The organism is Vibrio sp. T11.5 (assembly GCF_027587155.1).
Lineage (GTDB): Bacteria > Pseudomonadota > Gammaproteobacteria > Enterobacterales > Vibrionaceae > Vibrio > Vibrio neptunius.
Window position 1 is genome coordinate 1 of sequence record NZ_JAPPTP010000011.1, and the last position, 57,671, is coordinate 57,671.

At 43.5% G+C, this 57,671-nt stretch carries 56 protein-coding genes (1 of these 56 running past the window's edge); 43 read left to right on the top strand and 13 right to left on the bottom strand.

The window, feature by feature from the left end; genetic code table 11:
• Positions 1-266 precede the first annotated feature (266 nt).
• Positions 267-1,793 (bottom strand): phospholipase D family protein, encoded by a 1,527-nt coding sequence (locus tag OH455_RS12630; protein WP_269981647.1) that lies wholly within the window; start codon positions 1,791-1,793, stop codon positions 267-269.
• A gap of 170 nt (positions 1,794-1,963) precedes the next feature.
• Positions 1,964-2,767 (bottom strand): inositol-1-monophosphatase, encoded by an 804-nt coding sequence (suhB, locus tag OH455_RS12635; RefSeq protein WP_045976618.1) that lies wholly within the window; start codon positions 2,765-2,767, stop codon positions 1,964-1,966.
• A 178-nt stretch (positions 2,768-2,945) separates the two neighbouring features.
• On the opposite strand from suhB, the gene trmJ reads away from it, so the two are divergent.
• The 12 genes from trmJ to fusA all read left to right on the top strand — a co-directional run bounded on the left by trmJ (position 2,946) and on the right by fusA (position 13,782).
• Positions 2,946-3,671 (top strand): tRNA (cytosine(32)/uridine(32)-2'-O)-methyltransferase TrmJ, encoded by a 726-nt coding sequence (gene trmJ / locus OH455_RS12640; protein ID WP_206372109.1) that lies wholly within the window; start codon positions 2,946-2,948, stop codon positions 3,669-3,671.
• Positions 3,672-3,789: 118 nt separating this feature from the next.
• Complete coding sequence (gene iscR, locus OH455_RS12645) at positions 3,790-4,296, top strand: Fe-S cluster assembly transcriptional regulator IscR (protein ID WP_045976617.1); 507 nt, start codon at positions 3,790-3,792, stop codon at positions 4,294-4,296.
• A 29-nt stretch (positions 4,297-4,325) separates the two neighbouring features.
• Complete coding sequence (locus OH455_RS12650) at positions 4,326-5,540, top strand: IscS subfamily cysteine desulfurase (protein WP_045976616.1); 1,215 nt, start codon at positions 4,326-4,328, stop codon at positions 5,538-5,540.
• Positions 5,541-5,590: 50 nt separating this feature from the next.
• On the top strand, positions 5,591-5,974 hold the full coding sequence (gene iscU / locus OH455_RS12655; RefSeq protein WP_045976615.1) for a Fe-S cluster assembly scaffold IscU: 384 nt from the start codon (positions 5,591-5,593) through the stop codon (positions 5,972-5,974).
• A gap of 67 nt (positions 5,975-6,041) precedes the next feature.
• Positions 6,042-6,365 carry an iron-sulfur cluster assembly protein IscA gene (iscA, locus tag OH455_RS12660; RefSeq protein WP_045976614.1) on the top strand — a complete coding sequence of 108 codons (324 nt, stop codon included), beginning with the start codon at positions 6,042-6,044 and terminating at the stop codon, positions 6,363-6,365.
• Positions 6,366-6,420: 55 nt separating this feature from the next.
• Positions 6,421-6,936, top strand: coding sequence for a co-chaperone HscB (gene hscB / locus OH455_RS12665; protein WP_269981648.1), 516 nt, complete (start codon positions 6,421-6,423; stop codon positions 6,934-6,936).
• Positions 6,937-6,955: 19 nt separating this feature from the next.
• Positions 6,956-8,809 carry a Fe-S protein assembly chaperone HscA gene (gene hscA, locus OH455_RS12670; protein ID WP_269981649.1) on the top strand — a complete coding sequence of 618 codons (1,854 nt, stop codon included), beginning with the start codon at positions 6,956-6,958 and terminating at the stop codon, positions 8,807-8,809.
• Positions 8,810-8,821: 12 nt separating this feature from the next.
• Positions 8,822-9,160, top strand: coding sequence for an ISC system 2Fe-2S type ferredoxin (gene fdx, locus OH455_RS12675; RefSeq protein ID WP_006959826.1), 339 nt, complete (start codon positions 8,822-8,824; stop codon positions 9,158-9,160).
• A 171-nt stretch (positions 9,161-9,331) separates the two neighbouring features.
• Positions 9,332-9,526: a Fe-S cluster assembly protein IscX gene (gene iscX, locus OH455_RS12680; protein ID WP_269981650.1), complete on the top strand. Its 195-nt coding sequence runs from the start codon at positions 9,332-9,334 to the stop codon at positions 9,524-9,526.
• 161 nt (positions 9,527-9,687) lie between these two features.
• A complete protein-coding gene (pepB, locus tag OH455_RS12685; RefSeq protein WP_269981651.1) occupies positions 9,688-10,986 on the top strand; it encodes an aminopeptidase PepB in 1,299 nt (432 codons plus the stop codon).
• Between the two features lie 52 nt (positions 10,987-11,038).
• Positions 11,039-11,467 (top strand): nucleoside-diphosphate kinase, encoded by a 429-nt coding sequence (gene ndk / locus OH455_RS12690; protein ID WP_045976609.1) that lies wholly within the window; start codon positions 11,039-11,041, stop codon positions 11,465-11,467.
• Positions 11,468-11,694: 227 nt separating this feature from the next.
• Positions 11,695-13,782: an elongation factor G gene (gene fusA / locus OH455_RS12695; protein WP_206372113.1), complete on the top strand. Its 2,088-nt coding sequence runs from the start codon at positions 11,695-11,697 to the stop codon at positions 13,780-13,782.
• Between the two features lie 352 nt (positions 13,783-14,134).
• On the opposite strand, the gene OH455_RS12700 is transcribed toward fusA, so the two are convergent.
• The gene (locus OH455_RS12700) at positions 14,135-15,067 is read right to left on the bottom strand and encodes a LysR substrate-binding domain-containing protein (protein ID WP_269981652.1); all 933 of its coding nucleotides are present in this window, start codon (positions 15,065-15,067) and stop codon (positions 14,135-14,137) included.
• Positions 15,068-15,165: 98 nt separating this feature from the next.
• Between OH455_RS12700 and OH455_RS12705 the strand changes: the two genes are divergently transcribed.
• Positions 15,166-15,372 (top strand): DUF1127 domain-containing protein, encoded by a 207-nt coding sequence (locus tag OH455_RS12705; RefSeq protein ID WP_269981653.1) that lies wholly within the window; start codon positions 15,166-15,168, stop codon positions 15,370-15,372.
• Here the strand turns inward: OH455_RS12705 and OH455_RS12710 are convergent.
• From OH455_RS12710 to OH455_RS12720, 3 genes are all read right to left on the bottom strand, one after another.
• On the bottom strand, positions 15,369-16,277 hold the full coding sequence (locus tag OH455_RS12710; RefSeq protein WP_045976605.1) for a LysR substrate-binding domain-containing protein: 909 nt from the start codon (positions 16,275-16,277) through the stop codon (positions 15,369-15,371). The two genes, OH455_RS12705 and OH455_RS12710, sit on opposite strands and share 4 nt — an antisense overlap.
• 94 nt (positions 16,278-16,371) lie before the next feature.
• Entirely contained in the window at positions 16,372-18,057 is a 1,686-nt protein-coding gene (locus OH455_RS12715) for an AMP-binding protein (RefSeq protein WP_269981654.1), read from the bottom strand.
• Between the two features lie 133 nt (positions 18,058-18,190).
• Positions 18,191-18,928 (bottom strand): helix-turn-helix domain-containing protein, encoded by a 738-nt coding sequence (locus tag OH455_RS12720; protein ID WP_269981655.1) that lies wholly within the window; start codon positions 18,926-18,928, stop codon positions 18,191-18,193.
• Between the two features lie 500 nt (positions 18,929-19,428).
• Between OH455_RS12720 and OH455_RS12725 the strand changes: the two genes are divergently transcribed.
• From OH455_RS12725 to OH455_RS12795, 15 genes are all read left to right on the top strand, one after another.
• Complete coding sequence (locus tag OH455_RS12725; protein WP_269981656.1) at positions 19,429-19,599, top strand: Flp family type IVb pilin; 171 nt, start codon at positions 19,429-19,431, stop codon at positions 19,597-19,599.
• A 91-nt stretch (positions 19,600-19,690) separates the two neighbouring features.
• Positions 19,691-19,843, top strand: a complete 153-nt coding sequence (locus OH455_RS12730; RefSeq protein WP_269981657.1) for a Flp family type IVb pilin — start codon at positions 19,691-19,693, stop codon at positions 19,841-19,843.
• Positions 19,844-19,869: 26 nt separating this feature from the next.
• On the top strand, positions 19,870-20,397 hold the full coding sequence (locus OH455_RS12735) for an A24 family peptidase (RefSeq protein WP_269981658.1): 528 nt from the start codon (positions 19,870-19,872) through the stop codon (positions 20,395-20,397).
• A gap of 12 nt (positions 20,398-20,409) precedes the next feature.
• Positions 20,410-21,756: an AAA family ATPase gene (locus OH455_RS12740; protein WP_269981659.1), complete on the top strand. Its 1,347-nt coding sequence runs from the start codon at positions 20,410-20,412 to the stop codon at positions 21,754-21,756.
• Entirely contained in the window at positions 21,753-22,496 is a 744-nt protein-coding gene (cpaB, locus tag OH455_RS12745) for a Flp pilus assembly protein CpaB (protein WP_269981660.1), read from the top strand. The genes OH455_RS12740 and cpaB overlap by 4 nt, the downstream gene beginning before the upstream one ends.
• Before the next feature lie 8 nt (positions 22,497-22,504).
• Positions 22,505-23,968 carry a type II and III secretion system protein family protein gene (locus OH455_RS12750; protein WP_269981661.1) on the top strand — a complete coding sequence of 488 codons (1,464 nt, stop codon included), beginning with the start codon at positions 22,505-22,507 and terminating at the stop codon, positions 23,966-23,968.
• A gap of 11 nt (positions 23,969-23,979) precedes the next feature.
• Positions 23,980-24,249: a hypothetical protein gene (locus tag OH455_RS12755; protein WP_269981662.1), complete on the top strand. Its 270-nt coding sequence runs from the start codon at positions 23,980-23,982 to the stop codon at positions 24,247-24,249.
• A gap of 17 nt (positions 24,250-24,266) precedes the next feature.
• Positions 24,267-25,496 carry a pilus assembly protein TadG-related protein gene (locus OH455_RS12760; protein ID WP_269981663.1) on the top strand — a complete coding sequence of 410 codons (1,230 nt, stop codon included), beginning with the start codon at positions 24,267-24,269 and terminating at the stop codon, positions 25,494-25,496.
• On the top strand, positions 25,493-25,936 hold the full coding sequence (locus OH455_RS12765; protein WP_269981664.1) for a TadE/TadG family type IV pilus assembly protein: 444 nt from the start codon (positions 25,493-25,495) through the stop codon (positions 25,934-25,936). Before OH455_RS12760 ends, OH455_RS12765 begins: the two co-directional genes overlap by 4 nt.
• Positions 25,933-26,418, top strand: a complete 486-nt coding sequence (locus OH455_RS12770) for a TadE/TadG family type IV pilus assembly protein (protein WP_269981665.1) — start codon at positions 25,933-25,935, stop codon at positions 26,416-26,418. Before OH455_RS12765 ends, OH455_RS12770 begins: the two co-directional genes overlap by 4 nt.
• Before the next feature lie 11 nt (positions 26,419-26,429).
• Positions 26,430-27,653 carry an AAA family ATPase gene (locus OH455_RS12775; protein WP_269981666.1) on the top strand — a complete coding sequence of 408 codons (1,224 nt, stop codon included), beginning with the start codon at positions 26,430-26,432 and terminating at the stop codon, positions 27,651-27,653.
• A 31-nt stretch (positions 27,654-27,684) separates the two neighbouring features.
• On the top strand, positions 27,685-29,163 hold the full coding sequence (locus tag OH455_RS12780) for an ATPase, T2SS/T4P/T4SS family (RefSeq protein WP_269981667.1): 1,479 nt from the start codon (positions 27,685-27,687) through the stop codon (positions 29,161-29,163).
• 10 nt (positions 29,164-29,173) lie between these two features.
• Positions 29,174-30,142 (top strand): type II secretion system F family protein, encoded by a 969-nt coding sequence (locus OH455_RS12785; protein WP_269981668.1) that lies wholly within the window; start codon positions 29,174-29,176, stop codon positions 30,140-30,142.
• Between the two features lies 1 nt (position 30,143).
• Positions 30,144-31,091: a type II secretion system F family protein gene (locus OH455_RS12790; protein ID WP_269981669.1), complete on the top strand. Its 948-nt coding sequence runs from the start codon at positions 30,144-30,146 to the stop codon at positions 31,089-31,091.
• Between the two features lie 14 nt (positions 31,092-31,105).
• Complete coding sequence (locus tag OH455_RS12795) at positions 31,106-32,128, top strand: tetratricopeptide repeat protein (protein WP_269981670.1); 1,023 nt, start codon at positions 31,106-31,108, stop codon at positions 32,126-32,128.
• A 46-nt stretch (positions 32,129-32,174) separates the two neighbouring features.
• On the opposite strand, the gene chrA is transcribed toward OH455_RS12795, so the two are convergent.
• Positions 32,175-33,320 carry a chromate efflux transporter gene (gene chrA / locus OH455_RS12800; protein ID WP_269981733.1) on the bottom strand — a complete coding sequence of 382 codons (1,146 nt, stop codon included), beginning with the start codon at positions 33,318-33,320 and terminating at the stop codon, positions 32,175-32,177.
• Positions 33,321-33,424: 104 nt separating this feature from the next.
• Between chrA and OH455_RS12805 the strand changes: the two genes are divergently transcribed.
• The 4 genes from OH455_RS12805 (at position 33,425) to OH455_RS12820 (ending at position 38,170) form a co-directional block, all read left to right on the top strand.
• Positions 33,425-34,333, top strand: coding sequence for a LysR family transcriptional regulator (locus tag OH455_RS12805; protein ID WP_269981734.1), 909 nt, complete (start codon positions 33,425-33,427; stop codon positions 34,331-34,333).
• Positions 34,334-34,708: 375 nt separating this feature from the next.
• On the top strand, positions 34,709-35,266 hold the full coding sequence (gene ahpC, locus OH455_RS12810) for an alkyl hydroperoxide reductase subunit C (protein WP_045976601.1): 558 nt from the start codon (positions 34,709-34,711) through the stop codon (positions 35,264-35,266).
• Positions 35,267-35,465: 199 nt separating this feature from the next.
• Positions 35,466-37,058, top strand: a complete 1,593-nt coding sequence (gene ahpF, locus OH455_RS12815; RefSeq protein WP_269981671.1) for an alkyl hydroperoxide reductase subunit F — start codon at positions 35,466-35,468, stop codon at positions 37,056-37,058.
• A 494-nt stretch (positions 37,059-37,552) separates the two neighbouring features.
• Positions 37,553-38,170, top strand: a complete 618-nt coding sequence (locus OH455_RS12820; protein ID WP_269981672.1) for a porin family protein — start codon at positions 37,553-37,555, stop codon at positions 38,168-38,170.
• Positions 38,171-38,201: 31 nt separating this feature from the next.
• Here the strand turns inward: OH455_RS12820 and OH455_RS12825 are convergent, their stop codons facing one another.
• Together OH455_RS12825 and OH455_RS12830 are read right to left on the bottom strand one after the other, a co-directional pair.
• Positions 38,202-38,756 carry a gamma-glutamylcyclotransferase family protein gene (locus OH455_RS12825; protein WP_269981673.1) on the bottom strand — a complete coding sequence of 185 codons (555 nt, stop codon included), beginning with the start codon at positions 38,754-38,756 and terminating at the stop codon, positions 38,202-38,204.
• Between the two features lie 121 nt (positions 38,757-38,877).
• Entirely contained in the window at positions 38,878-40,773 is a 1,896-nt protein-coding gene (locus OH455_RS12830) for a fructose-specific PTS transporter subunit EIIC (protein WP_269981674.1), read from the bottom strand.
• A 341-nt stretch (positions 40,774-41,114) separates the two neighbouring features.
• Between OH455_RS12830 and OH455_RS12835 the strand changes: the two genes are divergently transcribed.
• Complete coding sequence (locus tag OH455_RS12835; RefSeq protein ID WP_269981675.1) at positions 41,115-41,957, top strand: helix-turn-helix transcriptional regulator; 843 nt, start codon at positions 41,115-41,117, stop codon at positions 41,955-41,957.
• On the opposite strand, the gene OH455_RS12840 is transcribed toward OH455_RS12835, so the two are convergent.
• Together OH455_RS12840 and OH455_RS12845 are read right to left on the bottom strand one after the other, a co-directional pair.
• On the bottom strand, positions 41,954-42,730 hold the full coding sequence (locus tag OH455_RS12840) for a PTS sugar transporter subunit IIA (RefSeq protein ID WP_269981676.1): 777 nt from the start codon (positions 42,728-42,730) through the stop codon (positions 41,954-41,956). The two genes, OH455_RS12835 and OH455_RS12840, sit on opposite strands and share 4 nt — an antisense overlap.
• Entirely contained in the window at positions 42,727-43,029 is a 303-nt protein-coding gene (locus OH455_RS12845) for a PTS fructose transporter subunit IIB (protein ID WP_269981677.1), read from the bottom strand. The genes OH455_RS12840 and OH455_RS12845 overlap by 4 nt, the downstream gene beginning before the upstream one ends.
• A gap of 226 nt (positions 43,030-43,255) precedes the next feature.
• Between OH455_RS12845 and OH455_RS12850 the strand changes: the two genes are divergently transcribed.
• Positions 43,256-44,440 (top strand): NnrS family protein, encoded by a 1,185-nt coding sequence (locus tag OH455_RS12850; protein ID WP_269981678.1) that lies wholly within the window; start codon positions 43,256-43,258, stop codon positions 44,438-44,440.
• Between the two features lie 100 nt (positions 44,441-44,540).
• Here OH455_RS12850 and dapD read toward each other — a convergent pair whose 3' ends face one another.
• Positions 44,541-45,572, bottom strand: coding sequence for a 2,3,4,5-tetrahydropyridine-2,6-dicarboxylate N-succinyltransferase (gene dapD, locus OH455_RS12855; RefSeq protein WP_269981679.1), 1,032 nt, complete (start codon positions 45,570-45,572; stop codon positions 44,541-44,543).
• A 343-nt stretch (positions 45,573-45,915) separates the two neighbouring features.
• On the bottom strand, positions 45,916-46,524 hold the full coding sequence (locus OH455_RS12860) for a peroxiredoxin (protein WP_019274128.1): 609 nt from the start codon (positions 46,522-46,524) through the stop codon (positions 45,916-45,918).
• A 199-nt stretch (positions 46,525-46,723) separates the two neighbouring features.
• On the opposite strand from OH455_RS12860, the gene OH455_RS12865 reads away from it, so the two are divergent.
• The 9 genes from OH455_RS12865 to OH455_RS12905 form a co-directional block, all read left to right on the top strand.
• On the top strand, positions 46,724-47,629 hold the full coding sequence (locus tag OH455_RS12865) for a hydrogen peroxide-inducible genes activator (protein ID WP_045976593.1): 906 nt from the start codon (positions 46,724-46,726) through the stop codon (positions 47,627-47,629).
• Positions 47,630-48,269: 640 nt separating this feature from the next.
• Complete coding sequence (gene aceB / locus OH455_RS12870) at positions 48,270-49,916, top strand: malate synthase A (RefSeq protein WP_269981680.1); 1,647 nt, start codon at positions 48,270-48,272, stop codon at positions 49,914-49,916.
• Between the two features lie 222 nt (positions 49,917-50,138).
• Entirely contained in the window at positions 50,139-51,452 is a 1,314-nt protein-coding gene (aceA, locus tag OH455_RS12875) for an isocitrate lyase (RefSeq protein WP_269981681.1), read from the top strand.
• A gap of 663 nt (positions 51,453-52,115) precedes the next feature.
• On the top strand, positions 52,116-53,195 hold the full coding sequence (locus tag OH455_RS12880) for a phosphoribosyltransferase domain-containing protein (RefSeq protein ID WP_269981682.1): 1,080 nt from the start codon (positions 52,116-52,118) through the stop codon (positions 53,193-53,195).
• Positions 53,195-53,944, top strand: coding sequence for an HAD family hydrolase (locus tag OH455_RS12885; protein ID WP_269981683.1), 750 nt, complete (start codon positions 53,195-53,197; stop codon positions 53,942-53,944). The genes OH455_RS12880 and OH455_RS12885 overlap by 1 nt, the downstream gene beginning before the upstream one ends.
• 5 nt (positions 53,945-53,949) lie before the next feature.
• Positions 53,950-55,050, top strand: a complete 1,101-nt coding sequence (locus OH455_RS12890) for a cysteine protease StiP family protein (protein ID WP_269981684.1) — start codon at positions 53,950-53,952, stop codon at positions 55,048-55,050.
• Entirely contained in the window at positions 55,047-55,931 is an 885-nt protein-coding gene (locus tag OH455_RS12895; protein ID WP_206370661.1) for an HpcH/HpaI aldolase/citrate lyase family protein, read from the top strand. The genes OH455_RS12890 and OH455_RS12895 overlap by 4 nt, the downstream gene beginning before the upstream one ends.
• 120 nt (positions 55,932-56,051) lie before the next feature.
• Entirely contained in the window at positions 56,052-57,197 is a 1,146-nt protein-coding gene (locus OH455_RS12900; protein ID WP_269981685.1) for a hypothetical protein, read from the top strand.
• On the top strand, positions 57,198-57,671 hold the 5' end (the start) of the coding sequence (locus OH455_RS12905; RefSeq protein WP_269981686.1) for a toxic anion resistance protein. The gene runs 726 nt beyond the window's last position; only the first 474 of its 1,200 coding nucleotides appear in the window; the start codon lies at positions 57,198-57,200; the stop codon falls past the right edge of the window.

A 57,671-nucleotide genomic window follows, 5' to 3' on the forward strand; every position in this document is an offset into this window, starting at 1 on the left:
CAAGGCTCTAGCAGAAATGCTGGAGCCTTTTCTTTTGTAGCTAGGAACGAGCAGCGGATTCCGCCACTACCAAAGACGCGCGTGTTGGGAGTTCGAATCTCTCCACCCCTGCCACATTCAAGGCTCTAGTCGAAAGACTGGAGCCTTTTTCTTTGTAGCAAGAAAAGATCAGCGGACTCCGACATTACCCAAACATCTACATGCTGCAAGCTGGAGTATCAGCTTAGTCAGATCTTTCCACTCCAGCCATATATTGAGAATCCAGTTTAAAGGATACTCTTGGGAACAATTCTTCTGATTTTTACCCCTATCTGTTTAAAGATACTAACCTTATGATCTGGGTTGAAGCCTTCGCTAATAAACCACGCGTTTTCTGGCTCCATCTCGATTCTCATTGCAGTATTTACACCATCAGTAATCTCTGGTGAATGAATGACTGTAAAGCTTTCTGTATTGAGGTTGGCGCTACGAGGATCAAAGTTATAAGTACCGACAATCGTTATATGATCATCAATGGTCATCGTCTTAGCGTGTAAGCCAAAGATAGGCGTGGTGGGCAAGCGTTTAAACATATGTTCAGTCATGACCCGCTGACGAACTTTGGCATCTGGCTTGAACTCATAAATCTCGACGCCTGTTTTTAGTAGCTCAGAACGATTCCTTTGATAGCCACTAAACGCTTCTAGGTTGTCGTTGGAGGCGAGGCTGTTAGTGAGGATCTTTATCTCCACCCCTTTGTCGACTAATCGACGAAGGAACTTACGGTCTGCCTTCGTGGTGACTAGGTAAGGTGTCTGGATCAAAATACTTTTCTCAGCACTTTCTGCGAGTTCAATCAACTTGCTTCTTGTAATACTTCCACCACCAAGAAACGTTTGCTGATCGTTTTTACTGGGTTTATCTGAGATGTATTCCACCTTCTCAAGGAATCTAAAGCGTCCTTGGTCCATCAAGCGGTCAAAAGTTTGTGGCACTTTCTCGATTTCAGCTTTTATCTCAGGATGGAAGTTCTCTGGGTTACATGAGTAAGAATGTAGGCGGGAGAAGTCAGGGTTCTTAGGGTAAGGGTTATTACCAACTAGTTTCTCAACTCCTACACTTAGCTCATGGTTCCAAAACTCATTAAATGAGCTTTTTACATCTGATACCGCCTTACCCGCGAGAAAGACGTCTCGATCTCTGAAGTTATACTCGTGGTCAAAACCGAAATACTCGTCCGCGATATTGCGTCCTCCCGTAACGGCTATCTGGTCGTCGACCAAGAATACCTTGTTATGCATTCTTTGGTTTAAACCGTGGAAGTCAGTAAGCAAGGTACCAAGCTTATTGATGATGTTCTTACCTATGTTCACATTCGGGTTATAGATTTTTATCTGTATATTTTCATGGGCATCGAGCATTAGAAGTTCATCGCCTTTCGCGTTTAGCATGATGTCATCAATTAGTACTCTAACTGTTATTCCGCGCTCGGCCGCGCGAACAAGGTGGTCTGTTGCAATCAAGCCAATGTTGTCTACCGAGAATATAAAGTACTGAATATCAATGCTGTGCTCTGCTCTATCCGTTATCCAAGCTCTAGACATCATGGCTTCAGCACCTTGCTCCAAAACATATACGCCAGTTGCATTGTCTAACTTAGACTGGAAGGGCTCAAGGTAATGAGAGAGTGGCTCTACTTGATGCTGTTGAATTGAATCACAATGATCTATTTCAGAAAGTGGCACACTGTCTGGGTCTGAACCACAGCCAATCAAAAGTAGGGTAAGAGAGTAGAAAAGAGGCTTTATCTTCATGCGTTAGTATCGATACATCCGTTGTCTTTAAAAATAGGCATCACTTTCTTATCATATATTGCCTTAGTTATGTGTCTATAGCGACTTAATAGCAGAGTTAGTTCCTGTCGATACAAAAAAACCCACTCTAATGAGTGGGCTAAAAATTTCAGCTGTGACGGAGCTTTAGATTATTTTAGTAGTGCTTCATTACCGTTTTCACGGATGTGCTTAAGCATGCCTTTAACGCCGCGAGCGCTTGAAGCTACAACATTACCTGATTTTACATAGTCAGTGCCGCCAGCAAAATCAGTAACAATAGCACCTGCTTCACGAGCAATAAGCTCACCAGCAGCGATATCCCACGGTTTAAGACCAAGCTCAAAGAAACCATCTACACGGTTTGCTGCAAGGTAACATAGGTCTAGAGCGGCCGAACCTGTGCGACGGAAATCAGAACAGTCAACGAATAGTGCTGACATAATCTTAAAGTAAGACTCTGAGTGCTGTTTCTGTTTGAATGGGAAGCCCGTTGCTAAAACAGTACCCTGAAGGTCTTTTACTTGCTTGACGCGGATACGAGCATTATTAAGTTGCGCGCCAGAACCTCGTTGAGCGGTGAAAAGCTCATTCAGCATTGGGTCGTAAACACAAGCGACTTCTGTTTTGCCTTTGATGCGTACAGCAATAGAAACAGAGAAGTGAGGTAAACCTTTTACAAAGTTTGTAGTGCCATCCAGTGGGTCGATGATCCATTGCACTTCGTCATCTTTACCTTGAAGAAGGCCTGACTCTTCACCAATTACAGTGTGATCAGGGTAAGAGGCTTTGATCGTATCGATAATGATAGCTTCTGCTTCTTTGTCTACGTTAGTGACGAAGTCATTGACGCCTTTTTGAGTCGATTCAATCTTCTCAGCATTTTCTAAAGATTTAGCAATATGGTTGCCTGCTTTTCGTGCAGCACGAATAGCAATATTAAGCATTGGATGCATACTAATTTCCCAACGGATGTTAAAGAACAGAAAAACGGGCGGCAGTATATCAGATAAACACCGAAATGGAAGTGGTTATTTTTTGAACTTTTGGTTTTATTACAGCAAAGGGTCTGACCATTTTACTCAGGTGTATGTTAATATCGCGCAGTTCAAAATTACGTCTTGGAAAACACTGATGCTAAACAATGTCAAAGTTGTACTTGTTGGAACCTCTCACTCTGGAAACATTGGCTCGGCTTCAAGAGCAATGAAAGTCATGGGGCTGACTAACTTAGTACTTGTTGATCCGCAGTGTGAGATAGATGAGCAGGCAACAGCACTTGCTGCTGGCGCAGCAGATATCGTCCGATCGGCAGTGATAGTCAACACATTACATGAGGCTGTTGCTGATTGTAGCCTTGTTGTAGGTTCAAGTGCGCGTTCACGTACTTTAGAATGGCCTATGTTAGAGCCGCGTGAATGTGGTAAGAAATTTGTCGAACAAGGAGAAGCATCTCAGGTCGCATTAGTATTTGGTCGCGAGCGGACCGGATTAACAAACGAAGAGCTTCAGACGTGCCACTATCATGTTTGTATTCCTGCTAATCCTGAGTACAGCTCTCTTAATCTGGCAATGGCTGTTCAGACACTAAGCTATGAAGTTCGTATGGCATATTTGGAAAAGCAACAGAGTCAATATGAGCCTAATCAAGTGGCGGAATATCCAAGACATAAAGAGTTAGAAATGTTCTTTTCGCATCTTGAAAAAGTGGCAACTATGACCCAATTTATTAGCGATGATCAGCCTGGGAAAGTGATGAACAAGCTGCGTAGGCTATTTAATAGAGCCAGACCTGAAGCGCAAGAACTGAATATTCTGCGTGGTGTATTGACCTCAATTGAAAGAAAAATCAATAAGTAAATTAACCACAATAAAATCATAGTTAAATACCTGACTAAAACAGTCAAATATATACTTGACCAATTTAGTCGGGTATGTGAGAATCGCCATCACATAAACAGTGTGGATATGGTGTTATATGAGACTTACATCTAAAGGAAGATACGCAGTTACAGCCATGTTAGATGTGGCTCTGCATTCGCAACAAAACCCAGTGCCTTTGGCTGACATTTCAGAGCGACAAGGGATCTCGTTGTCTTACTTAGAGCAGCTATTTTCAAAGCTACGCAAAGCGGGCCTTGTGGCCAGTGTTCGTGGCCCAGGCGGTGGTTACCGTTTAGGTGAAGACGCTCATTCTATTGCTATTGGTACAGTGATTGCTGCCGTAGACGAGTCGGTTGATGCGACCAAATGCAACGGTAGAGCAGACTGTCAAGGTGGAACTCGTTGCCTTACTCACACTCTTTGGCGTGATTTAAGTTCACGCATCAGTGACTTCTTAAACAACATCACTCTTGGTGAGTTGATGACGGATAACGAAGTACTAGAAATTTCAGACCGACAAGATCTTGGTCTTACGGTTAACCATGGGTTTTCTAACAAGAATTCTAACACCGCGCCCATCGGTGTAAATGTCCGCTCTTAAGCGGTTTGCCTGTTACATTGGAGTAGAGAATGAAACTGCCTATTTACCTAGATTACTCAGCGACTTGTCCTGTAGACCCCCGTGTAGCTGAAAAAATGGTTCAGTACATGACAATGGATGGTACGTTTGGCAACCCTGCATCGCGTTCACATCGATATGGTTGGCAGGCAGAAGAAGCAGTAGATACTGCTCGTGAACAAATTGCTGATCTAATGAATGCCGACCCTCGCGAAATCGTCTTTACCTCTGGCGCGACAGAATCAGATAACCTAGCTATTAAAGGCGCAGCTCATTTCTATTCTAAGAAAGGTAAACACGTGATTACGTGTAAAACTGAGCACAAGGCGGTTCTTGACCCATGTCGCCAACTAGAGCGCGAAGGTTTTGAGGTAACTTACCTTGAACCTGAATCTAACGGTTTGATTGATCTTAAGAAGCTTGAAGCCGCAATGCGTGAAGACACTGTATTGGTTTCGATCATGCATGTGAACAACGAAATTGGTGTTATTCAAGATATCTCTTCTATTGGTGAACTTTGTCGCGAACGTAAAGTGGTTTTCCACGTTGATGCAGCTCAGTCTGCGGGTAAGCTACCAATCGATGTCAAGGAAATGAAAGTAGACCTTATCTCATTGTCTGCTCATAAAGCTTATGGCCCTAAAGGTATCGGTGCACTATACGTTCGTCGTAAGCCACGTATTCGTCTTGAAGCACAAATGCACGGAGGTGGTCATGAGCGTGGTTTCCGTTCAGGCACACTGGCTACTCACCAAATTGTTGGTATGGGCGAAGCGTTCCGTATTGCTAAAGAAGATATGCAAAAAGATTTCGATCATGCACTTGCGCTTCGCAACCGACTATTTGATGGTGTTAAAGATTTAGAAGCTGTAACTGTTAACGGTGACTTTGAGCAACGTGTTCCTCACAACCTGAACGTTAGCTTTGCCTTTGTTGAAGGTGAATCTCTACTGATGTCACTTAAAGATCTAGCGGTCTCTTCAGGTAGTGCGTGTACATCGGCAAGTCTAGAGCCTTCATATGTGCTGCGTGCTCTTGGTCTAAACGATGAACTAGCACATAGCTCTGTACGTTTCTCTTTTGGTCGATTTACGACTGAAGAAGAAATTGATTATGCAATTGAACAAATTCGTACGGCAGTAACTAAACTGCGTGACATGTCTCCTCTATGGGATATGTACAAGGAAGGAATCGATCTAGATACAGTTGAGTGGGCTCACCACTAATTTCATCAGGTTATTCCAAGTCAGTTAATAGAGGATTCGAGGTAAAAATCATGGCATATAGCGAAAAAGTAATTGATCACTACGAGAACCCACGCAACGTTGGTTCGTTTGATAAAGAAGACCCAGCAGTAGGCAGCGGCATGGTTGGTGCTCCAGCTTGTGGTGACGTAATGAAGCTTCAAATTAAGGTAACATCTGAGGGTATTATCGAAGATGCGAAGTTCAAAACATACGGTTGTGGTAGTGCAATCGCATCAAGCTCACTGGTTACCGAGTGGGTAAAAGGTAAGAGCATTGATGAAGCAGCAGCAATTAAGAATGCTGAGATTGCTGAAGAACTTGAGCTGCCACCAGTTAAAGTACACTGCTCGATTCTTGCTGAAGATGCAATCAAAGCTGCGGTTGCTGACTACAAGAAAAAACACCAAGAATAAGTAATCTGTATATAATGGGAGCCTAAAGCTCCCATTCCGTTCGCCAATCAATTAACTAAGGTGCAGTATGGCCATCACAATGACAGAAACCGCGGCAAGTCGCGTTAGAACATTCCTAGAAAACCGAGGTAAAGGGATCGGTTTGCGTTTGGGTGTGAAAACGACAGGCTGTTCTGGAATGGCATATGTACTTGAATTCGTTGATGAGCTTAACGAAGAAGATTCAGTATTCGAGCATGAAGGTGTGAAAGTCATCATTGACCCAAAGAGCCTTGTATACTTAGACGGCACTGAATTGGATTATGTTAAAGAAGGCCTAAACGAAGGGTTTGAATTCAACAACCCGAATGCTAAAAGTGAATGTGGTTGCGGTGAAAGCTTCAACGTATAATTGATAGCGCTTGTAGGCATAGCTTGCAGGTAGATTACCAAGGACCGAATTCTCCATGAATTACTTTGAATTATTTGGGCTACCAAGTCAGTTTCAGCTGGATGGTAGCCTTCTTTCTTCACAATTCCGTGAACTTCAAAAACGCTTCCATCCAGATAACTTTGCCAGTGCTTCAGAGCGAGACCGCCTCATGGCGGTGCAAAAAGCATCGGAAATCAACGATGCCTATCAAGTTTTAAAAAAACCTCTGTCTCGTGCAGAGTATATGCTGGCAGAAAATGGCGTTGATATTCGTGGTGAGCAACAAACCATGAGTGATCCTATGTTTCTAATGGAACAGATGGAATTACGCGAAGAGCTTGAGGAGATTCCATTCAGCTCAGATCCAGAAGAAGCACTATTCGATTTTGAAAGTAAGGTGAGCAAAATGTACAAGCAGCATCTGAAATCGGTAGAGCAGGAACTGAATGATGGGCTCTGGCAACAAGCTGCTGAGCGTGTACGTAAACTCAAATTCATCGCCAAATTAAAAAATGAAATCGAGCTAGTAGAAGAGAAACTCCTCGGCTAGTGAAAAACAAGGACCACTCATGGCACTACTTCAAATTGCAGAACCGGGTCAAAGCTCGGCACCTCATGAGCACAAACTTGCAGCAGGTATCGATTTAGGTACTACCAATTCATTGGTTGCGTCAGTGCGTAGTGGTGACGCTGCAACTCTTAAAGATGAACATGGTCATAGTATCTTACCTTCTGTAGTTAACTACTCTGGTGAAGAACTAACTGTTGGGGCCGAGGCAAAAGCCATGGCTGAGCAAGATCCTGCTAATACCATTATTTCAGTAAAGCGTTTACTCGGACGCTCTCTAGATGACATTCAACAGCGTTACCCAAATCTGCCTTACCAATTCAAAGCGAGTGATAACGGCTTACCTGTTCTTGAAACACAAACGGGCGATAAGAATCCAATTGAGGTTTCAGCCGATATTTTAAGAACGCTAGGCCAGAGAGCGGAAGCAACATTAGGCGGAGAGTTAGCTGGTGTTGTCATTACCGTTCCTGCTTACTTTGATGACGCTCAGCGTGCAGGTACAAAAGACGCTGCTAAGTTAGCTGGTATGCACGTTTTACGTTTGCTAAATGAACCCACTGCAGCGGCTATTGCTTATGGCCTAGACTCCGGCCAAGAGGGCGTTATTGCCGTTTATGACCTGGGTGGTGGTACTTTTGATATTTCAATTCTGCGCCTATCTAAAGGTGTGTTTGAAGTGTTAGCAACGGGGGGGGACTCTGCGTTAGGTGGTGATGATTTCGACCACTTACTTGCTGACTACTTAATGGAACAAGCAGGCTTAGAAACACCATTATCACCGGAAAAGACACGAACGTTACTTAACATCGCGACTGAAACCAAAATTGCTTTCTCTGAAAAAGAGAGCGTTGATGTTGAAGTTTTCGGTTGGAAAGGCAGTGTTAGTCGTGAGCAATTTGAAGATCTTATTCGTCCTCTCGTTAAGAAAACGCTGATGTCATGCCGCCGAGCGCTAAAAGATGCAGAAGTTGATGCTGACGAAGTATTAGAAGTTGTGATGGTAGGTGGTTCAACTCGTACACATCTCGTCCGAGAAATGGTGGGAGACTTCTTTGGTCGTAAGCCGCTAACAAGTATTGACCCTGATGAGGTTGTTGCGATTGGTGCAGGTATTCAGGCTGATATTCTCGCGGGTAATAAGCCAGATTCTGAAATGCTGCTTCTTGATGTAATCCCACTATCTCTAGGTATTGAAACCATGGGGGGACTGGTCGAAAAAATTGTTCCACGTAATACCACAATTCCGGTTGCTCGTGCGCAAGAATTTACGACATTTAAAGATGGTCAGACTGCAATGAGTGTTCACATTGTACAAGGTGAGCGTGAACTGGTTGATGACTGCCGTTCGCTGGCACGTTTCTCATTAAAAGGCATTCCTCCAATGGCTGCTGGTGCTGCTCATATTCGTGTGACATACCAAGTTGATGCCGATGGTCTTCTTTCAGTCACTGCAATGGAAAAGAGCACTGGTGTTCAGTCCGAAATACAAGTTAAACCGTCTTATGGTTTGAGTGACGATGAAGTGGCAAACATGCTGCGTGACTCTATGACGTACGCGAAAGACGACATGATGGCGCGTGCGCTGGCTGAGCAGCGAGTAGAAGCTGATCGTGTTATTGAAGGGTTACTGGCTGCGATGCAAGCGGACGGTGATGACTTGCTGTCCGAAGCGGAAAGAGAAGCCCTGATTAAATCGATTGAATCATTGATTGAACTGCGTAATGGCGATAGTGCGGATGCTATTGAGCAGGGAATCAAAGATACTGATAAAGCGAGTCAGGACTTTGCTTCACGCCGTATGGATAAATCGATTCGAGCTGCACTGTCAGGTCAATCAGTAGATGATATTTAAGAGATAAGAGTTATGCCTAAGATTATAGTATTACCACACGAAGATTTATGCCCGGAAGGTGCGGTACTAGAAGCAGATACTGGTGAAACTGTACTGGATGTGGCGCTGAAAAATGGTATCGGTATCGAGCATGCGTGTGAAAAGTCATGTGCGTGTACTACCTGTCACATTGTGGTTCGTGAAGGCTTTGACTCTTTGGAAGAGAGTGACGAGTTGGAAGACGACATGCTGGACAAAGCATGGGGCTTGGAGCCTGAATCACGATTGGGTTGTCAGGCTAAAGTTACGGATGAAGACTTGGTGGTTGAGATTCCTAAATACACTCTTAACCACGCTTCAGAAGATCACTAATACTCTCATACTTGAAGCCGCAGCGTTGTTTACTAAGTGAGCTCATCCCAATTACATAGAACACCTATGCTCATAGGGATGAGCTCACTTGTTGCCTAGCCGCAACTCCAATTATTTTGAGTATTCTGCATTTATTGATGTGAGCAAAAAGAATTACATAAGGAATTGGTTATGAAATGGACAGATTCACGCGATATCGCGATCGAATTGTGCGACAAGTTCCCTGAAATAGATCCTAAAACAGTACGTTTTACCGATCTTCATCAGTGGATTACTGAGTTGGATGAGTTTAATGATGAGCCTAACCGCTCTAACGAAAAGATTCTCGAAGCAGTGATTCTATGCTGGATGGATGAAATGGATTAGCGCTTGCTAAAAAGTCTTTCTAGTTAACAAATTTTACTAAAAGTAACGGGCCTTAGCGCCCGTTTTTTTATCGAATTGACATTTTAGCTCTACAAAATGCTAACATCCGAACGTAAAACAAGATGGCTTGGACAACGCCAATAAGAAGACAAGGAGAAACCATGTCTACACAGATGTCAGTATTTTTGAGTCAAGAGCCAGCGGCACCACATTGGGGAGAGAAAGCAATCCTTTCATTCACGGAAACGGATGCAACCATTCACCTTGGTGCAGGAGATGATCTTGACACTGTACAACGCGCTGCACGTAAATTGGATTCGCAAGGTATCGCTTCTGTATCTCTTGAGGGAGCGGGCTGGGATCTTGAGAGTGTTTGGGCATTTCATCAAGGTTATCGAGGACCAAAGAAAAACAATGCATTAGCTCTACCTGAGTTAGTCGAAACGGCTCAAAGAGAGTTGGACGCACGAATCAAGGCAACCGAGTTCACTCGTGACATCATTAACAAACCAGCTGAAGAAGTGGCACCACGTCAGCTCGCAACTATGGCTGCTGAGTTTATTAAGTCGGTCGCTCCAGAAGGTACGGTTAAAGCTCGAATTGTAAAAGATAAAGACTTACTGGCCGAAGGGTGGGAAGGTATCTATGCGGTAGGACGCGGATCTGAGCGTACATCTGCCATGCTGCAACTCGATTACAACCCAACAGGCGATGAGAATGCGCCCGTTTGGGCATGTCTTGTGGGTAAGGGCATCACTTTTGATTCTGGTGGCTATAGTATCAAACCTTCAGGCTTTATGGCGGCAATGAAAGCAGATATGGGCGGTTCGGGTACGATCACTGGTGGCTTAGGTCTGGCAATTATGCGTGGCCTGAACAAACGTGTAAAACTGATTCTGTGCTGTGCTGAAAACATGATCTCAGGTCGAGCGTTGAAGCTGGGTGATGTCATTACTTACAAGAATGGTAAAACGGTCGAGATCTTGAATACCGACGCGGAAGGTCGTCTAGTTCTCGCCGATGGCTTACTTTATGCGAGTGAGCAAAAACCAGCATTGATTGTTGATTGTGCCACGCTGACAGGTGCGGCTAAAAACGCACTAGGTAATGACTACCATGCATTAATGAGTTTTGATGAAGAACTCTCCCAGCAGGCGTTATCTGCAGCAAAAGAAGAGAAAGAAGGCCTATGGCCATTGCCGTTAGCGGATTTCCACCGTGGAATGTTGCCATCGAATTTTGCTGATTTATCTAATATCAGCAGTGGTGATTATTCTCCAGGTGCCAGCACGGCTGCTGCTTTCTTGTCTTACTTTGTTGAGGACTACAAAAAGGGCTGGTTACATTTCGACTGTTCTGCTACATATCGCAAATCAGCAACAGATAAATGGGCTGCTGGCGCAACAGGTGTTGGAGTACGCACTCTGGCTGGCTTATTGATTCAGCAAGCAAACAAATAATTGTGAGAGGTCAATGACCTCCTGAAAAACAAAGAAAATAAAAGGATACCCTATGGCTCTAGAAAGAACTTTTTCTATCATCAAGCCTGATGCAGTAGAACGTAACCTGATTGGTGAAATTTATCATCGCATTGAAAAAGCGGGCCTTCAAATTATTGCAGCGAAAATGGTTCAGTTAACCGAAGAGCAAGCGAGTGGTTTCTATGCTGAGCATGAAGGCAAACCTTTTTTCCCTGCTTTAAAAGAGTTCATGACCTCAGGCCCTATCATGGTCCAAGTTCTTGAAGGTGAAAATGCAATTGCTCGTTATCGCGAATTAATGGGCAAAACGAATCCAGAAGAAGCTGCATGTGGTACGATTCGTGCTGACTACGCGCTGAGTATGCGTCACAACTCTGTGCATGGTTCAGATAGTCCTGAATCGGCCGCTCGTGAGATTGAATTCTTCTTCCCACAGGCAGAGATTTGCCCACGCACTTGATTGAAATTGAGTCCTAATCTGATGTGCTGTGCAACGTTACGTTAAGCAGCACTCTTGTTCTTAAGAAGGTTGGGGCTGCGGGTTGAATTGACCACGAAGGCTCACCATTTACTGCTAGTATTGGTGAGAAAAGTTTTTTTTATTCACATAGGCACGCAAAGCTATCAGTCTTGACAGATTGTGATATACTCTGCGCGCAATTTATACCTTATAAACAGAGTAAGACAATGGCAGATTTATCAAAGTACAGAAACATTGGTATTTTCGCGCACGTTGATGCGGGTAAAACTACCACCACTGAGCGTATACTAAAGCTTACTGGTAAAATCCACAAAACTGGTGAAGTACACGACGGTGAGTCTACAACTGACTTCATGGAGCAGGAAGCTGAGCGTGGTATCACAATCCAGTCTGCTGCCGTTACTTGTGAGTGGAATGGCCACCGCCTAAACGTTATCGATACTCCGGGACACGTTGACTTTACAGTAGAAGTATACCGTTCGCTTAAAGTTCTTGACGGTGGTATCGGTGTATTCTGTGGTTCTGGTGGTGTTGAGCCTCAGTCAGAAACTAACTGGCGCTACGCGAACGATTCAGAAGTTGCTCGTCTGATCTTCGTAAACAAACTAGACCGTATGGGTGCAGACTTCTTCAACGTTGTTGACCAGGTGAAAAACGTTCTTGGTGCAAACCCACTAGTAATGACTCTGCCAATCGGTCGTGAAGACGATTTCGTTGGTGTTGTAGACGTACTAAACCGTCAAGCTTACGTTTGGGACGAAACTGGCCTTCCAGAGAACTACGAAGTTAAAGACATCCCAGCTGACATGGTTGATGATGTAGAACAGTACCGTGAAGAGCTAGTTGAAACTGCTGTAGAGCAAGACGACGATCTAATGGAAGCTTACATGGAAGGTGAAGAGCCGTCTATTGAGCAACTAAAAGCGTGTATCCGTAAAGGTACTCGTGAACTAGCGTTCTTCCCAACGTTCTGTGGTTCTGCGTTCAAGAACAAAGGTATGCAACTTATCCTTGACGCTGTTGTAGATTACCTACCAGCTCCAGCGGAAGTTGACCCTCAGCCTCTAACCGATCCAGAAACAGGTGAGCCAACTGGCGAAGTAGCGACTGTATCTGCAGACGAGCCACTAAAAGCACTAGCATTCAAGATCATGGATGACCGCTTTGGCGCACTAACGTTCGTACGTATCTACTCTGGTCGTCTGAAGAAGGGTGATACTATCCTTAACTCAGCAACGGGTAAGACTGAGCGTATCGGTCGTATGTGTGAGATGCAAGCTGATGAGCGTAATGAACTTACTGAAGCGCAAGCAGGTGACATCATCGCTATCGTTGGTATGAAGAACGTTCAGACTGGTCACACTCTATGTGATCCTAAGCATGAATGTACTCTAGAAGCAATGATCTTCCCAGAACCAGTAATCTCGATCGCTGTTTCTCCGAAAGACAAAGGCTCTACAGAGAAAATGGGTATCGCGATCGGTAAGATGGTTGCAGAAGATCCATCATTCCAGGTTGAGACTGATGAAGACTCTGGCGAGACTATCCTGAAAGGTATGGGTGAACTTCACCTAGACATCAAGGTAGATATCCTTAAGCGTACTTACGGCGTAGAGCTAGAAGTAGGTGCTCCACAGGTAGCTTACCGTGAAACTATCACTCAAGCTGTTGAAGATAGCTACACGCACAAGAAGCAGTCTGGTGGTTCTGGTCAGTTCGGTAAGATCGACTACCGTATCCGCCCAGGTGAGCCAAACTCTGGTTTCACGTTCTCTTCAACTGTTGTTGGTGGTAACGTACCTAAAGAATTCTGGCCTGCAGTTGAGAAAGGTTTCGCATCTATGATGGAAACTGGTGTTCTAGCTGGCTTCCCTACTCTAGATGTAGAAGTTGAGCTGTTCGACGGTGGCTTCCACGCAGTTGACTCTTCAGCTATTGCTTACGAAATCGCTGCAAAAGGCGCATTCCGTCAGTCTATGCCAAAAGCGGGTGCACAACTTCTTGAGCCAATCATGAAAGTTGACGTATTCACTCCAGAAGACAACGTTGGTGACGTAATCGGTGACCTTAACCGTCGTCGTGGTATGATTAAAGACCAACAAGCTGGTACTACAGGCGTTCGTATTAAGGCAGACGTTCCTCTATCGGAAATGTTTGGCTACATCGGTCACCTACGTACTATCACTTCTGGTCGTGGTCAGTTCTCAATGGAGTTCGGTCAATACGCACCATGTCCAGCAAACGTTGCTGAGCAAGTGATTGCAGAAGTTAAAGAGCGTAACGAGAAGAAATAATTCTCAAGAGTTCGCTAGATAGCTTTGAAAGCCCCAGTCGAATGACTGGGGCTTTTTTTTGTTATGGGAACGGGCTAAGCCCTATGGATAACGGGAACGGACTTCGTCCTATGGAGAACTGGAACGCTGCGCTTTCGGATAGCTAGAACGGGCTACGTCCTTCGAGAATTATTGGGTCATTCCATAGAGTGACGAAGGAGCGAGTAGGGAATCTGATCAAGTATCCAATTCGCTTCAATAGATCCCCAACTCACTCGTTCCTCGCTCTCGGGGATGACAAAACAAAGGGTGGCGCAAAAAATCTCAGCACCGCAAATCATCCCAATTCCCTATTCCCAATTCCCGCTCTGGCTCACCTTGGGCTTTGACTATCGATGATTTCTAGCCCTAAATGATCGATCTTTTTACACTCTTCAGCTTGAGCAAAAATCCACTCACAGAAGCGTTTGATTTTCTCTCTTTTAAAGTAGGCGCGTGGTGCGCACAAGAAATAGTTGTAGTCGGTACGCTGCGCTAGATTACCGATTCTGACTAGCTTCCCTTCATCAATATAACGTTGAGCTAAGGTATGCTTGGCGAGTGCGACGCCTTGAACGGCTAAAGCACCTTCTAATACAAAGTGGGAGCCATTGTATTTCAGTGTTGGCTTAGAGGCTTTGTGACCCACGTTGTTAAGCCAAATCCCCCAGTCTAGGTCACGCCAATAATCTTCAATTAAGTCCGCGCCAGCTAGGTCGCTGAGTTCGTATATGCCGTGTTGCTCTTGGTAGATAGGATGACAAACAGGATAGAGCAACTCTTCAATAAGTAGCTCTGAAGTGATGTTTGGGTAATCACCAGGCCCATATCGAATGCACAAATCAAGGTTAGAGTTTTGAAAGTCAGCCAGCTCGCTGGTGGGTTCAATCATGAGTTCTTGTTCTGGATGTAGAGCTCTGAAATGACCGATTCTCGGTACAAGCCAGTGTTGAGCAAAAGAAGGCAGTGTCGAAATAGACAATAAGTTTGGGTTAGGGTCCGAATTGATTTGTCGAACGCCATCCTGAATGTGTTCAAAGCCTTTTCGTGCTTGCTGATAAAGAATCTCGCCTTCCGCAGTAAGCTGCACTTTTCGGTGCTGGCGCACAAAGAGTTCTACGCCTAGAAACTCTTCTAGCTGACGTATTTGTTGGCTGATTGCAGCGGCAGTGACAAACAGATGTTCAGCCGCTTTTTTAAAACTGCCCAACTGTGCTGCCGTGTAAAAGTAATACAGTCCTTGTAGAGGAGGGAGGCGATCTTTCACTTAAGTTTTCCTTAACTAAAGGTCAAATTCCATCGTTTGAGAGCGATTCAATATTGTCCGATTATTAAGTCAATTATTACTAAACGCAAGGTGAAGTTATGGAAAATCCAACCAACTCTATGATGTATCCGATTGAAGCTCGTCTATCTTTAAAACAGAAATTCTTAACAAAGATTAGAAGATGGAGACGAAATTATCGTACTCGCCACCAGCTCGAACAACTGTCTGAACGTATGCTACGTGACATAGGTGTCGAGCAAAAAGAAGCGTTACGTGAATCTCGTCGGACATTTTGGGATGACTAACTCTGATGTTCATTGATTTCATTCTGCAGCCAGTTAACAAACGCTTGAATACGTTTTTTGCGTGGAGAGTCGTCACTATAGAAAAGGTTGAACTGGATGCCCGGTGTCATGCCAATATCAAAAGGTTTGACTAAAAGCCCACGCTCAACGTAATCACTGGCGAGAGAATCAGAAGCAAGACAAGCTCCATGACCAGACATCACGGCTTTCATTGCATGGTCAAAAGTACTGACTTCCATCCAACGAACTGAGTTCTCGCTCATACTGACACCCGCTTGGGCGAACCATGACTCCCAAGGGTAGCCACCTGATTCATAATGAATCAACCAGCATGCTTGAAGCTGAACTGGTTTTTTTAAATTGATCGACTTGGCAAGATGAGGAGAACAAAATGGATAAATCGTTTCCTCAAATAAAAACTCTTTGTGGAAGGATTTGTTACTCTCTATATCGAGTTGTTCACCTTGCCAGATAGCAAGATCAGCATCACCTTGTTTTAAATTTGGCGCGTCACAGCTGGTAAGGATGCGAATCGGAATATTAGGGTGTTGAGTGGAAAATTTCCACAGCCTAGGTAGTAACCACCTTGAAGCAAAAGAGGGCGTTGAGTTGACGCATAGCAGGCCTTCAATTGGCTCACTTTGGATCTGGTTTAACCCTGTGATAATGTTTTCAAAACCTAAAGAGACATGCTTAAAGAGAATCTTTCCTTGCTCTGTTAGGCGCATTTCCCGTCCATCTCGGACAAAAAGCTTACAGCCCAATCCGTCCTCAAGTTGACGTATCTTTTGGCTGACAGCCGCTTGGCTGATAAAGAGTTCTTCTGCTGCTCTACTGTAACTGTTTAGTCTTGCGGCTATCTCAAAACAACGCAGGCCCGGCAGGTGATGCAGTCTTGCATCCATATTCATTCCTTTAAATTTGCTCCCTTTTTGTTGAGCATCATAATGACAAATGATAAAAAAGCAAAAAAAGGAGAGCTTTCGCTCTCCTTATGTTTTACTCTTCCCAGACAACGAGTTGTCCTTTGGGCCAGTTGTGGCCTACATCATGATATTTCTGCTCAAGGACATGACGTTTGATTTTCAAAGTTGGAGTGAGGATGCCATTTTCAATACTCCAAGGGTCTTTGATCATTAGAACTCCCTTGATCTGCTCGTGAGACTCCAATTCAGCATTCATCCTTTCGACGACTTTTTTCGTTGTTCTTTCGTAGCGAGCGCGATCAAAATTAGGGAAATCGTGAGGTACCACTAAAAGTATAGGCGCGGGTAATCCAAGGCCGATGAGACACATCATCTCTACACGACTGTACTCAAAGAGCTTCTTCTCAATAGGCACAGGGGCAACAAACTTACCTTTGGCTGTTTTGAAGGTGTCCTTTTTACGCCCTTGGATGGTTAAGTAACCATCTGCGTCGATAAAACCGATATCTCCAGTATGTAGCCAGCCTTCTGAATCAAACGATTCTTGAGTTGCGATATCATTTTTGTAGTAACCAGAGAACAGGCCCTTGCCGCGCACCATGATCTCTTCATCATCCGCGATCTTAAGCTCGATTCCTGGACCTGCATTACCGACTGAGCCAATTTTGTCCGCTCTGAATGGATAATTGAGAGTACTGTAAGCAAAGGACTCGGTCATTCCCCAAGCTTCGGTGATATTGAGGCCTACGCTATGGTACCAACTCAGTAATGCTGGCGAGACGGGAGCTGAACCACAGCCCAAAACACGAGCCTGATCTAGACCAAGACCGTCTGCGAGTTTCTTTTTAATCAGTGAATTGACAAAAGGAATTTTGAGCAAAATATTGAGTTTTTTCTGCGGGAGTTTGTCCTGAATACGTTGTTGGAACAAAGTCCATAGACGTGGTACAGAGATAAACAGCGTTGGGCGCTGCATTTTTACGTCTTCGATGAAAGTATCAAGAGACTCTGGGAATGCAGTGGTAACCCCGCCCATGATAGAGGAACCAAAGATATATACTCGTTCAGTGATATGAGCCAGCGGTAAATAAGAGAACAGGCGGTCATTTTCTTGAATACCGATATGGTTTATCAATTGTTGTACTGACCAACTGAAAGCACCATAGGTCAGCATGGCACCCTTGGGCAAGCCTGATGTACCTGATGTATAAACCAATGACATTAGCTTGTCATCATAATGTTCTGGTCGATCTTTACTCGGCTGAGATTGAGCGATTAAGTTATTAAAGTTGTGCTGACATTGAGGGGCAGTGTCATAAGGGAGCGAGATGCTGATAAGATTTGGCATTGCATCCAGCACTTGTTGAGTTGCGGTAGCATCATCAAGTTTACCGCCAATCAGTGCTTTACTTTCACTATGGGTGACGCAGTATTCAATTGTATCTGCTCCGGCTGTTGGGAAGATGGGAACACTGACAAAGTCACCCAGCATCAAAGCCAAATCACAAATAAACCATTCTGCGCAGTTTTTTGAGACTAAAGCTATCTTATCTCGTGGTTGCAGACCTAGCGCCTGCAGTGCGGCAACCAATTTCAGTGCTTTGTCAGCGACCTCTGCATAGGTAAATTCGACAAATTGACGATCAATGATTTGTTTGAGATACACTTCATTCGGGCGTTCCTCTGCCCAGCGAAGGATCATTTCATTTGGTGGCGGGAGAGCACAAGTCGTTTTGCTTAACTCGTTAGGCTGAATCATTTTCTAACTCCATGTTATTGGCAAAGTTATGATATTTTTATTGTTAACAGCTTGTTAACTTTAGCATGCAGGAGTTAAGAGAGGGAAGCATTAGGCAAGAGTTGAACAGGAACTTGTGACCGTGGCGTTAAAACTAATGGAGCTGGCGGTAGATAGCTGGACTTAGACCTGTTTTTTTCTTGAAAATACGAGAGAAATACGACACATCATTGTACCCACATTGGAAGGCAATAAAGGAAATTTTCTCTTTCCTTTTTTCACTAAGCAGCTGTTTTGCAAGACTTATTCTTTTTATGGTGAGGTAATCTCTAAAGCTGACTCCTATCGATTTATGAAAAAATTTAGAGAAATAGGTAACAGAGTAATGACAGTATTCTGCAATATCTTCTTCACGAATAGTTCGTGACAGGTTTTTGTCAATGTATCTAAGAATTTCGACTAGGTCTTTGCTGATATTCTTTTGTTCAGATATCGCCGGAAGTTTATGGATCTCTAAGATCTCTTTGTGTTGATTGAACTGGTAGTGGACTTGCTTGCTGAGCTCTTCTGCCCAAGGTTTTACCGATTTTCCATTAAGATCAAGCGTTGAAAACACGATTTCCAATTGCTCAACTTCTGGATCCAGATGCTCTCTATAGAGCAAGACAAGATGCTTGTGTAAGTTCTGACAAAGCTTTGCAGTGGTTAGAAATAGAGAATCAAAATTTTCTTCATAGAAAAAAAAACAGAAATCAATATCGGACTCACTCAATACGGAAACGTCATAGCCGTAGTCGAGGAGATGAAAATACCTCTCTAGATCCCTCACCGTATCTTTATCAACGTAACTTATTGATTGGCCTAACCAATATCCTTTATGTAACACATCCACAGAAAGCGTATTCCCAAGTGATTGTTGCCGTTATCTACTAATAAGGTTAGGTGAGAGGTGGATAATCTCAACTATGACTTGTTTATCTATTTACCTGCGATATGAGTCTTATCTCGCTCCCTTGTTGAGTCTTTGGTAATTATTTTTATTTTTTTTTGAGATAAACATCTAATTTTTTGCTCTGGCCAGATCTTGTCAAGTATCAAAAGTGATACAGGGAAAAATAATCTTACCAACTTCGTGAAAGGATATTAGTGGAAAATATTTATTTTTATAAAACAGAATATTATGAGTGGTTATTTCAGTATGTAAATTGGTGTAATTATCCTAATTTACGACATAAGCAGTATTTTTGTCTCATTTTAATACGTTTGTTTAAGCAAACCTGTGACAAAAAAGTACCAAAGATGGTTAAAAAAATCCTAACTCTTATCCGATGAAATATCTAAATTAAGAGATAAGCGAGGCAGCTTAATGTACTTTTCTAAAGGAGACTAGTCATGAATAAAGTACTAACTAACATCAAAGCATTTCTTAAGGATGAAGAAGGTCTAACTGTAGTTGAATATGTTGTCGGGGCGGGTCTTTTAGTAGCCGGGCTAACAGGTATTTTCACCACCTTTAGCGGCACACTTACGACTCAACTAAGTAATATCTTTTCTACAAGCTAACCTTTGATGGCTGATTTCAGTTTAGGTAGTAATTGAGACCCATGGTGTTGGCCGTGGGTCCTTTGTACATTTGTCTAAGGAGTTGACCATTGTGCGCAGAATCAAATGTTTTTTAGATGACGAAGAAGGCCTTACTGTTGTTGAGTATGTAGTTGGTGCTGGCCTGATTGTGGTGGGCTTTGCAGGTTTATTTGTTGCTTTTAGAGGGATATTGACAACTGAATTTGCATCTATATTTAGTTAGTGAGCACAGAGCCAAGGAGCGGTTAAATGAACTTACTTATATGGATTGTTTTATTTGCTGTAGCCGTTTCTGATGCTAAGGAACATCGAATACCTAACGCTCTGCTATTAGTCATCATGGCCTTGGTTTGTATTAACATAATTTTTACTTATCAAGATTTCTCTCTCCTGTTTTGGTCGTCTACGACTGGTCTTATTTGCTTTATATGCGCATTACTTCTTTACTTTTTAAAGGTAATGGCTCCTGGAGACGTGAAACTTTTGGGGGTCATTGGTTTCTGGTTAGGCACTGAGCATATTACGCAAGCTATATTTTGGATTGCAGTTTCGAGCATCATTGTTGGTCTCTTCTATGCATTACTAAGAGTGGCTGAATCTCCGGATAAAGCAAAAGCACTACTCAATAAATATTCGCTCCTTGCCATGCATGGTCAATCTGCGTCGAAATTAGCTGGAGATTCGCCGAGAAGAAAAATAAGCGATCACTATAGAATGCCATTTGCGCCAGTCGTTGTGTTAGGAATCGCCCTTTATTTTTATTTTTTGAATCAATGACAAGGAGTCATTATGGTTCAGATTAAGTCTCAATTACGGCATCGAACTGAGTTGACGCCGCAAGCAACGGAACCCCCAGTACCGACTACCTTTGATGATCTGGGCGTACCTAAAGCTGTGGTCGAAAATCTAGTAATCAAGCATATTGCGGCCTACCCCAAATCCGATATTCTTCAACTGACAAAACTGCTTTGCATTAACAGCCACCTCATTGACGATATCATCGCTAGCTTGAGGGCGAAATCGTTAGTCGAAGTATTTCAAGCTGCCTCAAGTTCTTTTTCTGTTCAAACCAGTGGTCATGTACGCTATGCCTTGTCTGAATCAGGTATGCAAGAGGCAGACATCGCGTTTATCAAGGATGCCTATCTCGGCCCTGTCCCTGTTTCCCTGAATGCTTATAGTGATATGGTGACAGCTCAGGATGTTAGAGCGCAAATGGTCAATCGAGATGATGTCGAATACGCTTTGTCTGATGTGCTTGGTGCTCATCGCATGATTGGCGTGTTAGGTCCCGCGATTAATTCGGGTCGAGCCTTGCTTCTCTATGGGAGTGCGGGGTCAGGTAAAACTTTTGTTGCGACTAAGATACTTAACTCCCTCAACACATCTATCTATGTCCCTTATTCAGTGTTTGCAGCGGGCAACATCATAAAAGTGTTTTCTCCTCAACATCACAAACGTGTTCGTAGCGATGAACTTCATTCCATTACTTTTAAAGAGCATTTTGATCGCCGCTGGGCTTTGTGTGAGAGACCTAGCATTCAAGTGGGAGGTGAACTCACAATGGACATGTTGGAGGTCAATCACAGTGAGCATAACAAGGTCTGGATGGCGCCGCTTCAAATGATGGCAAACAACGGCATTTTCATTATTGATGACTTAGGGCGTCAACCTATGCCGGTCGATACATTGCTCAACCGTTGGATTGTTCCAATGGAATATTTCTACGATTATTTAAATCTTCCCAATGGCCAGCAGATCAGTATCCCATTTATTCTCACACTCGCATTCTCTACGAACTTGGATCCGGAAAAGATCAGTGACCCCGCATTTTTGCGCCGTTTGGGCTACAAGATCCAATTTGGCCCGCTACTAGAAAATGAATACAGAGAATTGTGGGGAATGATTTCTAAATCGAAGGCTTTATCCATAGCAGATGGATGTTTTGATTTATTATTTGACTTACATCGTCAGCATAACGTGGGCTTTTATCCTTGTTTGCCAAAGGACTTAGTCGGTATCAGCCGAGATATCATCATTTTTGAAGAAGTAGAGCCAGTTATCTCCCCTGAAATACTAAGCCGCGCGTGGGAAGTTTATTTCACAGCTGATGGCAAAGGAGGAGGTGAACGATGAGTCGAAATCAGGTGATGCTACTTTTTCTACTCTCCATCGCATTCGGTTTGGGCGCCGTGTTTTTCGCCAAACAATGGATGGATAGACAAATACAACCTCAAACGGAAGTAGAGGTGATTGAAAGAGAGCCCGTGATAGTCACGACACAAGAAATCTTAGCGGGAAGTGTCATTGAAGCACAGCACATCACCACTAAGCTACTTGAAAAAGCATGGCGTGATGAATTTCAGTTCTCTAGTGTAGAGGACTTGGTGGGCCAAGTGGTAGCAACAACTATTTATCCGGGCGAGATCGTGACAATCCATCGTTTGGCAATTCCCGGAGAAGGCTCCACGTTGGCGTCTTTGATACCTGAGAATAAGCGAGCGGTCACAATACGTGTAAATGACGTTATCGGTGTAGCGGGATTTCTTTTGCCCGGTAACAAAGTCGATGTGCTTAATACGATTAAATACAGTTCTACATCCGCATCTACTGTGACCGTTCTAAAAGAGATCAAGGTCTTGGCTGTAGATCAGACCGCAAAAACGAAAGAGAACAAGCCGATTATTGTTCGTGCGGTGACATTAGAAGTGTCTCCTCGAGAAGCAGAAAAGTTATTGTCTGCTCAGAGCAAAGGTGAAATTCAGCTTGCTCTACGTAATCCTCATGAAGAAGAAAAAGTCGTCAAACGCTACGTTGCACCGAGTGTCACCATTATCAAAGGCACTGAATCTCGCAACATCAGAGTTAAGGACTGAGGTGAACCATGCGAAATCTAATAATTCTAATCTCATTATTGTGTTTTAGTGCAGCTGGTACCTATGCGGCAACCCAGTCAAGTAAGGCGGTACGGGTTCCTCATCATAAATCCACTCATGTGACTTTAGCTGGTAAAGCTAAGCGAGTTTCATTGGGCGACCCAGAAGTGCTGGATATTGTGATGCTTAAATCCAATGAAGTTTTCTTAATCGGTAAAAAGCTAGGTTCAACAAACTTGATGGCATGGGATAGCCGTGGAAGGTTGATTGAATCGATCAATATTGAGGTTACTCATGATCTCAACAGTTTGAAAGCGAAGTTATTCGAGTTCTTACCGGATGAAGAGATCAAAGTACACAGTGCTCAGAATCGTCTTATTTTAAGTGGTCAAATTAGCAACCAAGCGGCGATGAATATTGCGTTGAGAGTGGCAGAAACCTATGCAGCTGGTGAAGAGGCAGACAAACAAACTACTTCATTGAGCCAGCAAGTTGAGAAAACGGGTGTTATAAACTTAATGACGATTGGTGGTGCTCAGCAAGTGATGTTGGAAGTCACCGTTGCGGAGGTACAGAGAAGTCTGGTCAGAAAGTTTGATGCGAGTTTTCACTTCCTGCAACAAAGTGGTGACTTCTCATGGGGGGGCACGTCTGCTGGTGGCTCACTACCGACTACGTCCAGCACCGTCTCTCCGGTATTCAATTCGCCGACTATCGAAAATACAGGTCTGCTCGGCTCTTTCATTGATAGTAATACCTTGTTCTCATTTGCTCTAGACATTGCCAAACAAAATGGTTCAGCGAAAGTGTTGGCTGAACCTAATTTGACGGCATTGAGCGGTGCAAAAGCCGAGTTTTTGGCTGGTGGGGAGTTTCCTATCCCAGTGCCAGATGAAGATGGAATCACCATTGAATACAAAGAATATGGCGTGGGTTTAAAGTTTATCCCTACGGTATTAAGCGATAAGAAAATTAACCTTAACCTAGCTATCGATGTTAGTGAAATTGCCAATACATCTTCATTAACACTCAGTCCTGATTTGACCAATACGACCTATGTTATTCCTCCCATTACAAGGCGAAGTGCATCCTCTACGCTAGAGCTTGCAGATGGCCAAACCATTGGTATCGCGGGCCTAATTAGTGAAAATGTGAGAGATATTGTGGGTGAAATGCCAGGTTTTAGCGATATTCCTATCTTGGGTCAAATGTTTAATAGCCAAGAATATATCTCCGGAGAAACTGAGTTGGTTATTTTAGTGACTCCCAGACTGGCAAGGCCTGTCGATAGAAACAAAGTTTCACTGCCAACGGACTCCTTTGTTGAGCCTAATGACTTTGAATATTACTTGCTAGGTCGTGGCGCATATATTGCTCCGGACAGTCCTCATCAGACTCAACAGGTAAAAGATGAAAGCTTTATTGACTACACTAAGGGTGGAACTGAAGGCACATTTGGTCACAGTTTATAGGAACGATCAGCATGAATTGTAATCTTTCAATCGTTAGTGTTTTTTGCTCATCAATGTTGCTCTTGGGTTGTGTGAATAACGCGGAGAGACTTGGTGCTCATGTAGCGAAATTAAAAACTGAGCAAACTTATAATTTGGATGCCTCTCGAGATAATTTAGGTGTCATTCCAACGGGCAGTGGTGAGCGTATGGAAGGGGCTTATCAGGTTTATACCGGCAAACAGGATATGGATCTGAAAGGGACCGAAAGTCAATTTGTTAAAGAAGGGCAGACTAAATAGCCCTTAAGGAAACCACTATGAATTTGGCAAGGCGACGTCGAGGAAAACCAAATCGACAAAAAGGCTTAGTTTTAGTCATGGTGACTGTGGCAATGCTCGCAATGATGGGTGTCGCAGCCTTGTCTATAGATGTTAATCACGCAATCTTAAACAAGACGCGAATACAAAATAGCGTTGACGCTGCGGCGTTGGCTGCCGCAATTGTCATGGATAGTGAAGGGACAAATGCAGATGCCACCTCAGCGGCTAATACCACATTGAGCAATATGGCAGGTGCGACAGGCAATGATGAGATGGATTTTTCGTCTGCCAGTGTCTCCATTGAATATTCCAATGATCCCAGTATTTTCCCTCAAGCAAGCTATGATTCAAATTTGGATACGTATGTTCGTGTCACAGTCAGCTCTTACCCACTCGATAACTTTTTTGCTGGTATTTTTGGGGTCGATAAGCAGCTTGGTGCAAGTGCCGTTGCTGGCCCAAGCTCGGGTGTTTACGCTGTAAACGTGGTACCTATGGCAATATGTCAAGGGGCAGATGGAGGCTCGGCTGGTTATATTGCTGGAGGTTTGTATGCCCTCAAACTGGCGGATCAAACCCAGAGTTCGATGGGAAGCGGCAATTATCAACTTTTAGATTTCGGTTCTGGCGCGAGCACTGTCAGGCAAGCTTTGGCAGGTGATTATGCTGGTAGTGCTGGGATAGGAGATACGGTCACAACCAAGCCGGGTAATTCTATTGGTCCTGTCGGGCAAGGTTTGAATACACGCTTGGGTATCTACGGTGGAGGTGGGGTTTCTTCCAGTGATTACCCACCAGATGTTTACGTAAAAGAGCCATCCACTCCTGCCACACTAGATAACGATGGCAATATTGTCTACGCCGATACTAGCGGTGCTGGAGGAACGCCTTGGGGTTACGATGATTACCAAGACGCTTTACCCGATTGCACAGGGGATTCTGATTGTCGAATGGCATCGGGAGGCCAACATGATAGAAGAATTATAGCTGTGCCAATCGTTGATTGCTCTGGTGCTAGTGGAGGCACGTCCTCGTTTACAGTGACTGCTTTAGGCTGCTTTTTTATGCTGCAGCAAGCACCATCTAGTAACGGCAGTAAGGAACCGGTGTTTGCTGAATACATTGATGATTGCTCCGCTAGAGGAGGGAATCCAGGTCAGAACTCAAGTAGTGATGGGCCCTATCTTATTGTGTTGTACAAAGATCCTGGTGGGGAGGAGTCATGATGTATCCAATTATTTCTATTAGGGGGCGGGCTCAAAAAGGTTTAGCTGCGGTTGAAATGCTTATTGCGGTTCCTGTCTTGATGATGGTCTTGATGTCTATTACTGAGTTTGGAAACGCATTTATCCAGTATGCCACACTCAATAAAATGGCACAGAGTGGCGTTCGCTATGCAACCGCAGGGGTGACTGGCACAGCGACCTATGACCAAATCGCAGACGTTAATGAGATCAAGAATATGGTCGTGTATGGTCATACGGGCTCGGGCACAACGTCTCTGATGTCCGGTATTAGCACCTCAGATGTGTCTGTCAATCATTCGAGTGGCTATGTCACTATTACGATAAACCATACCTACACTCCACTTATTTCAGGATTTAACTCCTCGATCAATTTCAGCGTGCCACTCAATGCCTCGGCTATGATGAGGACAGCGCCATGAAGACGCATAAAGGGGTCACCATTATTGAATTTACTTTAGTGTCGACCACCTTGCTGCTGATTATTTTTGGTGTGATTGAAGTAGGGCGCTACGTATATTCTCTTCAAGTAGTGAATGACATGACACGGGTGGCGGCGCGACTCGCTATTGTCTGCCGTGTCGAAGACCAGAATGACATACCGGGTTTGGCATTGTCCGATAATGCTCCTGTCGGTTTTACTGCGGCCAATCTTACGGTGGAATATCTTGATGCTTCAGGAAATGTTGTCACGGGAACTCTGACAGATGATGATGTGTTTTCTACAATTGAATATGTAAGGGCGAGAGTGGTTGATTTTGATTATCAATTTACTGGGTTGCTGAGCTTTGTCAGTTTTACGGGGTTATTAGCTGTACCTGAGTTTGAAACCACTCGTCCACGAGAGAATTTAGGTCATCATCGAGAGACGCCAACAAATCCAACCAATAGCACGGATTGCTAGGAGAGGCTTTTATGGGAGAGGCGGTGAAGCTAACACCAAATGGGGAGAGCCCCCTTCGATTAAAAACAAGCTTAACGGTTTGGGTGTTTTATTCGTCGGATGCTTTTCATCTTCATATCAGCCATGAACTCTCAAAATGTCAAAGTATCAGCTTTGAAATGATCTCGTTTCACGGGTTAGTGGTCGGAAACCTTGCGCATTTTGCACCACCCGACCTTATTTTTGTTGAAACTGGACCTAATTGGGCCCAAAAAATTGTCGAGTTACAGCAATTTGAAGCTCCCGAAGCCCAAGATCCAGGACATGACGCTTCTCTAATCGTTTTTGGTAACGAAAGCGATAATGGTGCGCTGAAAATTGCTTTGAGGATAGGCGCCACTGACTTTATGTCAGACAAAGCCACTCTTGACGAGCTGGTTCCGCTTTTGAAAAACGTTGCCGAAGAGAAAGTGGCGAATCGCAATCTTGGTGAACTATTGGTCTTTATGAACACCAAAGGCGGTGCTGGTGCCTCTATGATTGCTCTCAACACGGCGATTACAATCGCGAAAAGTCATCCTGAAGACGTCCTCCTCTTGGATCTCGATATGCAGTTTGGTGTGATTGAAGATTATCTTAATGTGATCAGCACGTATGGTTTAGCCGATGCCATCGCTAATGTTGCTGACTTGGATGATGTCTCGTTAGGTAGCCTAGTAACGAAACATGAATCCGGCCTGCATATCATTGGTTTTAAAAGAGAAAGTAGCCATGAGAATTTTGAGAAAGCTCAACATCTCAATAAATTGATTCCAATACTTCGAGAGCGTTATCCCTATGTTGTGGTGGACTTATCTCGAGGACTTGATCGTATGTTTACCTCGGTTATTTCCCCTGCGACTAAATTGTTTCTCATTACTCAACAAAATCTAGTGGCGATAAAAAATACCACTCAACTTTTGAAATTGCTTACGTTCGAATTTGGCGTTGCGAAAGAGCAAATGGAAGTGGTGGTGAATCGCTATGAAAAACGTCAGTCAATCAAACTCAAGGATGTACAGGATACAGTGGGAAATATTGCCGTACACACCATTCCCAATGAGTTTAAGGTAGCAATTGAAAGTGCCAATTTAGGTAGGCCATATATTCAGTCTAAGAAAGGCAGTTCCATTGCGAAATCAGTCAGAAAACTTGCCAATTCCCTATTACCTAACCAAGAAGTCAAAAAAGGTTGGTTAAGAAAATTATTCTCTTAGTTGGCACTGTGCATAAAGAAAGGGATTTTTCATGTTTTTTAAAAGGAAAAATATAAACCCAGAACTACAGCAAAAAGTTGCCGAAGCAGAAGAACAGCAAAAAACATCACAGCATGAACTATCCCCCAAGGTAACTTTGGATGTGCAGGTAAACACGGACGCTGCTGAAACCTTTCAAGAACGGCGAAAATTGGAAGCCGAAGCCAAAGAGCATGCGGTGGAAGAGGCAAAGAAACAACTAGAACAAGAACTGGCAGTGAAGCATTATTATCACCAAAGACTGCTTGAAACTCTAGACTTGGGACTGTTGGCGAGCCTTGAGAAAGATCGGGCGAGAAAAGAGCTTCATGACGCTATCGTACAACTGATGGCAGACGATCAGACGCATGCATTAAGTGCTGAAGGCCGTAAGAGAGTCATTCAGCAAATCGAAGACGAGGTGTTCGGTTTAGGTCCGCTGGAGCCATTGCTCAACGATCCTACGGTTTCTGATATTTTGGTTAATGGTCCTAAGCATGTCTTTGTTGAACGAAGAGGTAAGCTTGAGCTGACGCCCTATACCTTTCTTGATGAGCGCCATCTAAGAAACATCATTGACCGAGTGGTGAGCCAAGTGGGTCGACGTATCGATGAAGCGTCACCCATGGTGGATGCGCGCTTAATTGATGGCTCTCGAGTGAATGCCATTATTCCTCCTTTGGCACTCGATGGCTCATCCGTGTCCATACGTCGCTTTGCGGTTGAAAAACTCAACATGGACAATCTATTGAACTTCAATTCTTTATCACCTGAGATGGCAAAATTTGTTGAAGCCGCCGTGCGCGGAGCAATGAATGTATTGATCTCTGGTGGTACAGGTTCAGGAAAAACCACAACGCTAAACATATTTTCTAATTTCATTCCGTCCGATGATCGTATTGTCACAATTGAAGATTCGGCTGAACTTCAACTTCAACAACCACACGTAGTTCGATTAGAAACTCGCCCCGCTAACCTTGAAGGTAAAGGTGAAATTACTCAAAGAGATTTGGTTAAGAACTCATTGCGTATGCGACCAGACAGAATTGTGCTTGGTGAGGTACGGGGCGCTGAAGCGGTGGATATGCTAGCGGCAATGAATACAGGCCATGATGGTTCTTTGGCAACCATTCACGCGAATACACCACGCGATGCCCTTTCACGAGTTGAGAATATGTTTGCTATGGCGGGCTGGAATATGTCAGCCAAAAACCTTAGATCACAGATTGCTTCTGCCATCCATCTTGTTGTTCAAATGGAGCGTCAGGAAGATGGTAAACGTCGCATGGTGAGTATTTGTGAAATAAATGGCATGGAAGGCGAGATCATTACTATGTCCGAGATTTTCAAATTCCAGCGAAAAGGCATGGATGAAGAAGGCAATGTCATTGGCCATTTCACCGCGACTGGTGTCGTCCCCCAGTGTCATGATCAATTGGCCAAAAAAGGGATGCATCTACCGTTTGATATTTTCAATGAGTCTTACTCATAGGAGGGGAGTCATGTTTCAGGATGCTACATTATTTTTTATCTTATTATTCTTTGCCGTTGTATTTATATCTCAGGCACTGATTCTTCCGGCTGCGGGTAGTAAGGCTAAGCACAAAGAACTTTCTGAACGGCTGAAAGAGTCCCAATCCAAATTGGATGAAGAGGCCCGTTCTTTACTGCAAGAGCACTACTTGAAGAGTTTGACGCCACTAGACAGAAAACTCGTCAAGCTAGAGGTGTTTTCTTCGTTAAAGAAAATGATCGAGCTCTCAGGCTATGATTGGAGTTTAACTCAGACTTTGATGGTGACATCTATTTTGTCTGTGTGTGTATTTTTTATCGTTCTGTTAATTGGTCAGCCTATCTACGTGGGAGTGGCATCGATTATCGGTGTTTGGGTATGTCTCTACTTTTGGCTCAACAAGAAAATTTCAGATCGACTTTCTGCGTTTGAGGAGCAACTGCCCGAAGCGTTAGATATTATGAGGCGCATGCTCCAAGCTGGCCAACCTGTCACGCAAGCGTTTAATGAAGTAGGGACAGAGATGCCAGCCCCAATTGGTGTTGAATTTAAGAATACCTTTAACCTTCTTAACTACGGTTATGACATGCGAATGGCGATCATGCAGATGGCAGAGAGGACGCCAACGGTCTCTATGCTGGCGTTTTCCAGTGCTGTTTTGTTGCAAAAGGAGACGGGGGGTAATCTATCGGAGAATCTGGAGAAGGTATCGAAAGTGCTCCGTTCAAGGTTTAAACTGCAGAGAAAAATTAAAACATTGTCTGCTGAGAGCCGCTTGTCGGCTTGGATACTCGTGCTGTCTCCTTTTGTGCTGTTTCTTTTCCTGAGCTTTATTAACCCAGGTTATGTTGAGCCTCTATACACTGACCCAAGAGGTATGACTTTGGTGAGCGGTGGTGTCTTTAGTTTGTTTATCGGTTCTTTGTGGATTCGTAACATCATTAATTTCGAGGTGTAGTATGGAGAACTTGTTTGAACAATTCACCTCTTACAATCTAGATGAACAAACGGTGCTTCTAGGGCTCATTCTGTTCGCAACCATACTGATTGTTTTCACTTGTTCCTTGTTGTTGGTCGGGGCCAAATCGCCATTGAGGGCGAAGTTAGAGCAATTAAGGGACTCGACTCGTGCTGATAAGCTGAAAAAAAACCGCAAGTTTGACCATACGCTTGAATCACTTGCTCCAATGATGAGGTCTTCTAACTCGAAAGAAAGTGAGAGTATTCGCCAAAAGCTCATGCATGCTGGGTACCACGACGCTAATGCCTTGACTGTTTTTTATGCCTTCAAGGGAATGTCACTAGTTGTTGGTTTGGGAATGGCTGCTGGTTTTTATTTTCTCGCTCCTGATATGTCGATGTTGAATTTGGCTATGGCGGTGAGTGTCGGTGCTGGTTTATATGCGCCGAACATAGCCCTGAACCGCAAAGTTGAAATGCGTCAGAAAAAAATCCGTGGGGGGATCGCGGATGCGTTGGATTTGTTAGTGGTTTGTACTGAATCAGGGCTAGGGTTTAATTCTGCTCTTCGCAGGGTCGCTGATGAGATCACTATCTCTCACCCAGACTTTGCAGATGAACTGGATACTGTGTGTATCAAGATTAATGCTGGCATTGAAATGTCTGATGCGTTTGAGGACCTCATCGAACGTACTGGTCTGACTGAGATTGCTGGGCTGGTTACTATGTTAGCTCACGCTTCGCGTATTGGCGGCAGTTTATCGCAAACATTACGTGAATATACGGAAGATTATCGAGATAAAAGAAATCAGGAAGTTGAAGAGATTGCAGCGAAAATCCCAACAAAAATGATTTTCCCACTATTGCTGTTTATCTGGCCATGTTTCTTTATTGTAGCGATTGGCCCATCTATGTTGCTGTTCACATCAACTTTAGGAAATGGCTAATCAAGGAGCAAGTTATGAAAGGACTTCATCTTATAGTGCTCTCTCTGTCTATGATGTTTTTGACAGCTTGCGCATCCAATGAACCGAGTATCGATACCTCATTGTACGAAGGCAAACCCATTGATTCTTTGTCCTCAGATGAGCCCCCAAAAACAGAACAAGAAGCCATTACACGGGGGGATACTGCATTAAGTGCAGGGAACAGTGACTTAGCTCTCTATGAATATATTCGGTCCTTATCATTTGAGAATGGTCAGTACAAAGATCGATCATTGTACAACATAGGTAGAATCCACCAATCAAGAGGGAACTTGTCTTTAGCTGAGAAGGCGTTCTTATTAGCTGTAGAGCAAAACCCAAACAATATTGAGGTACTAGAGCAGTTGGGCACGATATACAGCAAAACGGGTGACTTGGACTTAGGTAAAAGCTATTTTCTTCGCTCAATTAATGCCGATCAAATCCGTTTTAGGAGTAATAAAACTTTAAATGAAGAAGATTTAGTTACCCCTCAAAAAGTGGTTGACCTCAAAGTCGATAAATACTCTCCTGAATACGCTTACATGGGACTCGGAGTTATTTCCGACCTAGATACTGAGCATAAACTTGCTCAGGCTTTTTATAAGCAGGCGCTGAGTATTAAGCCAGACTCGATTAAAACTTTGATAAACGTAAGCTACTCCTTTTATATGTCAGGAGATTATCGCAAAGCGCAACGTTTCGTTTTGCAAGCATTGAAAAAAGATCCTGACAACGAAAAGGCACTGAATAACCTTGCGTTGATTTATTTAGGTAAAGGGGAGATTACTCGTGCTGTTAATGTGTTCTCTAAGCATATGGATAAACCTGAAGCCTTAAATAATGTCGGGTATTTTTTGATCTTGCAGGGTAAGCCCGATAAGGCGATTCCATACTTACAGCAAGCCATTGATAGCAAAACTTCTTATTACAAGGTAGCGAATGAAAACCTTGAAAAAGCATTGGCAATGGTTAGGGAAGAAAAAGCAGCAGAAGTTGCATCCGTGGCTGAGCAATAAAAGGAGAGCTAACGCTCTCCTTTTGGCTTATTGTCTTTCCTCGTCTTTAAGTAAGATAGCCACCTGCAATGCCCGCTGCCATAAAGAAGATGACCATTAAGACAATGGGCAGGTTCAACTGTCTAAGCAGATAAAAACCAACCAGAACCAATGAAATGTCGATTGAACTCATCACTGCGCTGCTGAAGACTGGTTGATAGAGAGCAGCAACCAATAAACCAACAACGGCTGCATTTACGCCGTTTACGGCGCCCGATACTTTGCGCATCTTGGCTAATGATTGCCAGTTTTTCAGTACACCTAAAAGCAGTAAGAAGCCTGGTAAAAAAACACCGAGAGTGGCAATCAATGCACCTACAATAGGCGAATGGGGTAACAACTCATAACCAATGTAAGTAGCAAAGGTGAACATTGGCCCCGGTACTGCTTGAGCCGCAGCATATCCTGTTAGGAAAGCATCCTGACTGAGCTGATCACCGACAATATTCTGTAGCAATGGTAGAACAACATGTCCCCCGCCGAATACCAAACTGCCTGCTTGGAAGAAATTGCTGAATAGCTCCAGAGCAGGTAAGTTTTGAGAAACAAAAGGCAGGCCAATAATCAGTATGATAAATAGAACAAGAGGAAATACCGATGGTTCAAAATGTGTTTGAGGTTCTTGCTCTTGATTACTCAGGAACTTTATACCGAGAGCTGCGGCCATAACCAGAACCAGTATTTGGGTAGCAATACTGGGGAAAACCAATAGTGATATGGCGGTAACTAAACAGAGAGTGACCGATAGCCTATCTTTACAGAAGTTTTTGTACATTCCCCACGTGGCATCTGCTACAACGACAACCGCTAACAGCTTCAGACCATGGACAATATTCTGGAATATGGACATTTCCGTTAGCTCACTGCTGAGGACAGCGAGCGCTAGCATAATAAGGACTGATGGAAGGGTGAATCCTAAAAAAGCCATGCAGGCGCCAGGTAATCCGCCGCGTTTGTAACCGAGAGCAAAGCCAACCTGACTGGAGCCTGGCCCTGGCAGAAACTGACTCAGAGCGACAATTTGTGCGTACTCTTTATCGTCAAGCCATTTGAGCTTTTCAACAAAGGTATTGCGAAAGTAGCCGATATGGGCTGCCGGACCGCCGAAGCTTATCCAGCCAAGCCAAAAAAAGGTTTTAAAAATAGACAACATTGTCTGGTTACTCATAGAACAAATACTGCACATACTGTAAGAAATGCACTAAAATGATTCAAATTAATAGTTTTAATACAGTATATGAACTGCATGGGATTATGGTGAGAGAGTTTAGTTGGAAAGGTGTTGACCTCAATCTCTTGGTCGCTTTTCAGGCCTTATATGAGACAAAAAGCGTTAGTCTCGCCGCTCAGGAGTGCTATGTCAGCCAATCAGCTATGAGTCATACACTACAACGCATGCGTACTTTATTTGATGATCCTCTCTTTAAACGTGTTGGTGTGCGTATGGAACCGACGCAGCGCTCCGATGACATAGCTCCACTTGTGCATAATCTCTTGGCGAGCATTCAAAACGACGTATTGATTAAGAAAGGTTTTGACCCTCAAAGCTACAGTGGTGTTTGGAAAATTGGGTTGACCGATTATGCTGAGCAGCTCTTTGCTCCGATATTATTTGATGCCATTAAAAACGAATCACCTCACTCACAAATTAGTTTTTTTAATGTTAACCGTAGTAACTACCAGACGATAGCAGATAGTGAGCATATCGACGCAATCATTGGCAGTATTGATGGCCATAGTCGCCGTTTCACCTCGCAATATCTCTATTCTGAACAGCATTTGTGTTTGTTTGACCCTCTTACCTTTGAGCACCAGAATCCTATGACATTGGAACAATTTGTGTCTGTCGAACATGCGTTAGTGAGCTCAGATGGTAGTTTAGAAACTCAGGTAGATAAAAAACTGGCTAAAATGGGCCACGAGCGAAGAGTGGGGGTAGCGTCTCGAAATTTTTTGACCATTCGGAAGTTATTGATTGGCCGCAAGATGGTTTGCATCATTCCGAAAAGGTTTGCGCAACTGGAAATGTATAATCACAGTTTAACCGCGGTTGCAGCTCCCTTGGAAGTACCAGATTTCGACATTAAATTATTGTTTCTTAGTGCTAACCAGTACGAAGAAAAGAGTGTCTGGTTGCGCAATATTATTACACGTGTTGTGAAATAGGGGGCTTGATAGATAGTGGATTAGGGCGGTCCTCCGATAGCGGAATACAGTGCAACTTAGGCGGAGTTAAGCTGTATCGTTAATACGTCGTATTATTCTACTTGATTTGCTCATTTTCTATCGCTACTGATAGCTTAATTGATGCTCCTTCTTTACCATTACTTAGTCACAGCGGTACTACCAGAAATTGACGGTAAGGTTATTTACTCTTCCCTTTGTTGCTTCTATCACACTGGTTTTTCTCTCTAATTCCATAGGCATTTCCTATTGGAGCAATAGAAACGTCCAAGTGTACCTATTAACTAGGTCACGGCAAACTATCTACATCGACGCAAGGCAGCGTTCAAACACTAGAGTTAATAAGAGAGTACAGTCATGATCAACACACAAATTAAACCATTTTCAGCAACAGCATTTAAAAACGGCGAGTTCGTAGATATCACGGAACAAGATGTAAAGGGCAAGTGGGCCGTATTCTTCTTCTACCCAGCTGATTTTACTTTCGTGTGTCCAACAGAATTAGGTGATTTAGCCGATCACTACGAAGAGCTACAAAGCCGCGGCGTAGAGGTCTACTCTGTATCAACTGACACACATTTCACGCACAAAGCGTGGCATGATAGCTCAGACACGATCGGTAAAATCAACTACTACATGGTTGGCGACCAAACTGGCACAATCACAAACAATTTCGGTGTGATGCGTGAAGGTCAAGGTCTGGCAGACCGAGCAACATTTCTCGTTGACCCTGAAGGCACTATCCAAGCAATGGAGATCACTGCGGAAGGTATTGGTCGTGATGCAGAAGATCTCATGCGTAAGGTAAAAGCCGCGCAGTACGTAGCAGCAAATCCTGGCGAAGTATGTCCTGCCAAATGGAAAGAAGGTGAAGAGACACTCGCGCCATCTTTGGACCTAGTAGGCAAAATCTAACACTTTAGCGGTTAGTCAGAACATTTCGTTCTACCTCATTAAAGGCACGTCATGTCCGCGCTCCTAAAGGGCTTGGCGTGCCACCATCAAACTTTAAATCAATAGAAACAACATCGCTAACTTGCGCCCCTTTTTTGCTATTCCTTTTCACGGCAAGAGCGCATTTGTTGTTATATAGAATGAACAGATAGGCACGACTATGTTAGACCAAGCGATGAAGCAGCAGCTTAAAGCATACCTAGAAAATTTAAAAACAGACGTTGAGCTCATACTTAGCTTGGACGAAAGTGAAACAGCACGCAAACTTGAGGCATTGGCAGATGATATCGCTTCACTGACAGATAAAATTCAAATTAAACGTGATGATAATGCCAGTTCACGTAAGCCAATTATGCAGGTGGTGAACCAGACAAAAGGTACTGCGATTGGTTTCGCTGGTTTACCTATGGGACATGAGTTTACCTCGCTTGTATTGGCGCTGCTTCACAGTGGTGGACACCCAATTAAGCTGGAAGCGGATGTGATTGAGCAAATCAGTCAATTAAACCAAGCTTTGAATGTGGAGATCTTTATCTCACTATCGTGTCAAAACTGCCCGGAAGTGGTTCAGGCAATGAATACCATGTCTGCGATTAACCCTTTAATTAAAACCACCATGATTGACGGTGCGGCATTCCAAGATGAAGTTAAATCACGAGATATCATGGCGGTACCAAGTGTCTTTATTAACGGGGAACTGTTTGGTCAAGGACGCATGTCACTAGCTGAAATTCTCAATAAAGTAGATTCCGGTTCCGCAGAGAAAAAAGCAGCAAATCTGACTCAACAAGCGCCATTTGATGTTCTCGTTGTGGGAGGAGGACCGGCTGGTTCCTCAGCCGCAATCTATGCGGCGCGTAAAGGCATTCGTACTGGCATCGTTGCAGAACGTTTCGGTGGTCAGGTGATGGACACTATGGCGATAGAGAACTTTATCTCAGTGAAAACAACCACAGGGCCTAAGCTGGTGGCGAGCTTAGAGGAGCACGTCAAAGGTTACGGTGTAGAGGTGATGACGGAGCAGCGTGCAGCGAATATTATCGATGCAGAACAGACAGCAGACGGATATATCCATCTAGAGCTAGAAAGTGGTGCGGTTTTACGTGCACGTTCTGTCATTACCAGTACCGGGGCTCGCTGGCGTGAGATGAAGGTTCCGGGTGAACAAGAATACCGTAATAAAGGAGTGGCTTACTGTCCGCATTGTGATGGGCCTCTATTCAAAGGTCAAAAGACTGCGGTCATTGGTGGCGGTAACTCAGGTATTGAAGCTGCGATTGATCTCGCTGGCATCGTAGAGCATGTGACTGTTCTTGAGTTTGCCGACACACTACGTGCTGACCAAGTACTGATCGACAAAGCGAACTCAACACCGAATATAGACATCATCAAGATGGCACAAACTACCCGCGTATTGGGTGACGGTAACCGTGTAACAGGTCTGGAATACAAAGATCGTCACACTGGTGTGTTGAGACAAATTAAACTCGCGGGCATTTTCGTCCAGATTGGCTTGATGCCAAACAGCGAATGGTTGAAAGGTACTCATGTTGAGTTATCGTCACGTGGTGAGATTGAAATTGATGCTCATGGTGCAACATCAATGAAAGGTGTCTTTGCTGCCGGAGATGTAACCACTGTTCCTTACAAGCAAATCATCATCGCTATGGGTGAAGGAGCGAAAGCAAGCTTAGGGGCCTTTGACTACTTGATTCGTACACCTGAGCCCCAAAAGGTAGCGGAAATGTTATAGAAAGTCACTGTCTATATTCATTTGCAAACATTTGTCGGCATTTCGACACCACCATGAGCTTTACCACATGGTGGTTTTTTCATTCTATTGCATTGTCAGTGAACATTACGCTGATAGTAGTGTTTAGTATAACGATGATGAATCAGTGACTGCTCTGCTAAGTCAGCATTGTGGCTAAGATTAAGCCGAAGACATAATTCCGCCAATCGAGAAGTGTGGAGGTTAGTGATGCTCTAAACGTCAACTGCTATGGCGTAACTAATCAACAAGTGTCTGCTGACCGGGTGTTACTTAGGTATATTGGCATTGTGGTCGTCATATTGTGTGCTCTTGCCCCTCCCTTTCTATTAAGGTTGTACGACAATTGTTCGTATTTGTTTTATTAATGAGATCTTGATCAATATATTGTTTGTTGATGGTTTTGTTTTTTATTGAGTTCCCTATAGTCGCGCGAGAAATTTTGTGAAGTATATTCAAAATATATAGGAATTATAATGAATAAAAAATTATTAGCGGCTCTAGTCGCGGCAGTTTCATTTCAAGCAGTGGGTGCGGAAAACGTAGATGTACAGCAGGCTGAACGCGGTTACCTTGAAAATGGCTGGTATCTAGGTGCAGATATCATTAGTACTGATCTAGACAGTGACTTCCGCGGTCAGTCTCTTCAAGAAGTATCGAGCACTAGCCTTGCTTTATCCGTTGGCTACAACTTTAAGCTAACCGAGGCGTTTGTCGTAGGATTAGAAGGTGAATATTCTAACTATGGTAAGTTTGATCTAGTGGACGTTCCTCTGCAAGCTGTAGCTGGCCTTACAGTTAGAAGTACTGATATTTCAGCATTTGCAATTAATCTGAAGCCAAAGTACTTTGTTTCAGGCTCTGATTTTTACCTAGGTGGTACACTAGGTTTTGGCACATACCATGCTGAAATTGAGACTGATCAGGTTAACGATTCAGCTTCTGATACTGGATTTACTTATGGTGTAGAAGCGGGTTATGCGTTAAATAACAACTGGCTTCTGAGTGCTGGATACCGCTCTTCTTCTGCCGATATCGATGGTTTCGATATTGAAATGAGCACGCTTTACGCTGGTATTGATTACAAGTTCTAACCGCTTGTATTACCGAATTGAAAAGGGAGCATTACGCTCCCTTTATTAGTTTATCAATCACCGGATAATGGTGTTCTTCTACACCGGCGAGGTTGCCATACTTTGGTGCATGTCGGTCATCTTCTCTTGGGAAGTGCCAGCCGATGGTGTGCTCTATAAATTGTTTGGCAAACTGTTCGGAAATTTCCAGACAGCCTGCTAGTACGGTATCGATATAGGTTTGCATGATAGGGCTCAGGTTACATGGTGGTTCTGGGTTGTCTTTGATATACATCCAAACCTGATCATTGGCATGAAAAGGGTTATCACACTCAAGCTGTGAATGGGGCACTTCCACTCGATGGTAGCCTCGCTCGCGAACATCAAATTCACTCAGCTCATCTTCGCTGATTTCGAGTAGTACCCCATTGACTAATCCTTCGCCTTTATTTACTACCAGTGGTGAAAGGATATAACTTTCATCCACTTTACCCCAGTAGCGTTTGAAGCCATGAACAATGGCGGGCAAAGCTTGCGCAGTTTTTCCTGTCAGTTGTCTCGATGCGGAGTTCATTAAACTGCCGTAACCAAAGATGTAAATTGCCATATATTTTCCCTCTGTGTTCAACAAACAACCTAAAGGTTTTTGCCACAAAAGAAAAGACCCCGTAAAAACGGGGTCTGAATAGCGCGCAAAATAGGGGATCGCGCTTAAAGTGCTTAAATGATTAAGCAGTTGCTAGCTGTGCTTTCGCTTTACGCATCTTCTTAAGTGAAATACAGGTAAGGGCGGTCACGACTGTACCCGCCGCCATGCAAAGCAGTGCCATCAGTGGTAGGTTCATTGCGCCAAGCAACGCGACAACCGGACCACCGTGCGCGACGCTGTTGGTGATACCAAATGAGAATGCCATTACGGCCGCTACCATAGAGCCAAGCACGTTAGCAGGTATCACAGACATTGGGTCTTGCGCGGCAAATGGAATCGCGCCCTCTGAGATACCGACCAAGCCCATGGCGCCAGCCGCTTTACCAGCTTCGATTTCTGATTCTTCAAATAGATTGAATTTGCGACCAAGGAGAGTGGCTAAACCCATACCAAGAGGTGCGACAGGAATCGCACACGCCATAGCGCCCATAAATTGCGTCTGACCACTGGCGATCATGCCGACAGAGAACAAGAATGCGACTTTGTTGAACGGCCCACCCATATCAAAACCAGCCATACCACCTAAGACAATACCCAACAGAATCACACTGCCAGTACTCATGCTGACTAACATCGCGTTCAGGCCATCCATCAAGCTTGCAATAGGTGCACCGATGACGAAGATAAACAGGCTGGAGATAAACAAAGAACCTATGATTGGTGCAATCATAATAGGTACTAATGGCTGAATAAATTTATGGTAGTTGATGCTCGTCAGCCATTTGACAAAATAGCCAACCAGCAAGCCTGCAACGATGGCGCCGATAAAACCTGTGCCAGCTTCCGCACCATAGAAAGAACCATTGTTCGCAATCCAACCACCAATTAATCCAGGTGCGAGACCTGGACGGTCGGCAATCGCATAGGCGATGTAGCCCGCCAAGATAGGGATCATTAAGGTAAACGACACCACACCAACATCGAGAACTTTTTGCCACATGCTGCCTTCAGGGATTGCCATACCCGCAGACGTTGGCTCGCCACCAATGGCCAGCGCGAGAGCGATCAGCAGGCCACCTGTGACCACAAATGGAATCATGTGTGAAACGCCGTTCATCAGGTAGCGGTATAAATCGCTACGGGCATTCGAAGAGGCTGTTTCAGTCGTTTGGCTTTCTTCACTCGCTGTATAGAGTGGTGCTTGTAGCGCTTTTTCTATTAAACCCTTAGCATCGCTGATAGGGGCTTTGACGCCTGTCGTGATGACCTTTTTTCCCGCGAAACGATTCATATCAACCTGTTTGTCACAGGCGACAATGATAGCGTCAGCTTTAGCTATCTCTTCTGAGCTCGGTGTGTTTTTGACCCCGATAGAACCATTGGTTTCGACCTTGATTTGATAGCCAAGTTCAGCGGCGCCTTTTTCTAAGGCTTCGGCAGCTAGGTATGTGTGCGCAACGCCTGCTGGGCAGCCGGTAACACCGATTAAAAAGCCTTGATCGGCTTCTGGGTTATCTTGCAGATCTTGTGGTTTGGCGAGCAGTAATTCTAACGCTTCTTCAGCAGAATTGGCCTGCATAAAACGTTCGATAAAACCTTCTTCGATCAGTTTTGAAGAGAGTTCAGCCAGCACCTCGATATGGTGGTCGGCACCTCCATCAGGAGAGGCAATCATAAAAAATAGTTTACTTGGCTGACCGTCTTCTGCGCCGTATTCTATCCCTTGGCGGCTAATACCAATCGCGACAGCAGGTTGGGAAACTGCAGCGCTTTTAGCATGAGGCAGTGCAACGCCATCTTCAAAGCCTGTGTTGCCAATCTCTTCTCGAGCCTGAATGTCGTTGAGGAATTGCGCTTTGTCACTGATGCGGTGGTTGTTGTTCAGCAGTTCGATCAGTTCTTCGAATACTTCTTGCTTGGTTGTTGCTTGGAGATCTAAGCAAATCAACTCTTGATTGATTAAGTCTGTGATCATCTCGTTTACCCCGATTGGTTCCGATCTGTGCGGAACTTGTTTTTTATCTGAGGATAATTGTGGGTTATTCAGTCAAGGATTTTTAGTGTACCAGAAATGCATTTACTGGATTATTGTAACTATAGATTTAGAGTGTGATCGAACTCAATTATTGATTTAAGTGTAATTAGTTTGTTTTGTTTTTAATTAATCATTAAATATCATGTATTTAATTGTTTTTATTGAGTGTTTATATCTTTGGAAGGAAAAATACAAATCGTAAAAACTAGAGTATAGTAACCTCAATTTTTACTGCTTTTTTGTTGATGGAAGTCACGAAAAGTGATTGTTTGAGAGGGACTATGAGCCATATATTCCATGATTTACTCGATAATGTTATTCATGAACGGGAGCATTTTAGTCGTATCTGGTTTGCTGCAGACAAACTCACACCCCCGGCTTTTAGTTATCAGGTGAACTTTCCACGGCTTGAGCTCGTTTTAAGTGGCGAGTACCTCAATCAACTTGAAGATCCTGAACAAGGGATTGCGGACATTAGCGTATTGAGTGGAGACGCACTCTATATTCCTCCTAACTGTTGGAATAAACCGAACTGGGAAAATGAATGCTCGGTACTGAGTTTGCTGTTTGGCCGTCGCCAGTTAGGTTTTAGCTTGGTGAGCAAACGTGCAGGGGAAAGCGGTTTCTATGACATCCAGAAATATTCTGTACCGACCCGAACTGGGCATGCTGTCGATCATATTTTGCAGGCATTGAACGCGTTAGCGCAGGAACCTCAAAAAGCTCCGATGGATGAACATTTGCTGGTGGCTCTGCTCAGCTACTGCCAATCAATGCTACAAAAGCCTGATGGCCGTTCGAAAAGCCACAGTGAAGATCTTTACCAAGGGATTTGTATTTATATTCAAGAGAATTTTCATCGGGCGATTACCCGTACATCGATCGCTTCGCGTTTTAACATTTCTCCCAATCACTTGTCGCGCTTGTTTCGCCAACAAGGGCATATGACACTGGCCGACTACATCACCTGGGTTCGAATTGACCGTGCTAAGTTTATGCTCAAGCGCTATGACTTCCGTCTACAGGAAGTGGCGAACCGTTGTGGTTACGCAGATGCCAACTATTTTTTTCGGGTGTTTAAGAACAAAGTCGGTATGACGCCGAGCGAGTATCGGGCGAGCTAGGCTTGTGCCAGCTTATGAGTAAGGAGTGCTTTTAACGCCTGTGGTTCGTGGCTGGTGCGCAGCAACTGACAATAGTCTGGATCCAGCAATGAGCGAGTCAGACGCGTAAAGGCTAGCAAGACATCACGTGAAGCGTTATGTGGTAAAGCGATAGCGATGATCATACTGACGCCACCCTGAACTGGAGAGTTCCAGTCTAATTCTTCTGTCAGCGATACAATGCTGATACTTGGGATATCAATCGCTTCACTCATGATGTGAGGAAGGGCGATACCATGCCCGATAGCGGTTGAAGAGGTTTGCTCTCGCTGAGCAAACTGTTCGCATATCAAAGCAGGGTTTGAGCTGGTAATGCATTTTGTCGCGAGTCTGAATGCCGCTGACTTAGTGTCAATCTCACTGTGATGGTGTAAGTAGCTAAGTGGAAAATCGAGATGAAAAGTAGGTAGATTGCTGAGCAGCGCAATATTGGTTAATTGGTTACTCTTGTGCGCAGTATTGACCAAGGTGAACTGATCGCTGATGAAATTAGTAAACACCATGCAGGCCAATTCTGCATCGGAGCCTTCAATGTGTATCTGACATAAATCGAACTCCTGACTGCCCAACGACATGATTTGCAAAGGGTGCTCGATATTTGCTCTTTCCCACTTGGTGACATTAAGTAACACGACCACCGAGCGAAACATCCCGCTCAAGGCCTTGAGTCGATTGATTTTCCAACTGGCAAATCCATCCTCGGGGAGAACGAACGTAATTCGACGCTCAATCACAGTGATTTGCACCTGTCGAGAACGGCATCAACATTGGTCAGAACTTCTTCAATGGTAACAACATGGATTTTACAACCAGTGAAGCGCGCACGCTGTTCTATCTCTATATCTGAAGCAATCAGAACCAAATCTGCGCGCATGATATCTTGAGCGGAGAGAGGGTTTTCAATCCCCATTGCCCCTTGAGTTTCGACCTTGATCTGCAAGCCTTTTTTAGGTGCAGCTTTACTCAATGCATCGGCAGCCATGTAAGTATGAGCAATACCGGTAGGGCAGGCGGTTATAGCAACAATTTTCATATAAAACCTCACAATTTCCAGGTGGGTTATTGTCAACTTCTGACGACTTAGGTCAATGATCCAGATCTTCAAAATTTGTATTCTTATTACTCTTATGTGTCTTTATGACCTTATTTTGTGGAGTCATAAAGACATGATTTTCTTTAAAGTATTGAATTTCAATTGATTTAACACTGGAATAAATATTGCTCTTAGATAGTTAGATTCAATATTTGGAGTGACCATAGTGCTCAATATTACTGACAAAAAAGTCGAAGAAGCCATTCCGCCGATTTTACGTTTGGGATTCCGGCCCTTCTTTTTGCTTGGGGCCGTTTATGCTGTTATTGCTGTCGCCTTGTGGGTATGGATGTTTCAAAACGGCCAGCCTGCGGCGTTAAGAGTACCAGCTTTGTGGTGGCATGTGCATGAGATGTTGTTTGGTTTCTCGATGGCTATTGTGGTGGGGTTTGTCTTGACCGCAGTCCAAAACTGGACTGGAATCAATGGCACCAAGCATCATAGATTGGCGGTACTGGTTGGTTTGTGGTTGCTTCCGCGCGTGCTGTTCTGGACACCTGCACCGTTGTGGTTGATTTCAACTATTGAGGCTCTGTTTATTGCTTTTGCAGCGTATGAAGTTGGCACTCGAGTGATCAAAGCCAAAGGGTGGAAAAATCTATTCTTTGTGCCCTTGTTTGTTCTCGCTATTGTAGCGAACTTCGCCAGCTACGCGACCATTAAGGGGATGCCGCCGTTTCCTTCTTCAGCGGTCTGGCAGGCAATGTTGTGGTGGTTTACGATTTTACTGTCGGTGATGGGCGGGCGAGTGATTCCATTCTTCACAGCACGGCGATTTAACTTTGATAAACCACAGCCGATGACTTGGCTTGAATGGACGGCAAACCTACCGCTGGTCAGTTTATTTATTGTGAGCTTTTTCCCTGTCACTTTTGCTCAGCTCGGGCCTTCTCTGATGGTTATTTCCGGTTTAGCACATTTAGTACGTGTGATGAGATGGCGGCCGTGGCGCACCGTTAAAGAGCCGTTAGTGTGGGCACTGCACTTAGCTTACTTGTGTATTCCGGTCAGCCTATTATCAAGAGGGTTACTCGATAACCCATTTGCGGGCCACAATATGTTGCATCTGTTTGCGATTGGAGCGCTCGGTGGTTTGATACTGGCGATGATAGCCCGTGTAACCATGGGGCATACTGGGCGAGCCATTTATCAGGGTCCAAATATGGCGTTAGCGTTCGCCATGCTGACAGTCGCTGCGGTAGTTCGTAGCCTTGGTGTGGTTCTTTGGCCAGCTCAAATGATGTTGATGATCGATATCAGCGGGTTGTTGTGGGTGCTGGCGTTTACTCTGTATGTGATTAAGTTTGGCCCTATGTTGCTAAAAGCGAGAGTTGACGGTCATCCAGGTTAAGTAGGTGACGGCTGTATTCGCGTGCAGATCTATCCACTTAGCAGAAAAATAAAAAGGGTTGATGCTTACACATCAACCCTTTTTCTGTTCGGCTTCCAGCTTAGTTATTGCTGTGTAGCTCAGAGTTCAGCTCTACTGCAGTTTTGTTCGCCAGACATTCAATCTGACCAGTCACTGAGTTGCGACGGAACAGTAAATCAGACACGCCAGCTAGGTCGCGTGCTTTCACAACTTCTACTTCATTGCCTTCTGAATCCAGCATGCGAACTTTAGCACCCGCAGTGACATACAGACCTGACTCAACAGTACAACGGTCGCCCAGTGGGAAACCAAGGCCTGCGTTTGCGCCTAGCAGTGAACTTTCACCGATAGAAACGACAACTGAACCACCACCAGACAGTGTACCCATGATTGAAGCACCGCCACCAATATCAGAGCCGTTACCAACCACAACACCAGCAGAGATACGGCCTTCAACCATGCTCACACCCGTTGTACCTGCATTGAAGTTGATGAAACCTTCATGCATAACGGTTGTGCCTTCACCAACGTGAGCTCCAAGGCGAACGCGTGAAGTATCAGCGATACGCACACCAGCAGGTACCACGTAATCAACCATTTTAGGGAATTTGTCGACACAATCGACAGATAGGTTGCGGCCTGCTAGGCGTGCTTCAATTTGGCGATCAGCCAGTTCTGGCAGATCGATAGGGCCTTCGTTGGTCCACGCAATGTTGTGCAGTAGGCCAAAGATACCGTCAAGTACAGTACCGTGAGGTTGAACTAGACGGTTAGAGATCAGTTGAAGCTTCAGGAAACCTTCAGCAACAGAAGCTGGCTTCTCATCTGCTGCAAGAACAACAAGTACTAGCGGTTGTGAAGACTCCGCTGCTTTAGCTGCGAATGAGGCGTTTGCAGCATCACCGTTTGCTTCGAATGCACCAGCAAGTTCTGCACTTTGTGCCGCAGAGATTTCGATCGCTTGGTTGCCTTGCTCGTAACCTGCTACTTTTGCGACTGCGCCTACCAGTGCGTCAGATGGGCTAAGAACTGGGTTCGGGAAAAATGCTTCAATGATTTTTCCATCGCGGTTTTTGGTTGCGGTACCAAAGGCTAGAGAAAAGTAAGCCATGTTGAATCTCCGTGTAGTAATCGTCAGTCTGGAAGAGTGATCTCTTCCTCCAAATCAGTTGAGTTCATCATAAAGAGAGCTTTTTCGACTTTAAAGAGCAGAAACAGATAAAGTCTTTAGGTCGATACGTTTTGTCTCTTTAGCGATATCTTGTCTTTTTATCTATATAGGGAAGTTGAGAGGGCAATAACAGTCATTGAGTGTGAAAGCAAAATAAAAAGAGCCCGAAACTGAGTTTCGGGCTCTTTAAATAAAGACTTTACTTTAAACTGATTGGCGTTTTGCTTTGTAGCTTTATATTGTCCAACCAAGACACCCGTTGAGCTTGGGTGCGAAAGCAAAATTACTTGCTTAGGTCTTCTGCGTGCTCAGATAGGAACGCTGCAACACCCTTTGGAGATGCGTCCATACCTGCTTTACCTTCTTCCCACTGTGCAGGACATACTTCACCGTTCTTCTGGTGGAAGTTTAGAGCGTCAACCATGCGTAGCATTTCGTCGATGTTACGGCCTAGTGGTAGGTCGTTAACAACTTGGTGACGTACAACGCCTTCTTCGTCGATTAGGAAAGAACCACGGAAAGCAACGCCCGCTTCTGGGTGTTCAACGTCGTATGCTTTACAGATTTCGTGCTTAACGTCAGCAACTAGTGGGTACTTAACTTGACCGATACCGCCATCTTCGATAGCAGTGTTACGCCATGCGTTGTGAGAGAACTGAGAATCGATAGAAACACCGATTACTTCAACACCTTTAGCTTGGAAATCAGCTAGACGGTTATCGAAAGCGATTAGCTCAGATGGGCAAACGAAAGTGAAATCTAGTGGGTAGAAGAAAACAACCGCTTTCTTACCTTTAGTGAACTCTGCAAAGTTGAAGTTATCAACGATCTCACCGTTACCTAGAACAGCTGCAGCAGTAAAATCTGGGGCTTGACGACCGACTAGTACCATTTTTTTGCTCCTAAAATATATGGTTAGTTCCAAACCAAGCGTTGAGTTTCTGGTTTGGTCCGTGTTTGTGCGCGACAAACTATAGTACAGATTGTAGTATTGAAAAAAGCGAAATAAATAGATTGAGTTAATCGAAAAAAGCGATAATAGCTAAACTATTACCCCGATCACTGGATGAGTCAGAGTTACATACAGAATTATGAATAAGTGGCCTAGCCTCAAGCAATTACATTACTTCATCACCTTACACGAAACACGTCACTTTAGTGAGGCAGCTGAAAGGTGTTTTGTTAGCCAGTCAACGCTCAGTAAGGGCATTCAAAACCTTGAAGAGTTGATTGGCTGTCCTCTTTATGAAAAAAAAGATAAGAAAAGCCCATTAGTGTTTACACTGGCGGGAGAGCAGGTAGTACAGCAAGGGCGTGAACTTCTGGCAAAAGGGCAAGATCTGGTTGAACTTGGTCGTCTTTGTCAGGGAGATGAAATGGAAGGGCAATTGCGTGTTGGCTGTATTCCAACCATTGCGCCTTTTTTACTCTGTGATTTGGTGCAGGAAGTGAACCAGCGCTTCCCTTTACTGAATTTATTGCTAAGAGAAGACACCACAACCAATTTACTAGCGGCGCTGCGCCACGGTGAATTAGATGTACTTATCTTAGCTTTGCCAGTTGATATAGATGGCATGGAAAGCAAAATCGTCGGTAATGATCCATTTCGGATGATCATCAGCCGTAATCAGGCCGACGCGATTCAGACCCCGATTAAGTACGATGATTTACCTGATGAGTTTGTGTTCTTACTAGAAAAAGAACACTGCCTAACAGAACATGCCGTTTCTGCCTGCCAGCTGACTAAGAAAGAGAAGATTAACCCATTCTCTGCAACCAGTTTACATACCTTAGTTCAGATGGTTGCCAATGGCTTAGGAACCACTTTTATCCCCCAGATGGCCATCGAACACGGGTTGATTGATAATCAGAACTTAGTGGTTGTTGATGCCCCTGGGCAGCAAGCACACCGCCATATTGGGCTAGTCTGGCGTCCTAGCTCTTCAAGAGTGAATACTTTTAATCAACTGGCACAAGTCGTGTCAGAGCTGCTTTAGCGATAAGTATTAGACCAAATCTCGCTGATACCTTCCAAAAGCACACTGGTTTTAGTGTGCTTTTTAGTATTTTATTCTGTTGGTGAACTTTGACTTGTAAAATTTTACAAAGAAATCTTGATGAAGCTTTCATTAAATTGTGAAATTTCACAGTGTCAATTTTACAGCTCACTAAAAACATTCTGTTTGACCCGCCTCCGTAATAGTGACGAAATACCCTGTCTGATAAAGCGATGCCTAATTCACTCGTAAGTTAAACGCGTGTTTGAAACGGTTTTACAGCTCTAATTTCACTGTAATTAAATTACGTAACTAGTTACATTTCGGTGATCAAAATCAACAACTTATAGGCAGCGGAATAAAACTTTGAATTTAGTCGATAGGCTACTTTAGGACTTTTGCTCTATCGCATGTTGGTGTAGTTTAAATAAAGGTTCTGTGAGGCTTGTGTCTAGATTGAAAAGGCAAACTAAGTTAGCCAAGGTAGAGCTCACAAGACAAAACAAACGAAGAAGACAGTGATCAATTAGGATGTTTGATTGTTGTTTTATAGTTACAAATGTAACTCTTCAGAAGTTAGAGCAACCACTGATACAACCCATAACAGCATCGTTGTATCGGAGCGTTAAAGGAAGAGAATATGCTTGCCAACACACCAGATAGAGAAAAAACAACAGCCGAAGCCCAAGAAACCTTACACCAAGAAGGCATGCTTGAAGTGACTGGTACCCTTTCACCAGAACATCAGGCTATTTTCCCTGTTGAAGCCCAAACCTTTTTATCTCTTCTGTGTGCTCAGTTTGCCAGCGAGACCGATACACTGCTTGCTCAACGTGAAGAAAAGCAAGCACGTATCGATGCTGGGGAACTGCCAGACTTTCTAGAAGATACACAAGATATTAGAGAAGGTAGCTGGAAAATTCTCGGGATTCCTCAAGATCTGCAAGACCGCCGCGTAGAAATCACCGGTCCTACTGACCGTAAAATGGTGATTAATGCACTGAATGCGAACGTGAAAGTGTTCATGGCGGATTTTGAAGACTCGATGTCCCCAGCATGGGATAAGGTGTTAGATGGTCAAATCAACCTGCGTGACGCAGTAGATGGAGACATCAGTTACACCAACCCCGTTAATGGTAAGCAATATGAGTTGAAGGATGATCCTGCGGTTTTGATCTGCCGAGTGCGTGGTTTACACCTAAAAGAAAAACACGTGACCTTTAATGGTGAGATCATTCCGGGAGCTTTATTCGACTTTGCGCTTTATTTTTACAATAACTACAGCGCGTTAATGAAAAAGGGCAGCGGCCCATACTTCTACCTACCAAAACTGCAATCGCATAAAGAAGCGCAGTGGTGGAGCAAAGTGTTTCATTTTACTGAGGATTACTTTGGCCTAGATACAGGCACTATCAAAGCCACTGTGCTGATTGAAACACTGCCAGCCGTGTTTGAAATGGATGAGATCCTATTTTCGCTTAAAGAGCACATTGTGGGTCTTAACTGTGGACGCTGGGACTACATCTTTAGCTACATCAAAACACTGAAAAAGCACCCAGATCGTGTCCTTCCAGATCGTCAGGTTGTGACCATGGATAAGCCGTTCCTAAATGCTTATTCGCGTTTACTTATCCGTACCTGTCATCGTCGTGGCGCTTTTGCAATGGGGGGAATGGCAGCATTCATTCCAGCAAAAGATCCACAGGAGAATCAGAAGGTTCTCGACAAAATTCAAAACGATAAATCATTGGAAGCAAATAACGGCCATGACGGTACTTGGGTGGCTCACCCTGGTTTAGCCAACACGGCAATGGAAGTGTTTGGCAGTGTGCTGGGCGAGAGAACTAATCAACTTGATGTTTCTCGTTCGGATGACGCGCCGATTACTGCCAATGATCTGCTCGCGCCTTGCCAAGGAGAACGAACAGAGCAGGGCATGCGCCACAACATTCGAGTGGCACTCCAATACATTGAAGCTTGGATCTCTGGTAATGGCTGTGTCCCTATCTACGGTTTGATGGAAGACGCCGCAACGGCAGAGATCTCCCGAGCATCGATCTGGCAATGGATTCAGCATGGAAAATCACTCGATAACGGACAAACGGTGACCAAACCGCTATTCGAGCAGTACCTAACAGAAGAGATCGAAGTGGTGAAAAGTGAGATTGGCCAAGAGCGTTATGACTCGGGTCGATTTGAACAAGCCGCCAAGCTAATGGCTAAGCTCACCACCAGTGATGAACTGACCAATTTCTTAACCGTCCCAGGATATGACTTCTTGGACTAACGACTCTGTCATCCTCAAGAGGGAGGTACGACCGAGCTGGGGATCTCAAACAGCGTATATAGATTCCTTACTACGTTCGTTCCTCACTATAAGGTATGACGAAATATTCAAACAATAACGTGAATGTTCTAAGGCGGAGATGGATGTACCGCCAGAGAAAAAATAAAAACCGCGCCCGTATTGTCAATAAATAGTAGCGCACATCAATAGAGGGATAGACCGATGACGAATTTAACTCGCCGCCAACAAATCGAAGCTCTTGAAAAAGACTGGGCAACTAACCCACGCTGGAAAAATGTAAAGCGTCCATATACAGCAGAAGAAGTCGTAGAACTGCGCGGTTCGATGGTGCCAGCCAATACAATTGCGCAGCGCGGTGCAGACAAACTGTGGTCTTTGGTCAACGGTGATGCTAAGAAAGGCTACGTAAACTGTTTGGGTGCACTGACAGGTGGTCAAGCGGTGCAGCAAGCGAAAGCGGGTATTGAAGCGATTTACTTATCAGGTTGGCAAGTAGCGGCAGATAACAATACTGCATCGACTATGTACCCTGACCAATCACTTTACCCGGTTGACTCAGTGCCTTCAGTCGTTAAGCGCATTAACAACTCATTCCGTCGTGCGGACCAAATCCAATGGTCTAGCGGTAAATCACCGGCAGATGAAGGCGGTATCGATTACTTTCTGCCAATCGTTGCAGACGCAGAAGCCGGTTTTGGTGGCGTACTCAATGCTTATGAGCTAATGAAGTCGATGATTGACGCTGGCGCGGCAGGTGTTCACTTTGAAGATCAGCTTGCATCAGTGAAAAAGTGTGGTCACATGGGTGGGAAAGTTCTCGTACCTACCCAAGAAGCGGTTCAGAAGTTGGTAGCAGCTCGTCTCGCTGCTGACGTAGCAGGCACCACGACGCTGGTAATCGCTCGTACGGATGCAAACGCGGCAGACCTACTAACGTCGGATTGTGACCCATACGATAAAGACTTCATTCAAGGTGAGCGTACTCAAGAGGGTTTTTACCGTGTACGTGCTGGCATTGATCAAGCGATTTCCCGCGGTCTAGCTTACGCACCATACGCTGACCTGATCTGGTGTGAAACGGCAACACCGTGTTTAGAAGAAGCGCGTAAGTTCGCAGAAGCGATTCACGCTGAATACCCAGACCAACTGCTTGCATATAACTGTTCTCCTTCGTTCAACTGGGAGAAGAACTTGGATGCAGAAACTATTGCTAAGTTCCAGCAAGCACTATCTGACATGGGCTACAAGTATCAGTTCATCACATTAGCGGGCATTCACAATATGTGGTTCAACATGTTCGAACTTGCGCATGACTACGCACAAGGTGAGGGTATGCGCCACTACGTTGAAAAAGTACAGCGCCCTGAATTCCAGGCTGCAGAGAAAGGCTACACCTTCGTTGCACATCAGCAAGAAGTGGGTACAGGTTACTTTGATAAGATGACCAACACTATCCAAGGTGGTAATTCATCGGTTACGGCTCTGACGGGGTCAACGGAAGAGGATCAGTTCTAGTATCATTAGTACGTGAATAGGTACATTAGGGACAAACCACACGGAAAACCATAGACTTGTCGTAGAGTGGCTGATGAACATCAGCCACTCTTTTATTTCTTACCGCCATTGCCTAAGAACACGCCAGTCGCTTTTTTGCGATGGATAGATGTTTTTATGGCGTTCCTCCTCTGTAAACAAAAAATGTTATAAGCCTTCCAATATTGAGTTGAAGTTTTATTTCTTGTTTTCATCAGTTTGACTTTTAATATCAATTTTATAGGTAAAGAGTAAGTGTATTTACTATGTTATTTAGTCATTTTGACTAAATTGATAGTTAAAATAACTATATTGCATTACTCGAATACCGTTCAGCTATTGACATCGCTAAAATTGCCCAGCAGGGTCAAAAACTATCACTTCTTATAAGTTTGAGACTTTTAAATATAAATCTATTAATAGTGTTTGGGTGGCAAGTAACCTAGACGTTGGATAGGGCTTCTTAGCGTCAGTGAGTCGAGAGCATGCTGACGTAAAAGTTTAGTGTGAAAAGTGCGCTGACTCTGCATTTCATAGAATGACCATTATCAGAAACTGAATGTCTTTAACAATGGAAATTCGACGGTAATGACTTTTACCTTGCATCATCATAAACCTGTCAGAATTGAAATGTAGTGAATCGCGATGAAATTTAAAATAAGAAATGGGACGTTAAATGTATCAGTGAAACAGCAAACGGTTCCACTCGATGAACTTTTATCTTTTGCATCTAGAGAAAATCCTAAAAGAGGCTTCTTGTTTGTTTCCAAAGTTCTAGGTAAGCACTTACCCGTTAAACCGAAAGAAATGAGAGCCAGCTACGATATGCTGATTGAACCTCTTGATGAAGATTGCCCAACATTTGTTGTTGGTATGGCTGAAACGGCGACTGGATTAGGAGCAGGAGTTGCTGATAGTTTAGCGAAAAAACAGTCAGCTTCTGTGTATTACCAACACACTACAAGAACGGATGCCCCTGAACCGATATGGTTTACGTTAGATGAAGCACATAGTCACGCAGTCGATCATATCTTCTATCAGCCGAAGTCTGAATTACTTCCTCAAATTACATCTTGTCAAAGGTTGGTACTTGTTGACGATGAAATTTCTACAGGTCGAACTCTCAAACTTTTGGGAGACAAATTACTTGATAAGCTTCCCAACCTTAAACAAATCGTGATTGTCTCACTCGTTAATTGGCTTGATGAAACGAGTAAACAGCAATTCGAGGATTGGTTTACCTCTGTAAAATTCACATCACTTTTGGAGGGGAGTTTTGAATTCGATGCTGACTCAAACCTTGCACTTAAATTACCAGACAACGTCGATAAGGCGCTCTCGAAAGCCAATTCTAGAAAGGACTTAGGCCGCTTTGCAATTGAAATGCCTTTTCAAGGTGACATACCTAGGGTTGATATTTCTAAACCTATTACAGTGGTTGGTGATGGAGAACATTTGTATCTGCCATTTCTCATTGCAGAGCAGGCAGAACAACAAGGTGGAGATGTTGTGTTTCAGTCGACATCCCGTTCTCCAATAATGCTAGGGGATGCGATTGAAACTAAGCGCGCTTTTCGGATAGATGAACGTAGTGTTGAACATTACATTTACAATTTTGATGATCAAGAGCGAGCTGCTGTGCATTTAATAGAAGATGAATCGCAGAGAGAAACCCATCAGTTTGCCAAGTTATATCCACTGAAAAATTTACTGGTTACACATTGATGAAAACGATACTGTTTACAGATATTGATGACTGTTTGATTGCAACGGAAAAAAAACATCCTCCGGGGACCACACTTGCTGTTGCCGCATTGGATATTGATGGAAATCCGCGTTCATTTATATCGCCAAAGCAGAAGGCGCTACTAGATATCTTTTCCCATTCAAACAGCAATATTATTCCTGTTACAGGGCGAAGTCTCGAAACTTTAAATAGAGTAAATCTAACAGAGTTATTCAACTCTTGGAAAATTGTATCTCATGGTGCACTGATCGTTGATGCCGACGGAAATATTGATAAAGAATGGATGAAGTATCAGTGTGATGAATTTTCTCTATCTTGTTGGTCAACATCATTACATGATTTGAGTAGATGCATTAATGAATTGATCGAAAGCGCTGAATTTTCAGCGGCTAGTTATGTAGTATCTGAAGGTGAATTAGATTGTTATATCTGTATCAAATGTCAGGAAGGTACGGATTATGATTTAGTATTTGACCAAGTTTCCAACCTATTAGAGAGCATTGAACTACAACTTAAAATCCATATTAATGGTCGCAATATGGCATTACTACCACCATATACGAGAAAGACTCGCGCTGTTGAGTATTTAATTAAATCACATTCCCTAGATAATAATACTCTTTTGGTCAGTTTAGGAGATAGCTTGTCAGATTTGCCGTTTATGAAAAAAGCGGACTTCGCATTGATGCCGACCAATAGTCAGATCTCTAACAGTGTATCATGGTAATGAAAATGCATAACTTAAATGAACCCATTACCGGGAGTTATACCAGAGAAGATTGTGAATTTTTGCTGGATATCATCGATCCCGTTTACTGTGACATAGAAGATAAAGAAACGCTAATTCAATCAGGAAAGCGACATTACTCTGAAATGCTCAGTAAAGAAGTAAAGCCAACAGATAAATACAATGAACTTTTCTTTACTTTTACGAAAAAGTACAAGAGAAAGCTAGCCCAACATATCTTAGCGCTGGCTAAAATTATTGATAGAAATAGGCCAGGAGAGATAGTTCTTGTATCTTTGGCTAGAGCTGGTACGCCAATTGGAGTATTGCTTAAAAAGGCATTGGAATTGCACTATAACCGTGATGTTCGTCATTACAGTATCAGTATTATTCGAGATCGAGGTATTGATACCAACGCCTTAGATTACTTGATTAAAGATAAAAATATAGCATCACATTCGCTCACCTTTATTGACGGTTGGACGGCGAAAGGGGTGATAACTCGAGAGCTAAAGTTATCCATTGAGCGATATAATTTAGACAACAATACCCTGATTCCAGACGATTTGTATGTTATTTCAGACAGTGGTGGTTGTGCTGACTTTTGTGCTACTGATGAAGATTACCCCATTCCTTCATCTATGCTCAATTCCACCGTCTCAGGGTTGATATCGCGAAGCGTTTGGCAATCTAAAAGCACTGGTAGATTTCATGGCTGTGTAGTTAATCATCATCTAGCTGATGATGATCACTCTCAATGGTTTATTGACCAGATTGTCTTTGAGTTTAATAAAGAATCAGAGCATAGCGCTGATGTATTAGAAAACAATACTGTGCGTCAAGAGAAAATGAAGGCCTTTATAGACAATATGAAGCGAATTCATGCTATATCAGATATTAACTATATGAAACCAGGGATTGCGGAGTCAACTCGAGTAATGCTCAGACGAGTCCCTTCACTATTAATATTACGCTCTCTAGATAGCCCTAAGGTACAACACTTGATTCTATTAGCCAAAGAAAAAAATGTTACAGTTGTTGAACAGAAAAAACTTTTATTTGAAGCCTGCGCAATCATTAAAACCATGAATAAAGGTACTGAATGATGCAAGAAAATATGTACTTTTCACTTGGAGCTACTTTATATACACCTTGTACTCATGACAAGTTAAGTCAGATAATGTCAAACGGTTTAGGCTCTAAGAGTATGGTGTTTTGTACTGAAGATGCAGTATCGGACGATCAACTAAAACTGAGCTTAGATAACCTAAGAAATGCATTGTTAGTGTTGGAAGATAACTCTAAATTTAAGCGTTTTATTCGGCCAAGAAATGCTGTGGTACTAAAAGAAATATTGGGTTTCGATGGAATTGAAAAGATTGATGGCTTTGTATTGCCCAAGTATGATCTAACAACCTTAAATGAATATCATGATGTCTTAATCTCCTCTTCTCATCCATTTAAAGTCATGCCGACACTTGAATCTTCAGAAGTGATGTGTCCGAAAAATTTGGTACTAATTCGAGAGCAACTCAACTCAATCAAAGACCGTATTATATGCCTAAGAATAGGTGGGAACGACTTATTCAATATTCTTGGGATTAAACGAATGCCTGGACAGACTATCTATGACACGCCTTTGCGAATCATCATAGAGCAATTGATTATTACGTTTAGACCTCATGGATATGAACTTTCTGCACCTGTCTTTGATTTTTTGGAAGATAGAGTGACTCTTGAAAAGGAGCTTCGCATGGATCTGAATTTTGGTTTTTTTGGTAAGACGGCAATACATCCAGAACAAGTCACTGTGATTGAGAATTTTTTTCATGACTACTCGAGTGGTTACATAAAACAAGCTGAGTCAATCTTAGATCAAAGCTCTCCAGCAATTTATCAAATGAGTGGACAGATGATGGAAACGGCGTGCCACCGAAACTGGGCCCAAAGAACGAAACATTTAGCGAATTCTTTTAATTATTACTGAAGTAGCTTTTAGGAGCCAATGATTAAATTAAGTTACAATCAAAAATTTAATCATTATTTATAAATAATAAACAATCAAGTGAACTATTTTGTTGATTGTTACTGAAGAAGAATATTTTATATGATAAAGACTTTTCATCACAAAGTGGCAAGTAAATCGGATAAAAGCCAGAACCTTGAAGATGACGCCTCCTCGTCACTTCAATCTTCTTCGGGTAGCCCAAAGGTAAAGCAGTTTTTTGGCGTTGCCTCTTCGAGAAATAAAAACGATGAGTCAGCTGCAAGCGAAGAGTCATTGAAAGACTCGATCAAATCAGAAAACGTTTCCTCTAACCAAGGTGTTGATAGAAAACCATCAGTCTTGTTTAGTAATAAAATTAAATCGATTCAGAGTGATGTTGTCGATATTGATGAATCTCTGATACAAAGGATTGAGTTACTCTGTGAAAAAGAGTTTAACGGATTAGTGCTTTCTAAAGGAGAGCATTTGATCATAAGTAATATTAAGTCTGCAATAAATTTCGATGACCCTTCGTGTCAAATTGAGTTTGGTAGCCAGCTTTCAAAACGATTCCAAGATGTACAAGGATTTTTGTCCGATTACGCAAAGATAGGTAAAGTTGACCGAATCCTTGAATTGGGTAAGGTTATCATTGAATTAGCGAAAAGCATTGATATAAACATATTTAATCCAAATAAAATATCGACAAAAATATCTAGTTTTTTAGGCAGTAAGAAACAGAAGATACGTAAGCTTAAGTTTGAATTCGATAGTGTTAGTGACCGTATTGACCTTAGGATAAATAGAATATTTGATAATTTAAATGAAACGCATACAACTTTGGATGAATTTCGAAAATGGTCTCAGGAACTATCGAAATTACAGAATGAAGTAAGGCTAAATATTATTGCGCTCACATTGATTATCGAAAGCCACTCCGGAATAGATAGCCAAATTAACAGGGATTTACCTGAGCTATTTAGGGATGGAAGTAAAGAGGCGTTGAAGCGTTGGGATAGAAAGTTAAATAACCTTAAAGCACTTGGTCAGTCTATAGAATTAACATTTCCACAAATGGAATTATATACCAGTAATCTAGTGACTAGTTTCGAAAGACTTGAAGAGATTAAAGTGAATATTATTCAAGTATGGAAGCAACAGTTTCTGAGCGTTATTGCTGTAGATGAATCTAATGATGCTACTATGTATTACGAACTCAATGATATTCAGGAAACCCTAATTAAAAATATAGAGGATCTTCAATAAATGACTTTTAAACCCGCAAGCTTTAGTCCAAGTAGAGCTATGTCAAATACAGTGGTTGAAACCACACCAATAACAGGTGAGTTATTACCTCAAATTGATCTCAATAAACTTGATACACAACTCAATTTTGCCATTGAAATGTATCAGAAGGAACTAACAGAAGCCGGACTGGACTCCCGAGAGGTTTATTCACAAGTTTATACGCAGTTAAAAGATAGTGATATTTTTTCTTCTCATGGAATATCGACACTCGGTCAATCTTCTGCGGAGAGAATTGGAGAGTATTCTGATTCTATGTTAAAGCATGTGCGTACTAAAGATCTTGAGGAAATGGGCGATAACTTAAATTCAGTTATTGGCCTAGCGAAAGGAGTTGATATTTCCAGCCTCGTTGGTAAGGAAAGCTTTTTTGGAAAGATTGTTCAAAAATTCCGTAACACTAAAGAAGCTATCCTCGCTCAATTTAATTCAGTT

Bases quoted from the DNA above. Each gene is read 5' to 3' on its own strand.
- OH455_RS12775 (WP_269981666.1), top strand. From the start codon at position 26,430: ATGGGAGAGGCGGTGAAGCTAACACCAAATGGGGAGAGCCCCCTTCGA.
- OH455_RS12785 (WP_269981668.1), top strand. From the start codon at position 29,174: ATGTTTCAGGATGCTACATTATTTTTTATCTTATTATTCTTTGCCGTT.
- OH455_RS12630 (WP_269981647.1), bottom strand. From the start codon at position 1,793: ATGAAGATAAAGCCTCTTTTCTACTCTCTTACCCTACTTTTGATTGGC.
- cpaB (WP_269981660.1), top strand. From the start codon at position 21,753: ATGAGTCGAAATCAGGTGATGCTACTTTTTCTACTCTCCATCGCATTC.
- OH455_RS12890 (WP_269981684.1), top strand. From the start codon at position 53,950: ATGCATAACTTAAATGAACCCATTACCGGGAGTTATACCAGAGAAGAT.
- OH455_RS12705 (WP_269981653.1), top strand. From the start codon at position 15,166: ATGGAAAATCCAACCAACTCTATGATGTATCCGATTGAAGCTCGTCTA.
- OH455_RS12755 (WP_269981662.1), top strand. From the start codon at position 23,980: ATGAATTGTAATCTTTCAATCGTTAGTGTTTTTTGCTCATCAATGTTG.
- OH455_RS12740 (WP_269981659.1), top strand. From the start codon at position 20,410: ATGGTTCAGATTAAGTCTCAATTACGGCATCGAACTGAGTTGACGCCG.
- iscU (WP_045976615.1), top strand. From the start codon at position 5,591: ATGGCATATAGCGAAAAAGTAATTGATCACTACGAGAACCCACGCAAC.
- OH455_RS12845 (WP_269981677.1), bottom strand. From the start codon at position 43,029: ATGAAAATTGTTGCTATAACCGCCTGCCCTACCGGTATTGCTCATACT.
- iscA (WP_045976614.1), top strand. From the start codon at position 6,042: ATGGCCATCACAATGACAGAAACCGCGGCAAGTCGCGTTAGAACATTC.
- pepB (WP_269981651.1), top strand. From the start codon at position 9,688: ATGTCTACACAGATGTCAGTATTTTTGAGTCAAGAGCCAGCGGCACCA.
- aceA (WP_269981681.1), top strand. From the start codon at position 50,139: ATGACGAATTTAACTCGCCGCCAACAAATCGAAGCTCTTGAAAAAGAC.
- OH455_RS12885 (WP_269981683.1), top strand. From the start codon at position 53,195: ATGAAAACGATACTGTTTACAGATATTGATGACTGTTTGATTGCAACG.
- ahpC (WP_045976601.1), top strand. From the start codon at position 34,709: ATGATCAACACACAAATTAAACCATTTTCAGCAACAGCATTTAAAAAC.
- iscX (WP_269981650.1), top strand. From the start codon at position 9,332: ATGAAATGGACAGATTCACGCGATATCGCGATCGAATTGTGCGACAAG.
- OH455_RS12750 (WP_269981661.1), top strand. From the start codon at position 22,505: ATGCGAAATCTAATAATTCTAATCTCATTATTGTGTTTTAGTGCAGCT.
- hscA (WP_269981649.1), top strand. From the start codon at position 6,956: ATGGCACTACTTCAAATTGCAGAACCGGGTCAAAGCTCGGCACCTCAT.
- OH455_RS12780 (WP_269981667.1), top strand. From the start codon at position 27,685: ATGTTTTTTAAAAGGAAAAATATAAACCCAGAACTACAGCAAAAAGTT.
- OH455_RS12770 (WP_269981665.1), top strand. From the start codon at position 25,933: ATGAAGACGCATAAAGGGGTCACCATTATTGAATTTACTTTAGTGTCG.
- fdx (WP_006959826.1), top strand. From the start codon at position 8,822: ATGCCTAAGATTATAGTATTACCACACGAAGATTTATGCCCGGAAGGT.
- OH455_RS12735 (WP_269981658.1), top strand. From the start codon at position 19,870: ATGAACTTACTTATATGGATTGTTTTATTTGCTGTAGCCGTTTCTGAT.
- OH455_RS12650 (WP_045976616.1), top strand. From the start codon at position 4,326: ATGAAACTGCCTATTTACCTAGATTACTCAGCGACTTGTCCTGTAGAC.
- hscB (WP_269981648.1), top strand. From the start codon at position 6,421: ATGAATTACTTTGAATTATTTGGGCTACCAAGTCAGTTTCAGCTGGAT.
- OH455_RS12895 (WP_206370661.1), top strand. From the start codon at position 55,047: ATGATGCAAGAAAATATGTACTTTTCACTTGGAGCTACTTTATATACA.
- aceB (WP_269981680.1), top strand. From the start codon at position 48,270: ATGCTTGCCAACACACCAGATAGAGAAAAAACAACAGCCGAAGCCCAA.
- iscR (WP_045976617.1), top strand. From the start codon at position 3,790: ATGAGACTTACATCTAAAGGAAGATACGCAGTTACAGCCATGTTAGAT.
- OH455_RS12790 (WP_269981669.1), top strand. From the start codon at position 30,144: ATGGAGAACTTGTTTGAACAATTCACCTCTTACAATCTAGATGAACAA.
- OH455_RS12860 (WP_019274128.1), bottom strand. From the start codon at position 46,524: ATGGTACTAGTCGGTCGTCAAGCCCCAGATTTTACTGCTGCAGCTGTT.
- OH455_RS12760 (WP_269981663.1), top strand. From the start codon at position 24,267: ATGAATTTGGCAAGGCGACGTCGAGGAAAACCAAATCGACAAAAAGGC.
- OH455_RS12830 (WP_269981674.1), bottom strand. From the start codon at position 40,773: ATGATCACAGACTTAATCAATCAAGAGTTGATTTGCTTAGATCTCCAA.
- chrA (WP_269981733.1), bottom strand. From the start codon at position 33,320: ATGTTGTCTATTTTTAAAACCTTTTTTTGGCTTGGCTGGATAAGCTTC.
- suhB (WP_045976618.1), bottom strand. From the start codon at position 2,767: ATGCATCCAATGCTTAATATTGCTATTCGTGCTGCACGAAAAGCAGGC.
- ndk (WP_045976609.1), top strand. From the start codon at position 11,039: ATGGCTCTAGAAAGAACTTTTTCTATCATCAAGCCTGATGCAGTAGAA.
- OH455_RS12795 (WP_269981670.1), top strand. From the start codon at position 31,106: ATGAAAGGACTTCATCTTATAGTGCTCTCTCTGTCTATGATGTTTTTG.
- OH455_RS12715 (WP_269981654.1), bottom strand. From the start codon at position 18,057: ATGATTCAGCCTAACGAGTTAAGCAAAACGACTTGTGCTCTCCCGCCA.
- OH455_RS12865 (WP_045976593.1), top strand. From the start codon at position 46,724: ATGAATAAGTGGCCTAGCCTCAAGCAATTACATTACTTCATCACCTTA.
- OH455_RS12900 (WP_269981685.1), top strand. From the start codon at position 56,052: ATGATAAAGACTTTTCATCACAAAGTGGCAAGTAAATCGGATAAAAGC.
- fusA (WP_206372113.1), top strand. From the start codon at position 11,695: ATGGCAGATTTATCAAAGTACAGAAACATTGGTATTTTCGCGCACGTT.
- OH455_RS12835 (WP_269981675.1), top strand. From the start codon at position 41,115: ATGAGCCATATATTCCATGATTTACTCGATAATGTTATTCATGAACGG.
- trmJ (WP_206372109.1), top strand. From the start codon at position 2,946: ATGCTAAACAATGTCAAAGTTGTACTTGTTGGAACCTCTCACTCTGGA.
- OH455_RS12820 (WP_269981672.1), top strand. From the start codon at position 37,553: ATGAATAAAAAATTATTAGCGGCTCTAGTCGCGGCAGTTTCATTTCAA.
- OH455_RS12725 (WP_269981656.1), top strand. From the start codon at position 19,429: ATGAATAAAGTACTAACTAACATCAAAGCATTTCTTAAGGATGAAGAA.
- OH455_RS12765 (WP_269981664.1), top strand. From the start codon at position 25,493: ATGATGTATCCAATTATTTCTATTAGGGGGCGGGCTCAAAAAGGTTTA.
- dapD (WP_269981679.1), bottom strand. From the start codon at position 45,572: ATGGCTTACTTTTCTCTAGCCTTTGGTACCGCAACCAAAAACCGCGAT.
- OH455_RS12710 (WP_045976605.1), bottom strand. From the start codon at position 16,277: ATGGATGCAAGACTGCATCACCTGCCGGGCCTGCGTTGTTTTGAGATA.
- ahpF (WP_269981671.1), top strand. From the start codon at position 35,466: ATGTTAGACCAAGCGATGAAGCAGCAGCTTAAAGCATACCTAGAAAAT.
- OH455_RS12825 (WP_269981673.1), bottom strand. From the start codon at position 38,756: ATGGCAATTTACATCTTTGGTTACGGCAGTTTAATGAACTCCGCATCG.
- OH455_RS12880 (WP_269981682.1), top strand. From the start codon at position 52,116: ATGAAATTTAAAATAAGAAATGGGACGTTAAATGTATCAGTGAAACAG.